The organism is Nocardia sp. NPDC056100 (genome assembly GCF_042266325.1).
Classification (GTDB): domain Bacteria; phylum Actinomycetota; class Actinomycetes; order Mycobacteriales; family Mycobacteriaceae; genus Nocardia.
In genome coordinates, this window is record NZ_JBHJVY010000003.1 from 1,147,656 (window position 1) to 1,205,326 (window position 57,671).

Sequence of the window (57,671 nt, forward strand, 5' to 3'; positions counted from 1 at the left end):
CGGCGGTGCCGGTGCTGGCCATGTTCGATCACGAAGAGGTCGGCAGCCAATCCGATCGCGGGGCCCAATCCGGGCTGCTGCCCACGGTTTTGGAGCGCATCGTGCTCACCCGCGGCGGCGGGCGCGCCGAATACCTGGCCGCCATCGCCGGATCCGTCTGCGCCAGTGGCGATATGGCGCATGCCACGCATCCGAACTATCCGGACCGGCACGAACCCATGCACCGCATCGAGGTGAACGGCGGACCGGTACTCAAGGTCAACCAGAACCTGCGCTACGCCACCGACGCGGCGGGCGCGGGCGCGTTCGCGCTGGCCTGCGCGCAGGCCGAGGTGCCGCTGCAACGCTACGTCCACCGCGCCGATCTGCCCTGCGGTTCCACCATCGGCCCGATGACCGCGGCCCGCACCGGTATGCCCACCGTCGACGTCGGCGCACCCCAGCTCGCCATGCACTCGGCGCGCGAAATGATGGGCGCGGCAGACGTTCCCGCCTACGCGTCGGCGCTGGCGGCGTTCCTCACTCCCTAGGCTCGGGGCCTATGCGGCGTCGACCTTCCGGTCGCTCGGCTGCGGGTGGTACATCAGCGCGGCGATGATGAACAGCGCCAGGGTGAACAGCACGTAGCTGCTGCCGATGATCTGCTGCCACCACGCCCAGGTGAGTTCGCGGTCATGATCGTGCGGCAGCAGCCACTGCGGTCCGATCGCGAACAGGATCACGGCGAATCCGGTCGCGCCCAGGAACCATCTATTGCGCTGACCACTCGCGATCGCATCGGCCACCACCAGCAGCACCGGTGCGATCCACACCCAGTGATGCGACCAGGACACCGGCGAAACCAGCAGTACCGCACCGGCGTTCACCATCAGCGCGGCGGCGTTCGCGCCCACCGAGATGAGCCGCTTCATCCAGATCGCCGCCAGCGCGATGGCCAGCACCGAGAGCACGATCCAGATCAGCGTTGCCGCCGAACTCGATACGCCCAACCGGTAGGCGAAGCCCTTCAGCGACTGATTGCCCGCGTACCAGGGCGGTCCGATCCGCCCGGTATCGGCGAGCGTATGGAACCAGTACTCCACCGAATCGCTCGGGAACAGCGCGAAACCCACCGCCACCGCGCCGATGGTGGACAGCACCAGCGTGGCCGCGCCCTTCCAATCCTTGCGCAGCAGGAAGTACAGCAGATATCCGCCGGGCGTCAGCTTCACCGAGACCGCGATGCCGATCAGCATGCCGCGCGGCCAGAACGGTTTGCGCGCCAGGCAATCCAGCGTGATCGCGGCCATCAGCACCAGGTTGATCTGCCCGAACCCGTAGGTCTGCCGAATCGGCTCGGACAGCTGCAGGATCGACACCGCGCCGATCACGATGGTCAGCCGCGTCACCCACGCCAGGTTGGGCCGCAACCGATCCAGCACCACCCAGAGCGTGATGCCGAGCGAGAGAATCGAAACGATCAGCACCGCCCACTCGGACAGCAGCAGCGGCATCAACGCCAGCGGCGCGAAGAACAAAGCGGCCAGCGGCGGATACGTGAACGGCAACCCGAGCCCATAGACAGGGGGCATGGGTCCGTACAGATCCTTATCGTCCAACCACGCCCGCGCACCGTTCCGATACACCTGCAAATCGATGTACCCGTGCCAGAAGTGCGCCAGCAGGCTCACCACTGCGGACACCGCGAACAACAAAACCGCGATGGCCAGCAGGCGAACCTGCTGCTGCGTCAATGCCGAATTCTTCGGTGCAGGCACAGGCGTCTCCGCGGGATCCGCAAGCCCGGATCGTTCGTTCACCGGGACAGAGTAGCTGGGAGGTTCGCTTCGACCGCCTCGCCACCCGAAGGCGCGAGCCCTGTGGAAAATGTGCTGCCGAGCACAACTCCAGGTGGTCGAAGGGGCTGATAACCGGGCAACTAGACTCTGACCAGTATCTCGCCGAAATCCAGCCATGCCGGTTCTCAGTTCTGACATGCCCGGCCGAAAGGACTCTGGTTTCCCCGTGACCAGCCACGTCGATACCGTCAGCGCCGCCGCGGCCAGCCCGGATACTGCGCAGCCCTATAAGGAACTCGGCCTCAAGGATGACGAGTACGCGCGTATCAAGGAGATTCTCGGCCGGCGGCCGACGGATGCCGAGCTCGCCATGTACTCGGTGATGTGGTCCGAGCACTGCTCGTACAAGTCCTCCAAGGTGCACCTGCGCTACTTCGGCGAGACCACCACCGAGGAGATGCGTTCCAGCATGCTCGCGGGCATCGGCGAGAACGCCGGTGTGGTGGATATCGGTGACGGCTGGGCGGTCACCTTCAAGGTGGAATCGCATAACCACCCCTCGTATGTGGAGCCCTATCAGGGTGCGGCCACCGGCGTCGGCGGCATCGTCCGCGACATCATGGCCATGGGCGCGCGCCCGATCGCGGTGATGGATCAGCTGCGCTTCGGTGCGGCCGATCACCCGGACACTCGGCGCGTGGTCGACGGTGTGGTGCGCGGCGTCGGCGGTTACGGCAATTCGCTCGGCCTGCCGAATGTCGGCGGCGAGACCGTATTCGATGCCTCCTACCAGGGCAATCCGCTCGTCAACGCGCTGTGCGCGGGCGTCATGCGGGTCGAGGACCTGAAGCTGGCCTTCGCCTCCGGTGAGGGCAACAAGATCATTCTGTTCGGCGCGCGCACCGGCCTCGACGGCATCGGCGGCGTATCCGTGCTGGCCTCGGACACCTTCTCCGGTGACGAATCCGGTTCCGGCCGTAAGAAACTCCCGAGCGTGCAGGTCGGCGACCCGTTCACCGAGAAGGTGCTCATCGAGTGCTGTCTCGAGCTCTACCACTCCGGTGTCGTCGTCGGCATTCAGGACCTGGGCGGCGCGGGCCTGTCCTGCGCCACCTCCGAACTGGCCGCGGCCGGTTCCGGCGGTATGCACATCGAACTCGATCAGGTCCCGCTGCGCGCGGCGAATATGTCTCCCGCCGAGATCCTTTCGAGCGAATCGCAGGAGCGCATGTGTGCCGTGGTCGCGCCCGAGAATGTGGATCGCTTCATGGAGATCTGCAAGAAGTGGGACACCACCGCCACCGTCATCGGTGAGGTCACCGATGGTGAGCGCCTCGAAATCACCTGGCACGGCGAGGTTGTCGTGGACGTGCCGCCGCGCACCGTCGCCCACCACGGCCCGGTGTACGAGCGCCCCGTGCAGCGCCCGGCCGATCAGGACGCGCTCATCGCCGATTCCACCAAGGCGCTGAACCGCCCGCAGACCGGTGACGAACTGCGCGCCACCCTGCTGAAGATGATCGCCAGCCCGCAGCTGTGCTCGCGCAAGTGGATCACCGAACAGTACGACCGCTACGTGCGCGGCAATACCGTGCTCGCCGAGCACGCCGACGCCGGTGTCATTCGCATCGACGAGGAGTCCGGCCGCGGTATCGCGCTGGCCACCGACGCCTCCGGCCGCTACACCAAGCTGGACCCGTACACCGGCGCGCAGCTCGCGCTCGCCGAGGCGTTCCGCAATGTGGCGACCACCGGCGCGACCCCCAAGGCCGTCACCAACTGCCTGAACTTCGGTTCCCCCGAGGATCCGGGCGTCATGTGGCAGTTCCAGCAGGCCGTGCGCGGTCTCGCGGACGGCTGTGTGGCCCTTGGCATTCCGGTCACCGGCGGTAACGTCTCGTTCTACAACCAGACCGGCCAGACCGCCATCCTGCCCACCCCCGTGGTCGGCGTGCTCGGCGTCATCGACGATGTGCACCGCCGCATCCCGACCGGCCTGGGCCTGGAGCCCGGCGAGACGCTCATTCTGCTCGGCGAAACCCGTGACGAGCTGGACGGTTCCATCTGGTCGCAGGTCGAGCACGATCACCTCGGCGGCGTGCCGCCCAAGGTCGATTTCGCCCGTGAGCAGCTGCTCGCCGAAATCCTCACCGCCGGTTCGCGCGACGGCATGATCAGCGCCGCGCACGACCTGTCCGAGGGTGGCCTGGCGCAGACCGTCATCGAGGCCGCGCTGGCCGGTGAAACCGGTTGCCGCATCCTGCTTCCCGAGGGCACCGACCCGTTCGTGCAGCTCTTCTCCGAATCCGCCGGGCGCGTGCTGGTCGCCGTCCCGCGCTCGGAGGAGACCCGCTTCACCAAGATGTGCACCGCGCGCGAACTGCCGTGGACCCGCATCGGCGTCGTCGATCAGGGTTCGGACGCGGTCGAGGTGCAGGGCCAGTTCACCATTACCCTGGCCGAACTGCGCACCGCCTTCGAGGGCACGCTGCCCGCACTGTTCGGCCACTTCGAACACTGACCCAGCGCGCGTAACGCGAACACCGAAGCACCCCGCCGGACCCGGACCCCTCGAACAACCGGGTCGGGCGGGGTGCTTTCGTATTCGCCCGGGTCGCGACTCACGACACGACCTTGAACGGATCATGTTCGGCCATCAGCTTTTCCATCCGAGCCTCATCGATGCGCTGATGGACCTTCGACGACTCATGCTGATCGCGAACCACTTTCGCGAGCGTGAAACTGCTGCTCACCAGGAACAGCATGGACATCAGCAGAAAACCGCGCTGCCAGAAGTCCAGGGGAAGATTGGCGATGCCGATACCCATTGCGGTGAAGCTGATTCCGAAGGCGATGACGGCCTGAGCCAGAAAAGCCATGGTGCTCTTGGTCTGTGCGCTGGGGTTGCTCATAGTCGTCGAGTCTGTCGAGACGGCGCCGCCGCGCCACGCGTACAACTACTCGAGTGGCGTGCGTAGTAGCAACACGCCGCCGGAATGGTGGCTCTCACAGCCGTGAATCCACGGATTCCGTACCGCGCCGTCCATAATTGACGGGTGTTCGACCCCGCCGAGACGCTGAGGCGGCTGCGCCTGCGCGCCGCCGTGTTGACTCGGCGTGGCTGGGGGCGGCGGATCGCGCGGGTTGCCAAGCGGGCCGAGGATGTCGTCGATCTGAATCACACCGGGCTGGTGGTGGCGACGCTGTTCTTCGCGTGGTCGCTGACGCCGTCGCTGGTACCGCGCGATTGGCTGTTCCAGGGGTTGATCTCCGGGCTCAACGCGGCCGCCGGATACGGGCTCGGATGTGTGCTGCAGTGGTTGTTCCGCAAGTGGATTCGGCCGCGAATCAAGGTCGAGACGCCACCCGAGTGGGTGCGGTACGTGGTGAAGGTGGCCGTGGTGCTCACCTGCGTGCTGGTCGCCGCGTACATGCTGGTCATGTCCGCGGACTGGCAGCGGGAGATCACCGGGCTGATGAATATGGAGGGCACCACGCGTGCCGCCTATCTGCGCACCGGCGGCTTGAGCGTCGCGGTCGGCGCACTGGTGGTCGCGGTGTTCCGGACGCTGCGGGAAGCCGTGCGGTTCATCGGGCGGCAATTGAGCCGGTGGGTGCGGATCCCGCCCAGGCTCGCGCCCGCCACCGGGGCGCTGCTGCTGTTCGTGCTGATCATCACGCTGTTCAACGGTGTCGCCACGCGGGCGTTCTTCGCGGTCGCCAACTCGGCGTTCAGCGTGCGCAATGACAAGATGACGCCGTATGCCCTGCAGCCGACCCGGCCCGAACGATCCGGCAGCCCACAGTCATTGGCGAAATGGGAGACGCTCGGATCCGAGGGTCGGTGGTTCGTCTCGCACGGACCCGATCCCATGCTGATCAGCGCCGTCACCGGAAAGCCCGCGCGCCAGCCGATTCGGGCGTACGTGGGATTGCAGTCCGCGAACTCGGACACCACCGAGGAGGACCTCGCGGTCGCGGAATTGCAGCGCACCGGGGCCTTCGACCGCAAGGTGCTGGTCATCGTCACCACCACCGGCACCGGGTGGGTGAACTCGATGAGCGCGGCCGCGATCGAGTACATGTACGGCGGCGACACCGCGATTCTGGCCTCGCAGTACTCGTATCTGCCCAGCGTGCTGTCGTTCCTGGCGGACCGCCAGAAGGTGGCGGTGGCGGGGCGCAAGATGTTCGACGCCGTATACGCGGCGTGGTCCGCGCGTCCGCCGGAGGCGCGCCCGAAACTGCTCGTCTACGGCGAGAGTCTGGGGTCGCAGGGCTCCGAATCGGCCTTCGATGGCTTGGCTGATCTGCGCTCCAAGGTCGACGGTGCGCTCTGGGTCGGGCCGCCCAATTCGAATCGGCTGTGGGAGCAGTTCAATTCGCGCCGCGATCCGGGCACGCGGGAAGTCGACCCCATCTATGCCGACGGCCTCACCGTCCGATTCGCCGCCACCGCGCCCGATCTGGAGAAGCCCTCGCCGGACTGGCGGCACCCCCGTATCGCCTACCTCATGCACCCGTCGGACCCCATCGTCTGGTGGTCCTCGGATCTCATCTTCTCCCAACCGGATTGGCTCTCCGAACCCCGAGGCGCGGACGTCTCCTCCCAAATGCGCTGGTGGCCGTTCGTCACCTTCTGGCAGGTGGCGGCCGACCTCACCAATGCCCAGGGCGTCAGCGACGGCCACGGGCACCGCTACGGCTCCCTCGTCCTGGACGGCTGGGCCGCCATCGCCGCCCCACCCGGCTGGACCCCCGAACTCTCCGAAAAGATCCGCACCCAAATAGAACTCGCCGAGGATTACGAACGAGCGGTGAAGTGACCGCACCCTCGGCGACCCCGAACCACGTGGCGGCTCCCGCGGTGGAGGTCCGCTCGCGAGTGCGCGTCGCAGCGAAAGCCGCTGCGGCAGTCGCTCTTCCGGTGCTGTGGAGTAATCGGGTGCTGCCCGCGCTGGAGCTGGATGTGCGCGGCCGTACCGCCGCCAATACCGGCTTCGCGCTGGCCTATGCGTTCGTGTTCCGGGGCAGGCCGGGTTGGATATCGGCGAGCGGATTGCGTGCCGGTGCGGCAGCGGGCGGGGTGGTGCTCGCCGGTTACGGTGTGGGACTGGCGATTCCGCGCATTCGGCGGGAGCTGGCCGGGGCCGCCCATCGCGGGCCCGCCGTATCCACCGCCGAATGGGCGGGGTTGCACATCCCCGGTGGCACGGTGTTCGCCGAGGAGCTGGTGTATCGCGCCACCCTGACCCCGCTACTGGAGCGGAGTTTCGGTGCGGGCGGAACATGGCTGGGCGCACTGACTTTCGGGCTGTCGCACATTCGCGCGGCACGCTCCGCCGCCGATCCGATCCTCGGCACGGTGGCCGCCACCGGGCTGGCGGGTGCGCTGTTCGATCTCCTCTACCGTCGCACCGGTAGCGCCACGGCCCCGGCGCTGTTGCACCTGGCCATCAACGGCGGCGGTGCGCTCGCACCGTTCGCGGCCCGCCGAGTCATCGCGGCGCTGGATTCCGGAGCGGCAACCACTCCGCCGGGATGACGGAGGCGATTCGTGTCGGCGGTCGGCGGTAGCCTTTTTCGCGTGGCTGGACGTGGAGCGGTGAATCCGGGGGAGGTCAGGGCGGCGGTGACCGCCGTGGGGGAGTGGTTGCGCGATGAATCGGTCGCGGCTCCGTCGCGGACCGAGCTGGCGGCCGCCGTCCGGGGGACGGCGCGGTCGCTGGCGGCGGACGCTCCGGGTGGGGCGGTGGAGGTGCGGGTGCCGCCGTTCGTGGCGGTGCAGTGCATCGAGGGGTTGCGGCATACCCGGGGGACGCCGCCGAATGTGGTCGAAACCGATGCGCGCACTTGGCTATTGCTGGCTACCGGACTGTTGGGGTTCGAGGCGGCGGTGGAGTCGGGAGTGCTCACGGCGTCCGGATCGCGCGCCGCCGAAGTGGCGCGCTGGCTACCCGTCGTACCGCTCTGAGTCCGGCCGCCCCGTGTCGTTGACCGGATGCGCTGTGCCGCCGCGGATTACGCGGCGGCCGTGGCGGCGGGTTTGCGTTCCAGGCCCTTGCGGTCATAGAAGCGGGTGATGACGAGGCCGAAGACCAGGCCGATGAGCAGGCCCAGGGCGGCCATCCAGCAGCCTCGGGACAGGCCCGCTTCCGCGCTGCCGTCGAAGTAGAGGATGGAGCGGGTGCCCAGGAAGACCTGGTGCATGGGCTCGAAACTCGACAGCCAGCCGAAGTATTTGGGCGTCGCCTCGATCGGCACCGTGCCGCCGGAAGAGGGCAGGCCCAGGATGATGAAGACGATCAGGTTGACGATCAGGCCCGCGGTGCCCACCGCCGCGAGCACCGAGGTGCAGGTGACCCCGACCGCGGTGATGACGAACGCGCCGTAGAGGAACAGCAGGAACGGGCGGTCGATCGGCATGCCCAGCGCCTCGCCGATGCCGAGCAGCGCGGCCGAGACCGTCACCGACATGACCACCACCGCAGACCATTTCAACAGCAGCGTGCGCACCCGGGAGATCGGTGTGCGCGGATAGTGCACGTACCACGGACCCCATTCGGTGGGCAGGAATCCGAGTGCCGAGTCGAGCAGCTGGTGGATGATCATCGCCCCGACCATGCCGACCAGCAGGAGCAGCAGGCTGTAGAAGAACGCGGTCAACCCCTCACCCGAGCCGCCGGGCAGCGGATGGAATTGCTGCACCACGATATCCAGCGGAGTGGTCAGCGCGACCAGGGTGGCCGCCGACAATTCCGGTGCGGGCGGACCACCGGGCGCGGGTGCCAGGGTCGTTTTGACCTGCTCGGTCAACTGCTTGCCGACCTGCGCGTTCACCTGGGTGAGTGCCTCCGCGCCGAACTTCTGCACGATGGCCGTGGTGAACGCGCCCGTGCGCGGATTGGTTTGCAGCGTGATCGTCGGCCGGGTGATCTCCCCGGGCACCACACTGCCGACGCCGAGAATGCCGAGCCGCTTGGAGAAGTCGCTCGGAATGATGATGGTGCCGTACACCTTCGCCGACTGCATCTGCAGCTGTGCCTCGTTGATGCCGAGCACGCGCAGATCGATCTTGTCCCCGGGCACCGCCTGCTGGAGTCCCGCCGCGACCTGATCGCCGAAGTTCACGTGTTTGGTCGCACCGCCGGTGTTCAGATCATCGCCGACATCCTGATTCACCAGTGCGATCGGGAAATCGTGCAGATTCTTCTCGGGATCGACGATGTAATCCAGGTACATCACACCGAGCAGCGAGGCCAGCAGCGTGACCACCACGATCGGAAACGCCCACCTGAAAGGGCTCAAACGACGGGTAGGACTCGACTCCGAAACCTCGGTGCTCGCCACGCCCGAACGCTAACAGCAAAGCCGCCGCGATGCGGGTTATCCCAGCGGTGGGTTGCGCGGTGGTTACCAGTACTATGGGTCCTGCCCCCCGCCCGCCGAACAGGGAGCAAACACGGTGACCCTGCCCCCCGCCGACACCACCCTCGATGAGCCCGAAAACGAACCCCGCGAAGAGTGCGGTGTGTTCGGTGTCTGGGCCCCTGGCGAGGATGTGGCCAAGCTCACGTACTACGGACTTTACGCGCTGCAACATCGCGGGCAGGAGGCAGCCGGCATCGCCGTCTCCGACGGTTCGCAGGTGCTGGTCTTCAAGGATCTGGGCTTGGTGAGCCAGGTTTTCGATGAGCAGACTCTCGCCGCCATGCCCGGCCACGTCGCCGTCGGCCACTGCCGCTACTCCACCACCGGGTCCACGACCTGGGAGAACGCACAGCCGATCTTCCGCACCACCGCGGTGGGTTCCGGAATCGCGCTGGGCCACAATGGAAATCTGGTCAATACCGCCGAATTGAGTTCTCGCGCACGGGAACTCGGCCTGATCAATGGCCGGGTCGCGGGCAATATGGCCGCCACCTCCGATTCGGATGTGATGACCGCGCTGCTCGCGCACGCCGCCGCCGACAAGAGCATCGAGCAGGCCGCGCTGGAGCTGCTGCCCACCCTGCGCGGGGCCTTCTGCCTCACCTTCATGGATGAGCACACGCTGTACGCCGCGCGCGATCCGCACGGGGTGCGCCCGCTCTGCCTGGGTCGTCTCGATCGTGGCTGGGTGGTCGCCAGCGAGACCGCCGCCCTCGATATCGTCGGCGCGTCCTTCGTACGTGAGATCGAGCCGGGCGAACTGCTGGCGATCGACGCCGACGGTGTCCGCTCACTCCGTTTCGCCAACCCGACCCCCAAGGGTTGCGTCTTCGAAATGGTGTACCTGGCCCGCCCGGACAGCACCATCTCCGGTCGTTCGGTGCACGCCACCCGCGTGGAGATCGGCCGCCGCCTGGCACTGGAACATCCCGTCGAAGCCGATCTGGTGATCCCGGTGCCGGAGTCCGGCACCCCGGCCGCCGTCGGCTACGCGCAGGGTTCGGGCGTGCCGTACGGGCAGGGCCTGATGAAGAACGCCTATGTGGGCCGCACCTTCATCCAGCCCAGCCAGACCATCCGCCAGCTCGGCATCCGGCTCAAGCTGAATCCGCTGCGCGAGGTCATTCGCGGTAAGCGACTAATCGTCGTGGACGACTCCATCGTGCGCGGCAACACCCAGCGCGCCCTGATTCGAATGCTGCGCGAGGCAGGCGCTTTGGAGATCCACGTGCGGATCGCCTCGCCGCCGGTCAAGTGGCCGTGCTTCTACGGCATCGACTTCGCCTCGCGCGCGGAGCTGATCGCCAATGGAGCCGGGCCCGACGGTATCGAGGGCACCAGCATGGATGACATGGTGGAGGGCGTGCGCCGCTCCATCGGCGCGGACAGCCTCGGGTACATCTCGCTCGACGCCATGGTCGCCGCCACTGAACAGCCGCGTTCGCGCCTGTGTTGCGCCTGCTTCGACGGCGACTACCCGATCGCGCTGCCCACCGAGGCGGCCATCGGCAAGAACCTGTTGGAGAGTGTGCTCACCGGTGCCTCCGAGGCGGAGTTGCTGGCCGACAACGCGAATGCGAGCGCGCTCAGCCGCCCGTAGTCGGTACATCGGAAACCCCGTGCCCGTCCGCGATATTCGCGGGCGGGCACGAGTGTTTTTCGCGCCAGGAGCACGGCGATGACGCACCCGGCTCCCCGACCGCCCCGCGCCCCTGCGCGACATTGCTCGCGAATTGCTCTGTCCCAGTTGAGACATCGGCCTGGTCGGGCATATGAGGCAAAAGTGATTAATTTGTTCGTATTCGCAACATTCCGGTTATAACCGGTCGATACTGTCCGCAGCCAAACGAAGTCCACCGCGGCGCGGCGGGGTCGCGACCCGGCCCACGCGCCGCGTGAGAAAGCAGGGCGGTATGCGCGCGAAAAATATTGCGGCGGTGGGGCTGGCGGGCCTCACCATGCTTGCGGCAGCGGGATGCGGATCCGGGCGAACCGGAGGGGACAGCGGGGATGCGGGACTGGTGGTGGGCACCACCGACAAGATCTTCTCGCTCGACCCGGCCGCGGCCTACGACAACGGATCACTGCTGGTGGAGACCCAGGTCTACCAGTTCCTGCTGAATACCCCACCGGGCGAGGCGGTTCCGAAACCGGACGCCGCGGAGAAGTGCGGATTCAGCACGCCCACGGTCTTCACCTGCACGCTGAAGAAGGATCTGAAGTTCGCCAACGGCAACCCGCTCACGGCGAACAGCGTGAAGTTCTCCTTCGACCGCATGCTCAAGATCAACGACCCCAACGGTCCGGCCTCATTGCTCGGCAATCTGGACCACACCGATGTCGTCGACGCGACCACGGTGAACTTCACCCTCAAGGTCGCCAACGATCAGACCTTCGCCGCCATCCTGCCGACCCAGGCCGGACCCATCGTCGACGAGAAGGTGTTCCCCGCGGACAAACTCCTCGACGACGACGCGGTATGGAAGGCCAAGCCGTTCTCCGGCCCATACACCATCACCAGCTACGACAAGAACAAACTTGTTTCCTACCAGGCGAATTCGGATTACAACGGCGTGCTGGGCAAGCCGAAGACCGACCGCGTCTCCACCAAGTACTTCGCCGGTTCGGAGAACATGCGCCTGGACGTGCAGAACGGCGATATCGACGTGGCCTGGCGCTCGCTCGCGCCCACCGATATCGAATCACTGCGCAAGAACGACAAGGTGACCGTGAAGGAGGGTCCCGGCGGCGAACTGCGCTACATCATCTTCAATATGAACACCATGCCGGGTGCCAACCCGGCGGCGAAACTCGCGGTGCGCAAGGCACTCGCCTCCTCCATCGACCGTGAGGCGCTCTCCACCGGCGTCTACAAGGGCACCTACGCTCCGGCGTATTCCTCTGTACCGCAGGGTGTTCCGGGCGCGACCGAACCGTTCAAGGAAATCTACGGCGAGAAGCCGAACAAGACCGCCGCGGCCAAATTCCTCGCCGACGCGGGCCTGCCGACCCCGGTCGACCTGAACATCCAGTACAACACCGACCACTACGGCAGCACCTCCTCCGAGGAATACGCCGCGCTCAAGAGCCAGCTCGAGGCCACCGGGCTATTCAAGGTGAATCTGCAATCCACCGAATGGGTTTCGTATCAGAAGGAACGCGTCAAGGACACCTACGCGATCTTCCAGTTCGGCTGGTTCCCGGACTACCCGGACGCCGACGACTACCTGACCCCGTTCTTCGGCACCAATAACTTCCTGCAATCGCATTTCGAGGATCCGCGCATCAACGCCGAACTGCTGGCCGAGGTGACCGAACCCGACAATGCCAAGCGCATGGCGGCGCTGGCCACCGTACAGCGTTCGCTCGCAGCGGATTTCATTCCGATCCTGCCGCTGCTGTCCGGTAAGCAGATCGCCGTCTCGGGCAAGAACGTCTCGGGCGTGGAGAACACCCTCGACCCGTCGTTCAAGTTCCGGTTCGGAGTGCTCAGCAAGTGATCTCCGGTCAACTGCTGCGGTACCTCGGGGTACGGCTGCTGCTGATCATCCCCACCACCTGGATCCTGGTGACAGTCGTATTCTTCCTGATGCGGGTGGTGGGCGATCCGATCACGGCGGCGCTCGGCGGGCGCCTGCCCGCCGATCAACTGGCGGCGCGCAAACACGCCGCCGGACTGGACCGGCCCATCCTCACCCAGTACTGGGAGTACATCAGCAGACTCCTGCACGGGGATTTCGGCCGCTCCCAGGACAATCGGGCCATCACCGAGATCGTCACCCACTACGGTGCGGCCACCCTCGAACTCGTCTTCTGGTCACTGCTGGTGGCATTCGCGGTCGGCGTCCCCCTGGGCCGCTTCGCCGCCACCCGCCGTGACACGGCCGCCGACGCCGGATTGCGACTGTTCGCGATCCTGGCCTACGCGGCCCCGGTGTTCTTCGTCGGCCTGCTGCTGAAACTGATCTTCTCGGTGAAACTGGGCTGGCTACCCGCCTCCGGGCGCGCCAGCACCAATGTGGAACTGGCACTGCAGCATGTGTCGCCGAAGACGAACATCCTGTTCATCGACGCGATCCTGTACGGCGACACCGGGTATCTGCTCGATGTGCTCAAACACACCGTGCTGCCCGCGATCGCGCTCGGCCTGCTCACCGCGGGCGTATTCCTGCGCCTGGTGCGGATCAACCTGATCCAGACCCTGCGCAGCGATTACGTGGATGCCGCTCGGGCACGCGGACTTTCGTCGCGGGTGGTCACGCGACGGCACGCCTTCCGCAATGCGCTCATCCCCGTCGTGACGGTGATGGGCATGTACATCGCGTCCATGCTCGGCGGCGCGGTGCTCACCGAGCGCACCTTCGACTGGAAGGGGCTCGGCTATCAACTCACCGAGTACCTGACCCAGCGCGATTTCGTCGCGGTGCAGGGGATCGTGACATTCCTGGCACTGGTGGTGGCGATCATGAGCTTTCTGGTCGATGTGATCGTCGCGCTGATCGACCCGAGAGTGAGGTTCTGATGACCGCTCCGGAAGTGGTGACCGACCCGGCCGTCGCCCCGCTCACTGTGAGGGGGAGCAGGCGCGGTCTGCCGGGACTGCGCCTGTTCAGCCTGACGCACGGATTCCAGCGCGCCACACTGATATTGGGTATCGCGCTGATCGCGGTATTCCTGTTCGCGGCGGTGTTCGCACCGCTCATCGCACCCTACGGATTGGCCCAGAACGCCTCGGACGGCGTCGATTTCGTACGCCAGCAGGCGCCGTCCGCCGACCATTGGCTCGGCACCTCGATACGCGGTGAGGACGTGTTCTCCCGGGTGCTCTACGGGGCGCGCACCGCGCTGTACGTCATCGGCGTATCGCTGGTGCTGTCGCTGTTCGTCGGCGTCCCACTGGGTTTGATCTCCGGCTATATCGGCCGCTGGGTGGACCGCGTGTTGGTGCTGTTCATGGACGCCATGTACGCGTTCCCCACCCTGCTGCTCGCCATCGTGGTCTCGATCATGGTGGCGGGCGGCAACTCCAGCAAACTCGGCGGCGTCCTGTCCGCCGCCATCGCCATCACCGTTATCTTTGTGCCGCAATACTTTCGAGTGGTGCGCAATGCCACCGTCGCGGTCAAGACCGAACCGTACGTGGACGCCGCGCGGGTGAGCGGGGCCTCCACCGGGCGCATTCTCTACCGGCACATCTTCGCCAACGTCACCCAGTCGCTGCCGGTGATCATCACGCTCAACGGCGCGGAAGCCATTCTCACCCTCGCCGGACTCGGCTTCCTCGGCTTCGGCATCGAACCCACCCAGGCCGCCGAATGGGGTTTCGACCTCAACAAGGCACTGCAGGACGTGCCCAACGGCATCTGGTGGACCGGCGTATTCCCCGGCGCCGCAATCGTTCTCGTGGTGCTGGGCATGACACTGGTCGGCGAGAGCCTCAATGAAGTCCTGAACCCACTGCTGCGCACCCGCCGCGGCGTGGACGCCGCCGCACCGGAACCGGAGGTCGACGATGCCCGATCAACCTGACCTCGGCGCAGCCGCGGAAACCGAAAAGCGCAGTCCCGCACTGTCCGTCGACGGACTGTCGGTCACCTTCGCCACCGATGCCGGGGCCGTGCACGCGGTCTCCAATGTCTCCTACCGGGTGTATCCGGGCGAAGTCCTGGCCGTCGTCGGCGAATCCGGCTCCGGGAAATCGGTCAGCTCGCGCACCGCCATCGGGCTGCTGCCGTCCACCGCGCGGGTGAGCGGCACCGTCACCCTCGGCACCGCCGAGATCACCAAGATGAGCGAACGACAGCTCACCGCCGTGCGCGGCGGCGATATCGCCATGGTGTTCCAGGAACCCGGCTCTGCACTGGATCCGCTGTTCACCGCCGGGTACCAGATCATGGAAGCGCTGCGCGCACACAGCGATATGAGCCGGGTGGCCGCGCGCACCCGGGCCGTCGATCTGCTGCGACTGGTCGGGTTGCCCGAACCGGAACGCCGCGTCAACTACTACCCGCACCAGCTCTCCGGCGGGCAGAAGCAACGCGTCATGATCGCCATCGCCATCGCCTGCGAACCCAAGGTGATCATCGCCGACGAACCCACCACCGCCCTCGACGTGACGGTGCAGGCCGAAATCCTGGAACTGCTGCGCGATCTCCGCGACCGCATCGGCAGCGCCATCGTATTGATCACGCACAATATGGGCGTTGTCGCCGATATGGCGGACCGCGTAGTCGTCATGCGCGCCGGGCGAGTCGTCGAACAGGCTTCCGTCGACGACCTTTTCGCCAACCCCACCCAGGAGTACACCCGCGCGCTGCTGGCGGCGGTGCCACACCTGGGAGCGTCCACGCGCACGGCTCCGGTCGTGACGGAGGTGAACGAAAACGATTCGGACACCGGGGCGTCCACGGGCGGCGCGTCGACGACCACGGCGGCTACCGTGCCGGTGCTGGAGGTCGCCGATCTGACCGTCGAGTTCTCCAGCGGTCTGCGCCGGGCCACCTTCAAAGCCGTACAGGGCGTGAGCTTCAGCATCGCTCGCGGCGAAACCCTCGGCCTGGTGGGCGAATCCGGGTCCGGCAAATCGACCATCGGCCGCTGCGCCGCCGGATTGCAGCGCGCCACAGCCGGATCCGTGCGCGTGCTCGGCTCCGAACTGACCGGCCTCTCCGAACGGCGGCTGCGACCCATGCGCCGCCGCCTCGGCTTCGTCTTCCAGGATCCGGCCACCTCGCTCAATCCGCGGCTGACCGTCGGCGACTGCGTGGCCGAACCATTGGTCGTGCACCGCACCGCCAAGGGTGCGGCCATGCGCGACCGGGTTCGCCAACTGCTCGATGACGTCCAACTCCCCGAGGGCACCGAAAAGCGCTATCCGCACGAACTTTCCGGTGGCCAGCGCCAGCGCGTGAGCCTGGCCCGCGCCCTCGTCCTCAATCCGGATCTCCTCATAGCGGACGAACCGACAAGCGCCCTGGACGTTTCCGTCCAAGCCAAGGTCCTCGAACTCTTCGCCGACCTGCAACGCGAATGCGGCTGGGCCTGCCTGTTCATCAGCCACGACCTCGCCGTGGTCGACCAGCTCGCCGACAATGTCGCGGTGCTCTGCAACGGCGAAGTGGTCGAACAGGGTCCGCGCGACGACATCCTGCGCAATCCGGCTCAGGACTACACCCGCCGCCTGGTAGCGGCGGTGCCCGTCCCCGATCCCGAAGAGCAGCGCCGTCGCAGAGCCGAAAGACAGCGACTGATTTCGTGAGGTGCGGTTAAGTCTGGAAGCTCGACGGATTGTCTGCTATGAGGGGAGGTCGGACGTCCTGCGATCGACTCCGGTACCGTGAGCAGGCATCTATCCGTCCGATTCGGCTTGGAGCTTTCCCCGACAATGACTGAACAGACACCCAGTGGCGCCGGTGCTTCCTACGCGGCAGCCGGAGTGGATATCGAAGCCGGCGACCGCGCGGTAGAACTCTTCGCTCCGCTGGCCAAGAAGGCTTCCCGGCCCGAGGTACAGGGTGGAATCGGCGGATTCGCTGGTCTGTTCGCACTCAAGTCGGGGTACAAGGAGCCGCTGCTGGCTTCCTCCACCGACGGCGTCGGCACCAAGATCGCCATCGCGCAGGCCATGGACAAGCACGACACCGTCGGCCTCGACCTGGTCGCCATGGTCGTCGACGATCTGGTCGTCTGCGGTGCCGAACCGCTGTTCCTGCAGGACTACATCGCCGTCGGCAAGGTCGTGCCCGAGCGCGTCGCCCAGATCGTCGGCGGTATCGCCGAGGGCTGCATCCTGGCGGGCTGCGCCCTGCTCGGTGGCGAGACCGCCGAACACCCGGGCCTGATGGGCGCGGACGATTACGACATCTCCGGCACCGGCGTCGGTGTCGTCGAGGCCGACGCCGTACTCGGCCCCGACCGCGTCCGCCCCGGCGACGTCATCATCGGCATGGGCGCCTCCGGCCTGCACTCCAACGGCTACTCGCTGGCCCGCAAGGTGCTGCTGGACATCGACCGCATGCAGCTGTCCGGGCACGTCGAGGAATTCGGCCGCACCCTCGGCGAGGAACTGCTCGAGCCCACCCGCATCTACGCCAAGGACTGCCTGGCCCTGATCGCCGAAACCGATGTGCGCACCTTCTCGCACGTCACCGGCGGCGGCCTGGCCAACAACCTGGCCCGCGTACTCCCGGCCGGCCTGGTCGCCGAACTGGACCGCGGCACCTGGAGCCCGGCGCCGGTCTTCAAGCTGATCGCCCAGCGCGGCCGCGTCGAGCGCGCCGAGATGGAGAAGACCTTCAATATGGGCGTCGGCATGGTCGCCGTCGTGGCCCCCGAGGACGCCGACCGCGCCCTCGCGGTGCTCACCGCCCGCCACATCGACTGCTGGACCCTCGGCACGGTCAAGAAGGCCAAGGACGCCGACGCCCCGCGCGCGGTGCTGCTGGGCGACCACCCGCGCTTCTAGCCGCCAACGACACACGGCCCCGGTTACTCGCAGGAGTAACCGGGGCCGTGCTGTATGTCTGGAATGTCGTGCAGTATGTCTGAGAAGCCGGATATCGTTGCGGCCCGCCACCTTCGGAGCACCGAGTAGCCCGGAATACCGCACACTCGAAATCCGGTGTGCTGGTACAGAACACACATCGGCGTCCCGCCCGAACGGACGGGACGCTGCCGTGTCATCACATATTCAATGTCGTCGGTGCCTCGGTGCATATCAACGAGTCAATGGGGAGCCCTCACGGACTCCCCTTGGCTGCGTCGACAATCCGAGTCAGCGGCGCCAGTCGTCGTAGTCGTCTTCGTCCCAGCTCGACTGCGAATCCTTCGCGTCGTGCTCGTCGGAAAGCACACCACTCCGCGGCAAGTCGGAGGGACTCCCTCCCAGCTCCCTTTGCAGGCTCTGGAAGTCGGTCGGCGTCGAGCTGTACTTGAGCTCGCGCGCCACCTTGGTCTGCTTTGCCTTAGCCCGGCCACGGCCCATGGCTGACCCCCTCGCGTCACTGCGGGGCGGCCTGGGGTGGTTTGGCGGCCCCGTTCGAATTAATAATCTTCCTGACAGACACTTTAGCGTGTGTCCGGCGGTCTCGCTTCCAGGAGTGGGTGAGAAACCGTCGAAGTGCCCCCGGAGACCACCGCGGCAGGTCGTCCGGGACCGTCGGAATCGAGCGCGCGCGAGCGGCCGCGGGGGTTAGAGCACCCCCGGAACAGCTCGGATGACACCCACCCGGGCGCCGCCGCCGAACACCGCCGGGGCCGCCAATTCCGAATGCTCGTCGGTCCATTCGATACCCATACGCTGCAACAGCGCGAGCGTGAGCGGCAATCTGGCGCGATCCGCGCCGTCATCGATCTTGTACGCGAAGGCCGAACCGTCCGGCAGCGCGCCCGCGTGCACACCGTCCGCGCCGATCTTGCAGACCAGTCCGGGGGTCGCGGTCATGACGCGAAAATCTGGTCCGTCCGTGCCGGAAATCACTCGCGGATGCGAACGGATCGCATCCGCCACCCGGCGCTCCGGGCTATCTTCCGGCGCGGTCGCCAGCTTCGCGTAGGCGCGGGCCAGATTCACCAGCGACACCGGCACGATCGGCAGGCCGCAACCGTCGATGCCCAGATCCGTCTCCGGCTCACCGGTGACATCGATGATCGTGGCCAGCACCGCCTGCTGCAGCGGATGCGCGATATCGAGATAACCGGTGGTCGGCCAATCATTGATGCGGCAGGTCGCGAGCATGGCGGCATGCTTGCCGGAGCAGTTCATGAAGATTCGGCGGGCCGCTTTACCGCGCTCGCTCCCGGCCAGCACCTGCGCGCGAGCCTGCTCCTCGAAGGGCAGATCGGGCGGGCACTCCAGATCGTCCTCGGTGAAACCGAAACGATCCAGCAGCCGCTGCACCAGCTCCACATGATCGGGCTCACCGAAATGCGAGGCCGTCGAAATGGCCAGCTCGGCGGTGTCCACCGGTTCGAAACCATTGCGCAGCAAGGTGAGTGCCTGCATCGGCTTATTGGTCGACCGCGGGAAGATCGGGCCGTGCACCGCGCCCACCTGCACCAGCGGCTCACCATCGGGGCGCAGCACCACGGCGGAACCGCGATGCACACACTCGCGGAATCCGGAGCGCACCACCTCGACCAGATCCGCGTTCACGCCCGGCACCCCTGGTGCGCTCATTCCCGAGACCCCTTCTCCGCGAAAGCCGATTCCCGCTGCGCCGATTCGGACGCGCCGCTCTCCCGCTCCGCGCGCAATTGCGCGGCGCGCTCGGCGTTCTCGTGGCGGCGGCGATGCCGTTCGATCTGCATGCGCACATCGTCGGAGAGGGTCGGCTCGGATTCCAGCAGCGACTCCAGGCGGGTCATATCCGCGCCGGTGAACAGATCGCGGACGGTGACGCCGTGCGCGGGCGTGTGCAGCACCCGCACCTCATCGCCCGCACCGATCGCGCCCTCGGTCAGGACACGGAAGTACGCGCCCGTATTCGATTGCGCGGTGAACCTTTTCACCCACTGCTGCTCACCGGACCAGTGCTGGAAGGTCGCGCACGGCACGCGCGGCGCGGACACCTCCAGCACGGTGTCGCCGATCGCCCAGCGCGCGCCGATCACCGCATCGCTCACCGGCAGACCGGAAATGCGCAGGTTCTCGCCGAACCAGCCCGCCGCGAGGTCGCGTTCCAGTTCGGTGGACCAGCCCCGAGCGTCCTCCTCGGCATAGGCGTACACGGCCTGATGCACGCCGCCGTGATGGTCGACATCGCAGACGTGATCGCCGTCCAGGCCCAGGGCGCGCACCGGAACCCGGTGCGGCACCGGACGTTTGTCGATGGCCGTGCGCCCGACCCGGCCCGGCACCTCGTGCTCCTCGTGCAGCACGCAGACCGCGAGCACACGCCCGGCCGCGGCGGTGTCCACCACGGCGTGCGAATCGACGCTCATCGCCCGCGGAGCTTTTCGACGGCGAGGCGGCCGGCCTGCGGTTCATCATGGGCCGGAACGGAATCCGGGTCGATGGCGGCCGCGGTCGGACCCGCCGCGAGCGGGGTGTCCGCGGGGACATTGCGTTTCACCAGCGCCAGCGCGATCGGGCCGAGTTCGTAGTGGTCGACCACGGTGCCCAGCACGCCCACCGCGCGACCGGCGGCGGTCACCGCGTCACCGGGGACGGGGCGGTCGTCGGCGGAGCCGTCCAGGTGCAGCAGCAGCAGATTGCGCGGCGGCTTGCCGAGGTTGTGCACCCGGGCCACGGTCTCCTGACCGCGATAGCAGCCCTTGTTCAGGTGCACCGCGCCGTGCTCGGCGATACCGCCGACCCAATTCGCCTCGTGCGGGATGGTGCGGTCATCGGTGTCGATGCCGATGCGCGGGCGCAGGGCCGCGACGCGCAGGGCCTCGAAAGTCCAGGAACCGGCGGCTTCCGCGCCCGCCTCGCGCAGCCGCGTCCACCAGGAGGCGAGGTCGGCGCGGGGGACGATCAGATCGAACGAGTCATCGGTGGGCCAGGGCATCCGGCGCAGGAAACCACCGCCGGGCAGGGCCACGGCCTGGTAGATCTCGGGAAGGCTTGCGATGCCCAGGGTTTCGGTGAGGTCCGCCACTCGCGGGCCGAGCAGGCTCAGCACCGCGTGCTCGGGGGCGGCCTCGGGCTTGGCGTCCGCCCAGAAGACCATCTTCTGCAGGAACGCGAGCAGGTCGGGGCCGCGCGCGGCTTCGGTGTCGATCCACACCGTGCCGTCGAGCTCGGTGAGCACGAAGTGGTGCAGGACGCGACCGTTCAGATCCAGATCCAGATCCTCGGCGGACTGGCCGTCGCGCAGATCCGCCACCGCCTGGCTGGAGATGGTGTTCAGCCAGCTCAACCGCTCTTTACCGGTGATGCTCAGCACGAACCGATGCGATCTATCCACTATCGCGGCGCGCTGCACGGCGGCGCGTTGCTCGCCCAGCGGATCCCCGTAATGCCACGCGACCGCCGCATCCGGTGATTCGGGCGGCCCCGCGACAGCCCCTGGAACCTGAAGAATCGGACTGGGTGCTACCTCGAAGGACACACCCCCACACTAGCGGTGTCGAATTTTCGGCGTCGCCCGCGCTTACGGGACTGTGATCTGTATTGCCGGGTTGGCGAGTTCTGCGGCGTCGTTATCACTCCGTGACGGGGGCCGCTGCCCTAGGCTCGGGCGCATGGTGGAACGGGTTCTGGTGACTCTTGACGGCGCGATCCGGGATCCGGACGCGCCGCTTCTGTATGCGGACGATATCGGCGCGCTGCGCGGTGACGGGATATTCGAGACGGTGCTGGTGCGGGGTGGTGTCGCCTGTGCGCTGGAACTGCATCTGGCGCGACTGCGGCGTTCGGCCGAGGCCCTCGAATTGCCCGTCCCGGATCTGGACGCATGGCGCTTCGCGGTGGAGCTGGCGGCCGAGGAGTGGGGGAGCGCGGAGGAGGGCATGCTGCGCATGGTTCTCACCCGCGGGCGTGACAGCGATCACGGAAGTGCGGCTGGCAAACAGACGGCTACCGCGAGCGGGGTGCTTGCCGGATCCGAACCCGCCACCACCGGTTACGTTTTGGTCGTCCCCGTTCAGGAGCGCGTGAAAACCGCGCGCGCCGAGGGTGTTTCGGTCATCACCCTGTCCCGGGGCATCTCCATCGATCTCGCACAGGCCGCGCCCTGGCAACTGCTCGGGGCCAAAACCCTGTCGTACGCAACGAATATGGCCGCGCTGCGCTTCGCCCGGCGCATGGAGGCCGACGACGTCATCTTCACCAGCACCGAGCATCGCGTGCTGGAGGGTCCGCGCTCGACAGTGGTTGTGGCGCGCGAGAATCAGCTGATCACGCCGCCCGCGCGCAATGGCGTACTGCCCGGCACCACGCAGCGGGCGCTGTTCACCCAGGCCGAGAAGGCCGGGTGGGACTGCCGCTACGAACCGCTGTTCACCGCGGATCTGATCACCGCGGACAGCGTGTGGATGCTGTCCAGCGTGACCCTGGCCGCGCGGGTGAAATCCCTGGACGGGCTGCGCATGTCGGCCCCGGACAATGCCCCGGAGATCGCGGCGCTGGTGGATCGGGGTGTGGCGCTGCCGGGCAGCGTCTCGGACTGGTAGTCCGGTGGGCGACCCCGTTTGCATGATCGGTGCCACGTTTGGGTGGCGCTGATCAGGGCTCCGGTCGGCCTGTGTATCACGTTCCAGCAAATTCCTGGCGACTGTGGCGCGGCGCATGTTGATTCGAACGCTGTAACGCGTAACCTTCGGTACTACGTCATGTCGTAGATCGGCTGGAGGTCGGATGAGCGTCGTTGATTTAGCGCGCTGGCAGTTCGGAATCACCACCGTCTATCACTTCATCTTCGTGCCCCTGACCATCGGACTCGCGCCGCTGGTGGCGGGCATGCAGACCGCATGGGTGATTACGGGCAAAGAGCACTGGTACCGCCTCACCAAATTCTTCGGGAAGCTCTTCCTGATCAACTTCGCCCTCGGCGTCGCCACCGGCATCGTGCAGGAATTCCAATTCGGCATGGCCTGGAGCGAATACTCCCGTTTCGTCGGCGACGTCTTCGGCGCACCCCTGGCCATGGAGGCGCTGGTCGCCTTCTTCCTGGAATCCACCTTCCTCGGACTGTGGATCTTCGGCTGGACCCGGCTGCCGAAAAAGGTGCACCTGGCCACCATCTGGCTGGTCGCCATCGGCGTGAACGCCTCGGCGTACTTCATCGTCGCCGCCAACTCGTTCATGCAGCACCCGGTCGGCGCGGAATACAACCCGGAGACCAAACGCGCTGAGCTGACCAGCATTTGGGCGCTCATCACCAACAACACCACCCTCGCCGCGTTCCCGCACGTGGTCGCGGGCGCGTTCCTCACCTCCGGCACCTTCGTCGCCGGAATCGCGGGCTGGTGGATGGTCAGGCGCGTGCGGCAGGGCCAGATCGCCAGCGACACAGCACCTGTCGAGGAGGCCCGCACCATGTGGCGGCCCGCCGCGCGCATGGGGCTGTACGTGGTGCTGGTGGCCGCGGTCGCGCTGGTGTTCACCGGTGACATCCAGGGCAAGCTCATGTTCAAACAGCAGCCAATGAAGATGGCCTCCGCGGAATCGTTGTGCCACACCGAAACCGATCCGGACTTCTCCGTCCTGACCGTCGGCACGCACAACAACTGCGACAGCGTGGACCACCTCATCGAGGTGCCCGGCGTGCTGCCGTACCTGGCCGAGGGCAAGTTCAGCGGCGTCACCCTGGAAGGCGTCAAGGACCTCCAGATCTCGTACAACGAGAAGTACGGGATCGGCGACTACCGGCCCAACCTGTTCGTCACCTACTGGACCTTCCGCGCCATGATCGGCTTCCTCGCGGGCTCACTGCTGTTGGCGCTGGCCGGATTCTGGGTCACCAGGCGCGGACGGGTACCGGACCAGAAGTGGTTCTCCTGGCTGTCGCTGATCGCCATCACCACCCCGTTCCTGGGCAATATCTCGGGCTGGATCTTCACCGAGATGGGCCGCCAGCCCTGGGTCGTCGCGCCGAATCCGACCGGCGATCAACACATTCGAATGACGGTGCAGCAGGGCGTCTCCGGCGTCACCGCGGGCACCATCGTCACCTCGCTCGTCGTCTTCACCCTGCTCTACGGTCTGCTCGCGGTCGCCTGGTTCTACCTCATGCGCCGCTACGTGGTCGCGGGACCGGAGGAACCGGCCCCCACGGACACCGGGCCGCGCATGACCGGGGACACCGTCGACAAGCTTTCCTTCGCCTACTAGGAGCCGAGGATGAGTCTCCCTGAATTCTGGTTTCTACTGATCGCGGTGCTCTTCACCGGCTACTTCGTGCTGGAGGGCTTCGACTACGGGGTCGGCATGCTCATGCCGATCCTCGGTAAGGGCTCCGAAGTGCGAAAGCGCGTGGTGCTCAACACCATCGGACCCGTATGGGACGGCAACGAGGTGTGGCTGCTCACCGCCGGCGGGGCGATGTTCGCGGCCTTCCCGGAGTGGTACGCCAGCCTGTTCTCCGGGTTCTACCTGGCATTGCTGCTCATCCTCGTCGGACTGATCGCGCGGGCCTGCGCCATCGAATGGCGCAGCAAGATCAACGATGACAAATGGCGGGTCTGGTGCGATATCGGCATCGGACTGGGCTCCTGGATTCCCGCTCTCGCATGGGGATTGGCGTTCGCCAATATCGTGCGCGGCGTGAAACTCGACGAGCACAGGCAGATCGGCGGCAACCTGCTCGACCTGCTGAACCCGTACGCACTGCTCGGCGGGCTCACCACGCTGCTGCTGTTCATGCTGCACGGTGCGCTGTTCATCGCGCTCAAGACCGGCAACGAGGTGCGCGACGACGCCCAGGCGCTGATCCGGAAGCTGTTCGTGCCCACCGCCGTCGTGGTCGCCGCCTTCGGCATCTGGACCCAGCTCGCCTACGGCAAGGGCTGGACCTGGATTCCCCTGGTACTGGCCGTGATCGGACTGCTGATCGCGGGCTTCGCCGCCACCCAGGGCCGGGACGGATGGGCCTTCACCGGCACCGCCCTGACCATCGTGGGAGCCACCGCGCTGCTGTTCGGATCGCTGTTCCCGAATGTGCTGCCCTCCACCATCGATGCCGCGTTCAGCCTCACCGTGGACGGACGCGACGGGACCGTCTCGGCCTCCTCCACGCACTACACGCTCGTGGTGATGAGCTGGGTCGCGGTCGCCATGGTGCCGGTGGTGCTGATCTACCAGGGCTGGACCTACTGGGTGTTCCGCCAGCGGCTCACCGTGGAACAGATCCCGGCACCCATCGGCCTGCCCCTGGAATCCGCGCCCAAGGTCTAGCCGAACCGCTCTCGAAAGACGGAATGAACCGATGGCACGACCGGTAGACCCGCGCCTGTGGCGATACGCCCGCTCGGCACGCACATATCTCGCGCTGAGCGTCGGGCTCTCGCTGACGACCACGATCTGCATCGTGATCGCGGCACTCGCCCTGGCGCGGGTCCTCGCCGGAGTCATCACCGATCCGGGACGGCGCGATATCGGTTCCTGGACAGCGGAACTGGTGATCTTCGCCGCCGCCGTGCTGTGCCGGGTCGTCGCCACCTGGTGGCAGTCCCGGCTCGCACACCGCGCCGGGGCGCAGGTGGTCGCAGAACTCGAGACCGCCGTGCTCACCGCCGGGGCGCACCTGCCGCCCCGCGAATTGGAGCGCCGCCGAACCGAATTGGCGGTCGTGATCGGCAACGGGCTGAGCGGCCTGCGCGCCTACCTCGCGGGATACCTGCCCGCACTGCTGCTTTCACTGCTCGTCCCGCCGATCGTGCTGACCGTCATCGTCCTGCACGACTGGATCTCCGGCGCGATCATCCTGGTCACCCTGCCGCTGATCCCGATCTTCATGATCCTGATCGGCCTGCTCACCCAGGGCCGCGCCCGGGACACCCTGGTCGCCACCACCCGCCTGTCGGATCAACTCCTCGACCTCTTCGCGGGCATGCCCACCCTGCGCGCCCTGGGCCGCGAAACCGGCCGTACCGCAGTCGCTTCCGAAGCGGCCACGGCATCGCCGGACCCCATCGCCGCGCAACCTGATCGCGCCACCATGCAGCACCGGGTTCGCGAACTCGGCGACGCCCTGCACAAGCGCACCATGTCCGCCCTGCGCATGGCCTTCCTGTCGTCCATGGTGCTGGAATCCCTCGCCACCCTCTGCGTGGCGCTGGTGGCCGTCTCCATCGGCCTGCGCCTGGTCTTCGGCGATATGGGGCTCTACGCCGGACTCCTCGCCCTGATCCTGGCCCCCGAGGTCTACCTCCCCATCCGCGCGGTCGGTGAACGCTTCCACGCCGCCCAGGACGGAATGGCGGCCGCCGAAAAGGCTTTCGCCATCCTCGAACCCGATGACCGCGAGGCCAGCCCCGCCCCCTCGTCCGGAAGCGGGGACGCGAGCCCGGCCGCCGGAACCGTGACTCCGCGAGAGCTGCACGGCCGCATCGAGATTCGAGAGGTCTCCATTGCCGCCCGGCAGGGCTCGGCCCCGGACGCGCTGTCCGCGATCCTGCTTCCCGGCGAGGTGACGGTACTCACCGGGCCGAACGGCAGCGGGAAATCGACAGCCCTGCAAGCGATTCTGGGCCTCATCGCCCCCGACACCGGTGACATCCTCATCGACGGCACCCCGATCGCCGCCCTGGACCTCGACCACTGGTGGTCCCACCTGGCCTGGCTACCCCAGCGCCCCGTCCTGGTCCCCGGCACCCTGCGCGCCAACCTCGAACTCCTCGGCCCGTCCGCCGACCCGGCTCGCCTCGAAGCCGCCTGCCGGGCAACCGGATTCGATACGGTCCTCGCCGACCTCCCCGACGGCTGGAACACCCTGGTCGGCACCGGCGGCACCGGCCTGTCCCTCGGCCAGCGCCAACGCCTCGCCCTGACCCGCACCCTCGCCGCCGACCGCCAGGTCCTACTCCTCGACGAACCCACCGCCCACCTCGACCCGGAATCCGAACAGCGCGTACTCGCCGCGCTGACGGCCCGCGCCGAGGCCGGAGCCACCGTCGTGATCGTCGGCCACCGCCCGGCCATCGTCGCCCTCGCCGACCACGTGGTCCCCGTCCACGCCACTGTTCCGGTGGGTTCGGAAGCATCCGTGGTGGATTCGGCAGGTAGAGCTCCGAGCTTCGAGTTCCCGTCGGAGGCGGCGTTGATCGTGGACGCGGATCTCGCCGATTCGGAAGTGGGTGTGCGATGAGGGCAGCGTTGACCGACTTTCGGCGGATACGGGGATTGCTGGAGTTGTCCAAAGGGCGACTGGCACTGTCGATCGTCTGGGGCGTGGCCGCGCTGGGGAGTGGGCTCGGGCTGGCCGCGCTCGCCGCTTGGCTGATTGCCCGCGCTTGGCAGATGCCGCCGGTGCTGGATTTGAGCATCGCGGTGGTGACGGTTCGGGCGCTGGGGATTTCGCGGGGGGTCGCGCGATACCTGGAGCGGCTGGCCACGCACGATGTGGCGCTGCGGTCCATGAGTCTGGCTCGCACGACCACGTATCGCACGCTCGCGGCCGCCGATATCTGGCGACCACGCCGGACCGGGACCGATGAAACGCAAGAGCGCGATGGGGATCCGACTCAATTGCGGCGGGGTGAGCTGCTGGGGCGGGTCGGGAGCGATATCGATGATCTGGGTGCGGTGGTGGTGCGGGCGTTCGTGCCGATCGCGGTGGCGGTGATTCTGTCCGCGCTCGCGGTGCTGCTGATCGGGTTCGTTTCGATTCCGGCGGCGGTGATTCTGGCTGTGGCGCTGGGGATTTCCGGGGTTGTCGCGCCGTGGATGTCGGCGCGGGCCGCTCGGGAGGCCGAGGTGGCGGTGCGGACCGATCGGACCGAGTTCACGGCCGAGGCGCTCACGGTGCTGGATCACGCACCCGAATTGCGGGTCGCGGGAAGGCTTTCCGGGGCCGTCGAGAGCGCGGCGCGCGCGGGGCAGCGGGCCGTAGCCGCCGAGGATCGGGCCGCGGCGCGCAGTGCGTGGTCGGCGGCGGTGCTGCCGCTGTCGATCGGTGCCAGCGTGCTCGGCGCGCTGCTGATCGGGATCGCGCTGTACGGGACCGGACCGGTGGTGGCCACCAAGGGTTTTCAAGCCATTCCCGGGGGCGGGATCACGCCCATGGCGTTCGCGGTGCTGGTGCTGGTGCCGCTGTCGGCGTTCGAAGCGGTCGCGGTGCTGCCCGGGGCGGCGCAGGCGCTGACCAACGGCAGGGCCGCGCTGCATCGGCTGGCTCGCCTGGAGCGGGCCGAATCCGCGCCCGTGGCAATGGATTTGCCGCCGCTGCCGGAGGGCCGCAGGATCGCCGTCGTCGGGCCGAGCGGGGCGGGTAAGACCACGCTGCTCATGTCGTGGGCCGGACTGTTCGACACCCCGCGCGCCGGGGTGACGTTCTTCGCCGAGGACGCGCACATCTTCGGGACGACGGTGCTGGAGAATCTGCGGGTCGCGCGCGGCGATATCACCGCCGCCGAAGCCGAGCAGGCCCTGCGGGCGGTCGGCGCGGGGGAGTGGCTGGACTCGCTGCCGGACGGTGTGGACACCGATCTCGTCGGCGGTGCGGCCGCCGTATCGGGTGGTCAGCGCCGCCGCATCCTGCTGGCTCGCGCACTGCTCTCCCCGGCCGAGGTACTGCTGCTCGATGAGCCGACCGAACACCTCGAGGCCGAGCCGGGCGCGGAGCTGCTGCGCCGCCTGCTCGACCGGGACAGCGGCCTGGTGGACCCGGATCGCACCGTAGTGGTTGTCACACATCAGCTTCCGGCGGGCCAGCGCGCCGACACGATCGTGGAAGTCGGTGCGAATGCAACCGTATCGATCCATCGTTCTATTCCGGCAAACCAGCACTGACCTGCGATTTCGCAGTCCGAGAAAATACGTTGCCGCTTCCCGCTCAGCCGACTACTTTCGTCTGTACACAGGAAGGAGGTGGTTCGAATAATGAGTAATTCGAGGACGCGTGAGGTGGCTGCCAGCTAGGCGCCTCCGCTGCAACGGATTCTCGTAGCGCGAGCGCTGAGCGAATCCCAGGCAGTCACCCGGCCCCTGAGTCCCAGATCTTGTCCGATCTGGATAGCGTGAGTTGCATCCGCGATAAGACTCAGGGGTCGTTCCTGTATCCAGGGGAAAACAATCGGAAGTGGCTGTGGATCAGCCGAAGTGAACTACCCCACGTAGCGCTGTAACCGCGCGGACAGTCGCGGCTCCAGCGCCCCGTCCGGAGCGATGCGCTCCTCGACGTAACCGAGATCGCCGCCCTCGACGATGCCGTAGAGCCGCTTGGCCCCGCCCACCACGACACCGGACTGGCTGCGGATCACCACATCGGTGGCGAGCTCCCAGGACGACTGGGTCAGTGCCTGGCCGTAGAACAGTTCGACGATGCCGGTGGAATGCGTCAGCAGCAGTTCCAGCACCTCGTCGTCACCGTCGATGCCGACGCGCCAGAAACCGCTCTCGCGCAGATCCGGCCCGGCGTATTCGCCCTCGGTGTTGATGACCCAGGAACGCGCTTCCCAGGTGAGGTAGTCGCCGCCGTCATGCGAGACGATGATCTGCTGACCGAAGCGGTAATCGCCGGTCTCGGGGTCATTGCCCTCGCCCTCACCGCGCCACACACCCACCAGGGGCAGCAGCGCGAGCATGGAGGAGCTCAGATCGGGACCCAGGCGCAGATTGGCGGTGTCGATCGGGAGCGGCAGGCCATCCAGCGACGGGATGTTCGTCACACCGGTCACCTTGGCGCGCTCGGCGGCCTCGGCCACAGCCTGATCGCCGCTGCGGCGTACCGCATCGGAGGGTGTTTCGGCTGTTCCGTTTTCGACGTTCTCGCTCGCCGAATCGGTCACGACTCGGTGAACAGCCGGTAGAGGACGTACAGACCGAACCAGGCGATCAGCACGGAGACGAGAACCAGCAGAATCTCGAAGGTAAGCACCACGCTCCGGAGTCTAATAGCACCGGATCGGCGACGCGAAAACGGCCCTTGCCGAAACGCGGACGCGGATACGAAAAACGGCCCCGGGAACCGAATCCCGGGGCCGTTTCAGGTTTTTCGAGGCGCCTTACTTGGCGACGGTCACGTCCACATTGTGGATGCCGTTGCCCTCGGGCGCGATCTCGGTGGTGCCGTTGCCGGACGCCGACAGCGCGCGGATGGTCCACGAGCCCGGCGCGGCGAAGAAGCGGAAATCGCCGGTGCCCGACGCCACGACCTCGGCGGTGAAATCGCCGTTGCCGTCCAGCAGGCGCACGAACGCGCCACCGACGGTCTGGCCGTCAGCGGTCAGGACGCGGCCGGTGATGACCGTCTCCTTCTCGACGTCGACGCCGGCCGGAATGGCCTGTCCCTGGGTAGGTGCTGCACACATATTTCTTTACGCTCCCAACTCGATCGGTGCACCGACGAGGGAGCCGTACTCGGTCCAGCTCCCGTCGTAGTTCTTGACGTTCTTGTGGCCCAGCAGCTCCTGCAGCACGAACCAGGTGTGCGAGGAACGCTCGCCGATGCGGCAGTAGGCGATGGTCTCCTTCTCGCCGTCCAGACCGGCCTCCTTGTAGATGGAGGCGAGCTCGTCATCGGACTTGAAGGTGCCGTCCTCGTTCGCGGCCTTGGACCACGGCACGTTGATGGCGCCGGGGATGTGGCCGGGACGCTGCGACTGCTCCTGCGGCAGGTGGGCCGGGGCCAGGATCTTGCCGGAGAACTCGTCGGGCGAGCGCACGTCGACCAGGTTCTTGGTGCCGATGGCCTGGATGGCCTCGTCACGGAAGGCGCGGATGGTCAGATCCTGCTCGGACGCCTTGTAGGCGGTCGCCGGGCGCACCTTGACATCCTTGACCAGCGGGCGGCCGTCGAGCTCCCACTTCTTGCGGCCACCGTCGAGCAGCTTCACGTCCTGGTGGCCGTAGAGCTTGAAGTACCAGTACGCGTACGCCGCGAACCAGTTGTTGTTGCCGCCGTACAGCACCACCGTGTCATCGTTGCCGATGCCGCGCGCCGAGAGCAGATCCGAGAACTGCTCGCGGTTCACGAAATCGCGACGGACCTGATCCTGCAGGTCCTTCTTCCAGTCGAGACGGACAGCGCCCTCGATATGCCCCAGGTCGTACGCCGAGGTGTCCTCGTCGACCTCTACGAGGACGACTCCGGGGGTGTTCAGGTTCTCTTCGACCCAGTCTGCGGAGACCAGGACATCGGAGCGAGCCATGTTGTTCCTTTCGGGGGTGGTGCCGGGTCAGGCGGTGGGAGTAGGGGTGGTCGGCGCGGTCTTGAACCGCGAGACGAGGGGATAGATCTTGCAGCCCAGGCAGATTCCGAAGGCCGCGTTCAGGAAAGCCGCGAACAGCGCGAAACCGGTGAAGATGGTGCCCGCCACGGTGGAGCCGAGCACGAAACCGAGCACGCCGAGCACCGCGAAGATCAGGCCGACGAGTTGTGCGAACCGAAGCGGCGCAACGGGTTCCAGCTCGGCGGGCGGGCCGACGCGGGGTGCGACGACCTTGCCGTAGATCAGACCGTACGGGCTGCGCCGCGGGCCATTGGCCGCGCCGAGCGCGAAGACCACGGCCTGCACCGCCAGCAGCACCGCGGCGGCGGGCACCGAGAACGCCGAGACGAGCAGCACGAGTGCCAGTACGGCGGTGGTGATCCAGGCGGCGAAACGCGGGCCGCGAACATCTACCTGCCCGGCGGGCGGGCTGCTGGGATTGGGGTTCGACATGTGCGTACTCCTGCGCGATGAGGTCTATTGGTCATTTCGCCGGAGGATCGGAGATCACTCATACGGCGGGACACACCCGGTCGGCGCGAGGATAGGAAACGAAAGGCCGACCGGCTAGCGGCACAGGCAGCAACAACCACCGAGCCGGCACAGGTCTACCGTGCGGCGTCGGGTGAGCATCAGCTCGCGGTTGGATTGCACGAGAGGGAGTTTACCCAATTTTCGGGGGAAATTGGACCCCGGGTCCGTAATGCTGGTCACTCGGATGTTCCGGAAACCGACAAAGACCCCAGTGAGCTGCGCAAATCCGCAGATCTCGGAACACCGGCGATCCGGAATTTTTCCTGTCCGGTGGCGTCCAAGATGAAAGTCGTCGGGAGCGAGAGCACGTTCAGCTCGCGGGCAAGATCAGGATTCGCGTCGATATCGAGCTCCAGATCCACCGGCGGCGCGGGAGTGTCCGCCAGCTCCGCGACCACACTCGCCACCACCCGGCGCACCGCCGCGCACGGCCCGCACCAATCGGCGGAGAAATGCAGCACCGTGGGACGGCCGTCGAGCACGCCCGCCGCCGTCAGCAGTTCGGCGCGCGCTGACTTCGGCGCGGGCGCGATCTCCCGCACCCGGCCCTCATTGCGGCGCACCAGGATTCCGATGCCCGCGGCGGCGACCAACGCCACTGCCAAGACGCCCAGCGCGATCATGGCTGTTGTAAACGATCCAGATCGACGGTGATATTCCTGCCGCGACCCTCGACCACGATCTGCCCGCCGCTGGCCTCCACCTTGGTCGGGCGAATGCCGAACGGCAGATCCCGGGTATCGATGGTGCGCGTGAACAGGGCCAGCACCCGGGGCTTATCGCTCTCGGGCGTGACCGGCGCGGGCGATGAGGCGACATCGCCCTGATTCGCCGCGCCCACCCCGCGATAGATATCGGTGGCGGTGATGCGCACCTGATCGCCGACCAGGCGCAGATCCGCGAGCACGCTCACCGTCTCACCGCTGGTGCGGGTGCCCGGGACGACGGGAGCGTCGGCATCGGGCAGCGGAATCGTGCCGGTCAGGATGATCGCCCCGGCGGTGGTCATACCCGAACCACCGGAACCGCCGGTGCCATCGGATTTATCGGCGGGCGGGCCGAACACCTGCAGATCCGGAATCTTGAACAGGCGGCCCAGCTCGACCGGTTCGATGCGCATGCGCGCCTCGGCCTGATCCACCGGTACCGAGCGCACCTTGCCGTTGATCAGATCGCGCAGTGACATGTGCACATCGCGCAGATTGGCCTCGACCATGATCTCGCCCGGAATATCGGGCCGCATGGCACGGGCGCGAATGTCGACATTCTTGAAGTCGTCGTTCAATGCCTGTGCCACGAACGGGAATCCGTGGAAGGTGACCTCCGGGTCGGCGCCGAGATTCGATCCGTCCCGCAGCATGCGCGACACCTGGTACTCCGAATACGCGGCCACCCCGAAGTCGAGTACGACGGCCAGCCCTGCCAGACAGAGCAGCCCGATGATCACCCGACGAAAAGCCATAGCTGCACCTTAATAGGGTCCGGCGAACGGGATCGCGCCAGCGCGGTCTATCCCGTGCCCCCGAAGTGCTGCGTTTTATCCCACATTGTGAGGTGATCGGGTGTGAGATTGAGATAGCCGAGGCGGGATACGCTGCCCGGATTGCGTGGCTATCGGTTCGGACACGCTAATGTAGCAACCGACTTACCTGTGATAACCAGCATGAGGTCGTGGCGTACAGAGCGGTTGCCACGCACATGCCAGATGGGATGGAGGGCCCCCATGGAGCTGCTCCTGCTGACCTCCGACCCCAACCCCGAGGCGGTACTGCCGTCCTTGGCGCTGCTGCCGCATCACGTGCGGCCCGCGCCGACCGAGGTGGCGTCCCTGCTCGAGGCCGGTTCCGCCGATGTGGCGCTGGTCGATGCCCGCACCGATCTGGCCGCCGCCCGCGGTCTGTGTCGTTTGCTGGGCAGCACCGGTTCGTCGGTGCCGGTGGTGGCCGTGCTCACCGAGGGTGGGCTGGTCGCCGTGAACGCGGACTGGGGGCTGGACGACATCCTGCTGCCCGGCACCGGTCCGGCCGAACTGGATGCCCGGCTTCGACTGCTGGTCGCCCGCAACGGCGGGGTGGCGAGCCCGGAGAACACGGGCAAGATCACCCTGGGCGAGCTGGTGATCGACGAGGGCACCTACACCGCGCGGCTGCGCGGTCGCCCGCTCGATCTCACCTACAAGGAATTCGAGCTGCTGAAATACCTTGCGCAGCATGCCGGTCGGGTCTTCACCCGCGCGCAGCTGCTGCAGGAGGTGTGGGGCTACGACTTCTTCGGCGGCACCCGCACCGTTGACGTGCATGTGCGACGCCTGCGCGCCAAGCTGGGCAGCGAATACGAATCGCTGATCGGCACGGTCCGCAATGTCGGTTACAAGGCGGTGCGCCCGGCGCGTTCCTCCGGCGGCAAGGGAGAGACCCCGGTCAACTTCCCCGAATCCGACGGGACCGACGATTCCGAATTGACCTCGGCGAACGGCACTTTCTGATGATCTCCTTCACCGATCGGCTGCCCCTCGAGACCGCCGAGCAGGTGCGAGGAGTGCTGGAACGGGCCACCGCCGCGGACGGGGTGGCCCCGGTGTCCGAGCAGGCGGTGCTCTCGCTGGGCACCGATGGCCCGGCGCGGCATCTGGTCGAGCAGTGGGACGACGCGGTCGGCGGATACGCCAATGTGGTTCCGGCCCACGGTGAACACCCCGCCATGGCCGAGGTCGCGGTCGATCCGCGGTTCCGCCGGCAGGGGCTGGGCGCGAGTCTGGTGGCCGGTGCGCTGGAGTCCGGCGGGCCCGGAGCGCGGGTCTGGGCGCATGGGAATCTGCCCGCCGCGCAGGCCGTCGCACAGCGTCTCGGATTGGTTGTGGCGCGGGAACTCTGGCAGATGCGCCATGATCTGGCTAACTCTGAGCTACCGGAACTGGCGGTGCCCGAGGGCCTGGAATTGCGGACCTACGCGGGGCCTTCCGACGATGCGGAGATCCTGCGCGTCAACAATGCCGCCTTCAGCTGGCATCCGGAACAGGGCGGCTGGACCGAGCGCGATATCGCCGCTCGCCGCGCCGAGTCCTGGTTCGATCCCGCGGGACTGTTCCTGGCCTTCGATCCGGCCGAACCGGATCGCATCCTCGGTTTTCATTGGACCAAGGTGCATTTCGACGAGACCCCCGCGATCGGTGAGGTCTACGTCGTCGGCGTCGATCCGAAAGCGCAGGGTCGCGGTCTCGGCCGCCTGCTCACCCTGGCCGGTCTGCGTCATCTGCGCGAGCGCGGTCTCGGCGCGGTGCTGCTCTACACCGAGGCCGACAACACCGCCGCGGTCAATACCTATACGAAGCTCGGTTTCACGCCCGCGCATATCGATGTGGCTTACACCACGGCGTCCTGACCGCACTTTGTCCCGCTGAGCGGGGCCTTGGGCAACGATGCGGCAAATGTCACATATCGTGCAGCGGAATCGCGCCGGGTTGTTCATCTGGCGTTCACCTACCCAGGTCCAACTGGCCACCGATGGCACTTACGTTGCTTGTGGGCAGCACTCAGCTGCCCGGTGCGCTAGTTCGCAGCGAACAGCCGCCACATGTGCCCGTCCGACCGTTGAGGGGTTGGGCGTGCAAACCGTGATTCGCGGAGGAACCAAGTGAATCTCAAGCGCAGCAGCGCCTTGATCGGTGTGCTGGCAGCGGCCGGCGCCATGACGCTGACCGCCTGTGGCAGCGACGACAACTCCGCCCAGACGGGCAACGTCGCCAAGATCGACGTCGCCTGCGGCGGCAAGACCGCTCTCAAGGCCAGCGGCTCGTCCGCTCAGAAGAACGCGATGGACCGCTTCGTCGCCGCCTACGAGGGCAACTGCTCCGGCGCCAAGCTGGACTACACCTCGTCGGGCTCCGGCGCGGGTGTGAACGAATTCATCGGCGGCCAGACCGATTTCGCGGGCTCCGACTCGCCGCTGGACGCCAAGAAGGGTGAGACCGACAAGGCCGCCGCCCGCTGTGGCAGCCCGGCCTGGAACCTGCCGACCGTCTTCGGTCCCATCGCCGTCACCTACAACGTGCCCGGCGTGACCGACCTGGTGCTGGACGCCCCGACCCTGGCCAAGATCTTCAACGGCCAGATCACCACCTGGGATGACGCCCACATCAAGGCGCTCAACACCGGTAAGGCCGACAAGCTGACCTCGGACAAGATCGCGGTCCTGTTCCGTTCGGACGAGTCCGGCACCACCGACAACTTCCAGAAGTACCTGGACTCCGCGTCGGACGGCGCCTGGGGCAAGGGTGCGGGCAAGGCGTTCGCCGGCGGCGTCGGCGAGGGTGCGAAGGGCAACGAGGGCACCTCGGCCGCCATCAAGTCCACCCCGTTCTCGATCACCTACAACGAGTGGGCGTTCGCGAAGTCGCAGAGCCTGTCGGTGGCGCGCATCCTGACCACCGCCACCTCGAACGACCCGAAGCCGGTCGAGCTGACCTCCGCGACCGCCGGTAAGGCGATCGACAGCGTCAAGATCTCCGGCCAGGGCAACGACCTGGTGCTGGACAACAGCTCGATCTACAAGCCCACCACCGGTGGCGCCTACCCGATCATGCTGGCCACCTACGAGATCGTCTGCTCGAAGTACAGCGACGCCGACACCGCCAAGGCTGTCAAGGCGTTCCTGACCTCGGCCGTCGGCAACGGTCAGAACGGCCTCGCGGATGCCGGCTACGTGCCGATCCCGGATGCGTTCAAGACCAAGCTGACCACCGCGATCGCCGCCATTTCCTGATCGACTGATCGCCACCGACTGATCGAAGAAGCACCATGACCGTGCACGACGAAACAGCCTCGGCGGGCCTGTCGGTGACGACCGACCCGCGCGAGGACCGTGCCCAGCTGCCGGGGGATACTGCGCTCATGCCGACCGAACCCAGCACCAAGCCGGCCGCGGGGCGTAAAGCGCCCAGTAAGTACGGGGCGGAGTTCATTTTCCGTTCGGCGGCCACCACCGCCGGCGGGGTGATCGTCGCGGCCATCGCGTTGATCGCGCTGTTCCTGCTGATTCGCGCGGTGCCCTCGGTGCTGGCGAACAAGGCGAACTTCTTCACCAGCTCCGAGTTCAACACCTCGAACGCGGACAATCTGCGCTTCGGCATCAAGGACCTGTTCATGGTCACGGTGCTGAGCGCGGTGATGGCGCTGGTGATCGCCGTGCCGATCGGCGTCGGGATCGCGTTGTTCCTGACGCAGTACGCGCCCAAGGCGCTGGCCCGGCCGTTCTCCACGGTCGTCGACCTGCTCGCCGCGGTGCCTTCGATCGTCTTCGGTCTCTGGGGCGTGCTGGTGCTGGCTCCGAAAATCGAGCCGCTCCAGCGCTTCCTGAACGAACATCTCGGCTGGTTCTTCCTGTTCTCGGACGGGAATCTCAGCACGTACGCCGGCACCATCTTCACCGCCGGCGTGGTGCTGGCGGTGATGATCCTGCCGATCATCACCTCGGTGAGTCGTGAGGTGTTCGGCCTGACGCCGCTCTCGCACATCGAGGCGGCGCAGGCGCTCGGGGCCACCAAGTGGGAGGTCGTGCGCATGACGGTGCTGCCGTACGGCCGCTCCGGTGTGATCGCGGGCTCCATGCTCGGCCTGGGCCGTGCGCTCGGTGAGACCATCGCCGTGCTCGTGGTGCTGCGCACCTCGGCCAAGGCGGGCGGCTGGTCGCTGTTCGACGGCGGCTACACCTTCGCCTCCAAGATCGCTTCCGCCGCTTCGGAATTCAGCTCCAAGCTGCCGACCGGCGCCTATATCGCCGCCGGTTTCGTGTTGTTCGCACTGACCTTCGTGGTCAACGCGCTCGCTCGGCTCGTCGCAGGCGGGAAGGTGAACGGATGACCACCACACTCGACAAGCCGATCAAGGCCCCGACCTTCCGGCATGTCAGCACCGGCCGCCGCATCAAGAACGGGCTTGCCACCGGCATCGTCTGGGGTTGCTTCGCCATCGCGCTGGTGCCGCTGCTGTGGGTGCTGTACACCGTCATCGAAAGAGGCTGGGACGCGGTCGCTTCCATCGACTGGTGGACCAAGTCCCAGAAGGGCGTGCTGCCCGAGCAGTACGCGGGCGGTGTCTACCACGCCATCTACGGCACCATCGTGCAGTCGGCCATGGCGGCGATAATCGCTGTGCCGCTGGGCATCATGGCCGCCATCTACCTGGTGGAATACGGTCGCGGCTGGCTGGCCAAGACCACCACCTTCATGGTCGACATCCTCGCGGGTGTGCCCTCGATCGTCGCCGCGCTGTTCATCTTCGCGCTGTGGATCGCCACTTTCGGTGCGCCGCAGAGTGCTTTCGCGGTGGCGTTGGCCCTGGTGCTGCTCATGCTGCCGGTGGTGGTGCGCAGTACCGAGGAGATGCTCAAGCTGGTTCCCGACGAATTGCGGGAAGCCTCATACGCTCTCGGCATTCCGAAGTGGAAAACCATTCTGCGCATTGTGGTTCCGACCGCGGCGCCCGGCATGATCTCCGGCATCCTGCTCTCGATCGCCCGCGTCATGGGTGAGACCGCGCCGGTGCTGGTGCTGGTCGGCTACTCGAAGTCGATCAACCAGAACCTGTTCGACGGCAATATGGCCTCGCTGCCGCTGATGATCTACCAGGAGCTGGCCAACCCGGAACCCGCCGGACGCGCACGGGTGTGGGGCGCCGCCCTGACCCTGATCCTGATCATCGCGCTGCTGTACCTCGCCGCTGCGGCGGTCAACAAGCTGCTGACGCGGAACCGATAGAGGAACGGAAAAGACTGATGGCCAAGCGGATCGACGTCAAAGATCTCAATATCTACTATGGCAAATTCCATGCGGTCTCCGATGTTTCGCTGACCGTGCTGCCGCGCAGCGTGACCGCCTTCATCGGCCCGTCCGGCTGCGGTAAGTCCACCGTGCTGCGGGCGCTGAACCGCATGCACGAGGTGACCCCGAGCGCCCGCGTCGAAGGCGCGGTGCTGCTCGACGGTGAGGACATCTACGGCGCCACCATCGATCCGGTGGGCGTGCGGCGCACCATCGGCATGGTGTTCCAGCGGCCGAACCCGTTCCCCACCATGTCCATTCGCGACAATGTGGTGGCCGGGCTCAAGCTGCAGGGCGTGCGCGGCAAGAAGGAGCTCGAAGAGGTGGCCGAGCGCTCGCTGCGCGGCGCCAACCTCTGGAACGAGGTCAAGGACCGGCTCGACAAGCCCGGCGGCGGCCTCTCCGGTGGTCAGCAGCAGCGTCTGTGCATCGCCCGCGCGATTGCCATCTCGCCCGATGTGCTGCTCATGGACGAGCCCTGCTCGGCCCTGGACCCCATCTCCACGCTCGCGATCGAGGATCTGATCTCCGAGCTGAAGAAGGAGTTCACCATCGTCATCGTCACGCACAACATGCAGCAGGCCGCCCGCGTGAGCGACCAGACCGCCTTCTTCAACCTCGAAGCCCAGGGCAAGCCCGGCAAGCTCATCGAGATCGACGAGACGGAGAAGATCTTCTCCAACCCGTCCCAGAAGTCCACCGAGGACTACATCTCCGGCCGCTTCGGATAAAGCTCTCTCTGTAGGTCTCGTGGCCCCGTTCCTGCCGGAACGGGGCCACGGGCATGAATGGGGTGGGAAGCCTCCGCTCCGATCGGATGTGTTGCCGCCCCCGTTCCGAAAGGAACGGGGGCGGCTTTTGTTTGTGCGCGCGGTAGCGCGCTTGTGGGCTGCGTCATATGGGGCGTGGAGGATTGTGTGCAACTGTGAGTTACATCTAGTCTGAGGTGGTAAACCGATCGGTCTAGTTGGAGGTGTGGGGTGACTGTTTCAATGGCGAGCCGGGGAACCGCGGCCGGGGAGTTGAGCAGGCGGGCGCGCATAGCGGCGCTCGTTGCCATCTGCCTGGCGGAACTGCTTGTGGTGCTGGACAACACGCTGGTGAATGTGGCGCTGCCGTCGATGGCGGTGCAGCTGCAGGCCGATATGAGCGGGCTGCAGTGGATCGTGGACGCGTTCACGCTGGCGTTCTCGGGACTGCTGCTCGCCATGGGTCATCTCGGCGATCGGTACGGGCGGCGCAAGTTCATGATCATCGGCCTGACCGGTGTGGCGGCCATGTCGGCGGCGGGCGCCCTGTCCTCGGGGCTGGGGCAGGTCATCGCCGCCCGCGCGGGGATGGGCGTATTCGCGGCCGTGGTCTTCCCGGCGACGCTGGCCCTGCTGATCAATATCTTCACCAATCCGCGCGAGCGCGCCGCGGCCATCGCGGCCTGGACCGCCATGGCCGGTATCGCCGTCGCCATCGGCCCGACCGTCGGCGGCTGGCTGCTGCAGTACTTCTCCTGGCATTCGGTGTTCTGGATCAATGTGCCGGTGGCGCTGGTCGCCATCGCGGCGGTGTTGATCACGGTGCCGGAATCGCGTGCGGCACATGTGGACAAGCTCGATCGCATCGGCATCGTGCTGTCCCTCGCGGGTGTGACGGCGCTCGTCTGGTCGATCATCGAGGCGCCCAAGCACGGCTGGCTGTCCGCGCAAAGCCTTGCGGGATACCTGCTTTCGATTATCGCGCTGGCGGTGTTCGTGGGCTGGGAGCTGCGGGTGGCGACGCCGGTGCTGAATATGCGGCTGTTCCGCAATCGCCGTTTCGCGCTGCCGTCGCTGGCGATCACGGTTTCCTACTTCGCCGCGTTCGGCTTCCTGTTCCTGATCACCCAGTACTTCCAGGGTGTGAAGGAGTTGACGCCGCTCGAATTCGGCATCCACTCACTGCCTTTCGCGATCGCCGTCGGTTTCGGCGCGCCGATCGCGACCATGCTGGCGCAGCGTTTCGGCACCACCGCCATGGTGGTGGGCGGACTGTTGATTCTGGCCGCGGCCATGTACCTGGCGGGCCGCACCACCGTCGACACCGCCTATGTGGGACCGGTGGTGGTGTCCATGATCCTGATGGGCCTGGGGTTCGCGGTGGTTCAGGGTCCGGCGACCGAATCCATCATGGGCTCGGTGCCTTTGGAGGAGGCGGGCGCGGGTTCGGCGGTCAACGACACCACGCGTGAGGTGGGCGGCGCACTGGGCGTGGCCCTGCTCGGTTCGATCATGACCTCGGTGTACACGCACAATGTCGGCGGCAAGATCGCCGCGATTCCCGGCCAGATCATGACCCCGCAGCAGAAGGAACTGGCGAGCAATACGCCCATCAGCGTCCTGGAGATCGTCAAGGCCCCCGTGAATCCGCTACTGGCACAGGCGAAGATGGATCTGGTGCACGCCATGAAGGTGGCGGCCCTGGACGGCGCGACAGCCGCGTCCTACGTCGCCGTGGGCACCTTGGTGGTAGCGGCCCTCATCGTCGCCGTAGCGCTGCCCTGGAAGCCGGAACGCGGCCCCTCGGTCCTGCTCGGCTGGCGCGAAACCGATACCCCCGCAGAGGAATCGGTGGATCAGCGGTCCTGATACAACTCAGCGCCCGCACCGTGTCGTGTGCGGGCGCCTACGAGAGTTGTTCAGATGCTTTCTTTTTCCGAGTCCGGGTCCGGCGGCAGTACGCCGGTCACCAGGAACACCACGCGACGCCCGATCTCGACGGCGTGGTCGGCGAAGCGCTCGTAGTAGCGGCCCAGCAGTGCGACATCGACCGCAGCCGCCACGCCGAACTGCCAGTCGCGGTCCATGATCAGCGTGAAGATGTGCTTGCGCAGATCATCCATCGCCTCATCGTCGTCGGTGAGCTTGGCGGCCCGCTCGGGATCACGGGTCTCCAGCACCTCCTTGGCGGTGGCGCCCATCTTGACGGCGATTCGCCCCATTTCGGCGAAGTAGCTGTTGACGGCCTCGGGCACGGCGTGATTGGGGAAGCGCCGACGGGTCATCTTGGCGACGTGCAGGGCGAGCGCGCCCATCCGGTTCACGTCGGCGACGATCTGGATGGCGCTGACGACCTGCCGCAAATCACCCGCAACGGGGGCCTGCAGGGCGAGCAGCGCGAACGCCTTCTCCTCGGCCAGCTGGATCATCTCGGCAATGCGGTCGTACTCGGTGATCACCTGCTCCGCGAGCTCGAGGTCGGCGTTCAGCAGCGAGTTGGTGGCCCGCTCCATCGCCGATCCGGCAAGCCCCGCCATGCCGCCGAGTAGATCGGCGAGCTCGGCCATTTGTTCGTTGTAGATGACACGCATGAGTCAAGACACTAGTGGTACCCGCTGACCAAGTCACCAACGGTGGGTGAATCATCGGTGCCGGTCCGTTCCGGCGCGGTCGCCGCACGTCCGAGCCGTGCCGACGACGCTACTTGCAGGTGTCGTCGGCGGCGTTGACGTGTTCCAGGTCGGACGGCAGTGTGACCGGAGCCGCACTCGCCCCGCCGGAGTCGGTGGGTGTGTCGGCCAGCGGCTGGCCGAACGCGGTGGGCGCTTTCACGCTACCCGCGTAGTCCGATCCGAGCACGACTTCGACAATGCTGCCGAGTCCGGTCGCGGGCTCGAGACTCGCGCCCGGCAACGAGCTGGCGACGGTGGCGGCGGCCGCCTCGTGTCCGCTGGAGTAGCGCACGATGGTCTTGGCCGCGGTGCCGTCGGCGTAATTGCCGGTGCTGTAGATCTGGAAGCCCTGGTTCGCGAGTTTGGTCGCGGCCGTGGAGGCCACGCCCGAGACGCCGGAACCGTTGGACACCTGCAGCGAGACCGTGGACGGATCGACCGCGGTCAGTTTCGGCTTGGCGGCCGGGGCCTCGCTGGTGGTGGTGGCCGGATCGGTCTTCTTCTCCCCGGGCAGCGGCTGATCGTCGATGACCGCGCGGAAGATGGCCTTGATATCGGATTCGCGCGGAATCTCATTGCCGTAGGACGTGGTTCCCGCCGTCGGCGCGGTCAGGAAGGTGATCGCACCGGCCTGCATCTTCTGCATGGACCGCCCGAGCATGAGCAGATCCTTGGTGGTGACATTGTCCATGAACGAGTGCTGGGCGAACGCGTTGATGAAGCCGTTCAGCTTGCCCGGATCGAAAAGCACCTTGCTGGACAGCGCCCCGCGCAGCAGTGAGGACAGGAAGCGCTGCTGCCGGTTGATGCGGTCGTAGTCGCTGCGTTCCTCGCCGACCACATGCCGGGCGCGCACGTAATCGAGTGCGGTGGAACCGTTCACGACCTGCTTACCGGGGGTGGTGAGCACGGTGCCGAGGATTTCGTCGACCAGTGGTTTGGTGCTGCAGACCTCGACGCCGCCGATGGTGTCCACCATGGTTTCGAAGCCCGCGAAGTCGATGCCGACGAAGTGGTTGATCTTCAGGCCGGACATTTTCTGGATGACCTTGGTCAGGCATTTCGGCCCGCCGAGCGCGTACACGGCATTGAGCTTGTCGCCGATGGCGGACGGGAAGCTCTCGCCGGTGTAGGAGCCCTTGTCGTTGTTCCAGCCTTCGCAGACCGGTCGGGTGACGTCCAGGTCGCGCGGGAAGGAGACCGCGACCACGCGCTGCCGGTTGGCGGGAATGTTCACCAGCATGACGGTGTCCGAGCGCGCGCCTTCGGCGTCCTCGGTATTGCCCGCGCCCAGTTGGGAATTCGCGCCCGCGCGGGTGTCGGTGCCGACGATGAGGAAGTTCTCGTCACCGTATTGCGCATCGGCGTCGACGACGTCGGGGGAGTCGTTGTCGAGCGCGGAGACCTGGGTGAAGTTGCTGTCCTTGGCCTTGAGGTAACTCCAGCCGCCGCCGGTGATGAGCATGGCGATGACGGCGAACAGGGCGAGCGCGCTGCGCCCGGCCAGGTGCAGTCGCCGATTGCGGCGACGGCGTCCGGGGGAGAGCTGTTTCGGCCCGACCGCGGTGGGCAGCGCGGTGGTCGGATAGTCGGCGGGCGATTCGACCGGGGCGGGGGCGCGCAGTTTCTTGCTCTTGCGTTCGGCCCGGGGCGGTTCGGTGAGCGCGGGTAGTTCCTCGGTGACGGGATCCGCGGTCGGGTCGATGCGGCCGTTCGCGTCCCGGCGGGCGTTATCGGCGGGGGTGGCGACGCGGCGGAGTCCGTCGGCGGCATTGGCGTTCGGCGCTACCGCGCGCTGAGATCCGGTGCCGCCCGGTGTGTTCGGGGGTACGGCGCGCTGTGCGCCGGTGCCGCCGGGTGCGGTGTGCGCGCCGCCCGGCGGATTCGGCCGGACGGTGCGCCCGGAGCCGGTGGCCTCGGTGCCGTGCCGGGAACCGTTGGGGGCGGCCGGATCCGGGGTGACGGGATAGCGGGCGCCGGTATCGCCGTTGGTGCCGCGCTGAGAACCGTTGGGGGCGGGGGGTTCCCGCCGGGTGGCGGCGCTGTCGGGTGCTACCGCGCGGCGGGCTCCGGTGCTGTCGGCGGGCGGGCGGCGGGTGGCCGGATCGGCGGGATGCTGTGCGTCGTCATCGTCCTTGCGGCGGCGACGGCGGGATTTGCGTTCGCTGTCGACGCGTTCGACGAGGTCCTGCACCGAGATGGGTGCGGAGCCGGGGTCCGGATTGTCGTTATGCCTGGACCGCCGGGAGGCGCGTGGTTGGGCGTCGTCGTCCGCGGGATAGCGCTCCCACGGGGCGCGACCTCCGGGCCGTGGCGTACGCCCGTACCGATCGTCACCCACCAACGAACCTCACTTTGCTTTTCGATGCCGACCGCCATGATAACGATTCCGCCACGGTCGACCACTCGAACGCCGATCGACCGTGTGTACCGCATTCCGCCATAAATCCGCCGCGCCCGGTTTCCGCGGCACGGAGTTCGGCGAGTCGACCGCAGCGGCGGTGCTGCGAGCATTCGCGGAATTCTGCCAGGGACCGGGCGATTCATTCCGAAACGCGGCGTCCGACTCGGCGGGCGTTACGACATCGCAGTCCGGGGCGAGCGCTGCTCGGGCCGGGCGGTGCCGCCGCGTGCCGTGCGCGCCGAGGCCGTTCTCGATGGCCGTCGGCGGGCATTCCGGCCGGTCGGGCGGGTCAGCCGCCGCTGTGCATGACGTCCGCGGCGCAGGGGACGGTCGGATCCTCGGGATCGTCGAGCCAGCCGTCGGGCAGCGCCACCTTGCCGGGCGAGCCCTGGCGGCCGCGCGGGCCTTCGGCGTCCTTTGGGAATGGCGCATTCACGTCGAGTTGCCCGATCAGGTCGTTCAGCTGATTCATGCTGCCGACCGTGGCGAAGCCGCGGCGCAGATCCCCGCCGATCGGGAAGCCCATCAGGTACCAGGCCATATGCTTGCGGATATCGCGCATGGCCTTGTCCTCGCCGTCGTGTGCGACGAGCAGTTCGGTATGCCTGCGCAGGATTTCCCCGACCCGGCCCAGATTCGGCGGCGCGGGCAGCGGCTCACCGCGCAGCGCCGCCTGCAGTTCCGCGAAAAGCCAAGGGCGGCCGAGGCATCCGCGTCCGACGACGACGCCGTCGCAGCCGGTTTCGGCCATCATGCGCAGGGCGTCGTCGGCGCTGAAGATATCGCCGTTGCCGAGCACCGGGATGGTGGTGACGGCTTCCTTGAGCCGCGCGATCGCGGTCCAGTCGGCCTCACCGGAGTAGCGCTGCGCGGCGGTGCGCGCGTGCAGCGCGACGGCGGCCGCGCCTTCGGCCTCGGCGATCCGCCCGGTATCGAGGAAGGTGTGGTGCTCATCGTCGATCCCGATCCGGAATTTCACCGTGATCGGCACCCCGGCCGGTTCGGCCGCCGACACCATCGCCTTGACGATGTCCTGGAACAGTCGCCGCTTGTACGGCAGCGCCGCCCCACCCCCGAGCCGGGTCACCTTGGGCACCGGGCAGCCGAGGTTCAGATCGATGTGGTCCGCCCACCCCTCACCGACGATGACCTTCACGGCCTCCCCGACGGTTTTGGGATCGACGGCGTACAGCTGCATCGACCGCGGGCTCTCGTCCGCCCCGAACGACATCATGTGCAGCGTCTTCTCATTACGCTCCACCACCGCGCGGGCGGTGATCATCTCGCACACGTAAATGGAAGTGGCACTGCCGAATTCCCGGCACAGCGTCCGGAAGGCGACATTGGTGATCCCCGCCATCGGCGCCAGCACGACCGCCGGATCGACCGGATACGGTCCGATCCGCAGCGTGGACTTGGAGGCTTCGATCGAGGTCGTCACGCCCACCAGTGTCTCACCCATCCCCGCGTGCCCCGGATCACATCCCCCGCAAGCGGGCTCTGACAAGCAAACGGCCTCTCGCGACTGGACGTCGCGAGAGGCCGGGCGTGAGGAAAAGTGGGCCAATCGTTTTGCGCCGCTGCGGGGGTTTGGGGGCACCGCCCCCAAGACCTCGCGTCAGCGTTCCCCTTCGGTCGGGGGTGTGGGGGCGGAGCCCCCACTGCGCCTCACAGGCTAGCCATTGCCTTTTCGGCCTTGGCGGCTTCGCGGGCGAGCATGCGGTCGCGCTGTTCCTCGAACTTGAGGACGTCCTTGCCGAGCTTCTCCAGGAAGAGGCCGAGGCGTTCGCGGGTCTCCTCGCCGCGGGTGGTGAAGTCGTCGCGCTCGAAGATGCGCCACTTCTTCAGGACCGGGTTCACGACCTCTTCGAGGTGCTGGCGCAGGTCGTAGATGCCGTGCTTGGCCATCAGCACGCCGTTGCGGCGGAAGTTGGGCATGCCCGCGCCCGGCATCTGGAAGTTCTCCAGGATGAGGGTGATGGCCTCGAGGGTCTGGTCCGGCGAAAGGTCAAGCGCCGCACCGCACATGTTGCGGTAGAAGATCATGTGCAGGTTCTCGTCGGCCGCGATGCGCTGCAGCATGCGGTCGGCGATCGGGTCGTCGCAGACGCGCCCGGTGTTGCGGTGCGAGACGCGGGTGGCGAGTTCCTGGAAGGTCACGTACGCGACCGAGTACAGGAATCCGGCGTCGTCCTGGTTGACCTGCGCGGGGGAGGCGAAGCCGTTGGTCATGTGGATCATGCGGGCTTCTTCGAGGGCGACCGGGTCGACGGCGCGCGTGGTGACGAGGTAGTCGCGCATGACGATGCCGTGCCGGTTCTCCTCGGCGGTCCAGCGGCCGACCCAGGTGCCCCAGGCACCGTCCTGGGAGAAGTTCTCGGCGATTTCCCGGTGGTAGGACGGGAGGTTGTCCTCGGTGAGCAGGTTGGTGATCATGGACGCCCTGGCGAGCTCGCTCAGCCTGGACTGCGACGGATCCCAGTCCTGGCCGCCCATGGCGGCGAAGTTGCGGCCCTCGTCCCACGGCACGTAGTCGTGCGGATGCCATTCCTTGGCCAGGGAGAGGTGCCGATCTACGTTCTCCGCGGCAACCGGCTCCAACTCCGTCAGTAGCTCGAGTTGAGTCAGATCCTTTGCCATGTATATGCCCTTCGTATCGCGATCAAGCTGTCTACCCTCGCCGGCCTGCCGCCGCGGCCCATACCTTACGGCACCGTATGGTGATGTGAAACTCATGCGAGTGCCATTGCGGGGTCAGTGAGAGATGTCATATGACAACGGCCCACGGCGCCCTGTCTATCGCCGTGAGCCGCAGTTCGTTAGCCGCACATCGTGTCTCGGTGCGAACTCACTTCTTGCCGAGCAGTCCGCCCAGCACATTGCCGAGCACATTGCCGGCGTTCTGGCCGACGGCCTTGCCGAGGATGTCCCCGAGTCCGCCACCGCCCTTACCGCCGGTGGCGCCGCCGAGCAGGCTGCCGAGGATGTCGCCGATACCGCCGCTACCTGCGGCAGCGGTCTCGCCGCCACCGGTGGCCGCGCCGCCACCGCCCATTGCCTTCTTACCAAGGTAGGCCAAGACAATGGGGGCGAGCAGGGGGAGGAGTTTGGCCATCAGGTCCTGGGCGTTGCCGCCGCCCACGTTTCCGAGGGCGCTGATGACGGTGTTCTTCTCGGCGCCGAAGGTCTGGTCGACGATCTGGCTGCCGTTGTCGACGTCGACCTTGTCGATATCGACGCCGCCGTCGAGTAGTCCGTGCGGCTGGTTGGCGACTTCGCCTTCCAGATTGAGGCCCTCGTCGGGGTTGCCGGCCTGTGCCTGGAATCCGCCGAGGAGGACCGGAATGGCCGCGTTGATCGCTGTGGTGGCGGTCGCCTCGTCGACTCCGAGCTTGTCGGCGATCTGTGCGACGGGCACGTTGGAGAGCAGGTCATCGAAGGAAGTCATGAACTCCGCCTGTGGTGTTGGCATCCCGGAAAAGCCCTACGGGGGTCACGGTAGGCGAAATCCGGACAGATTGCCACGGATTCGCCGAGTGGCGAGGGGCCCGAAAGTAGTATCCCGGACCCCTCGGCAACTGTGTCCCATATGGGACAAACTGTGCCCCCAGCAGGGCTCGAACCTGCGACCTGCGGATTAAAAGTCCGTAGCTCTACCAACTGAGCTATAGGGGCGCGGTCGATCACTTTAGTAGGTTGACCCCGCAAGTGTTAAATGAGTATCCAATTGTGTGCTGCCGGACGGCATTTGCGCTGGTCACGGCGGTTGGCCCCGCGTGTGTCGGTGGTGTCGCCGGGCGCTGCGGCGGGGGTGGTGCGCTCGGGTGGGTGTCCGGAGCGCGGTGCGCGCGTGGCCGGTTCGCCGGAGTGTCGTGTCGTTGCCGGGTTCGCGTGAGTCTCGTGGTCGGGTGACCGGGTGCGCCAAAGGGGTGACTGAATGTGCCGATCCCCCAGTTTCGGGGGCACCGGGGTGGGGTGCGCGGAGCACGATGAGGGGCTGTGAGGGTGCGGACCGGTCGGTGGGGATTGATGGCGGCGCGGGCGGGGGCGGACCGCGCGCCGGGGAGGGGCGCGCGGGCGGCGCGAGGGGTGCGGCCCGGTTGCGTCCCGGTCGTGCGCGCGCACGCCGGAACCGGCGCTGTACTGCCGTTCGGCAATCGCGTTGACACGCAGATTGTTTCGATGCGCCTGATTGTGAATATCATCCAATGGTGATGTGTGGCAAGCATTTTGGAGCGCAGGCCGGGAACCGGCCGGATTCGGCGCGGCCGGCGGCGCTCGGTACCGCGGGTGCTGCCGGGCGTGCGGCGGCGGGGTGTGCCGCTGTGGCCGAATACCGAACGTTCAAGGGATATGGGCGAATTCAGCTTTCCGGACCATTCACCCAGCTGTTAGCTGGGGAATTGCGGTTTTCGATAGGGGGCATGCTGGCTAACTGACTCTCCGGTACACCTCACGCAGGGTGCGCATTCCGGGTACGGTGACCGACTGGTGAATTCCTGAAGAACCGGGATTGCCCCGGTAGCACGGGATTCGGCTTATCGTTGATATGCCCGAATGGGTTGCGAACGGTTCCGATCGATCGCGGCTCCAACAGATCAGGCTGCGGGAGGCGGTTCCAGACGACTAGAACGCCCGGGTGCGCACCCCCTGCGGCGCACCCGGGCGGGAAAAACTATACCAGTTGGTGTGTTTCAAGTTTTTCGCGCTTTTTCGTACCAAAAGTTTGGTAATTCGGGCGAAGCCCGTTTTGAAGTATTTGAAAGACACGTAACTTTGCGTCGAGGGCGCTTTGTGGAACACCACGGGGTAGCCAGCGGCGGTAGCTAGCTTCGGAGGCGTTTCGAGCATGGCACGGCAGCAAGAGCGGGCCCGCCGGACACGCGCGGCGATCATAAGGTCCGCCGCCGTTGAGTTCGGGAAGAGCGGCTATGCCGCTGCATCGCTCAACCGCATATTGGAAGGTTCACGCGCGACCAAGGGCGCCATGTACTTTCACTTCGACTCCAAGGAGGACCTGGCTCGCGCGGTCTTGGAAGCGGCAGTCGACCGCTACCGCGTGTCCACCGAAAGATGGCTCGGCAGAGGGGATCTCGGACCCCTGGATGTCCTGCACGGCATGATCGACGAGATCGCGCTGCGGCTGGAGAACGACATCATCATCCAGGCCGAGTTCCGGCTCATCATCGAACCGGAGTTCTATCGCGATATCCAGGCCGGCGGCGGCCGCATTCTCGGGCGGTCCATCCGGCTGCTCGCGGTGCGCGCCACCGAGCACAAGCAATTGCGCGGTGACGCCGATCCGGACCGCTTCACCCGCACGCTGGCGGCGGCCCTGGCGGGTCAGCGCTATATCGCCGATGTGCTGGGCGGTCCGGTCGATCTGCGCTCCCGGTTCACCGAGGCGCTCGAGATGATCGTGGAAGCAACCGCGACTCCCGAGTGGACCGAGGAGTTCCGGCGCGTGGGCTGGCGGGTGTCCGCCCGGCTGGAAGATCTCAATTTGACGGTTTGACCAGCAGATTTGGGAATAGAGCGGATGCTGTCATAAGCTATCTCCGCTCCCAACGGAAGCCGTTGAGTGTAACGGTCCGGAGTGATCCGGCGGGCCCCCTTCGTCTAGCGGCCTAGGACGCCGCCCTTTCAAGGCGGTAGCGCGGGTTCGAATCCCGTAGGGGGTACAACAGTGGCAACACTGTTGTAGTGGAGCAAGCAAGGCCCTGTGGCGCAGTTGGTTAGCGCGCCGCCCTGTCACGGCGGAGGTCGCGGGTTCGAGTCCCGTCAGGGTCGCAAGACTTATCTTGGCATTCGATACCGGGTGCTTCGGCCAGGTAGCTCAGTTGGTACGAGCGTCCGCCTGAAAAGCGGAAGGTCGCCGGTTCGATCCCGGCTCTGGCCACAACGACAAAGGTCGCACCTGCGGGTGCGGCCTTTTTTGTCGTACCCCCGAGGGAAAATCAAGGGGTGAGATCAGCAACGGGGGGAACCGGCGCGCGACGCCGTCCGAATCGCATTCACTCTCTGCGCCAACCCGATACGCGCCGCTTCCGCGTCCGCCGCGCGAGCCGCGCGCTGTTCGGCTGGGGCGGTTGGCCGAAGCTCGCGGCCATGGTCACCACCATCGCCGCACTGGCCACGCTGTGGTTCACCAACCAATCACTCAGGGCGACAAGCGAACAGTCCGGACTGGCACGTCAGACCGCCGTCACCGACCGCTTCGCCAAAGCCGTCGAGCAGCTGGGCAACAGCAGCCTCGACATCCGGCTGGGCGGAATCAACCTGCTACGCAAGCTGGCCGAGGACTCGGAACCGGATCGTGTGCCGATCACGCAGATGCTGGCCGCTTTCGTGCGCACCCACGCACCGAATGGCCCGGAATGCGGTGTGGGAGAGCGGAAACCCGAGATCGATATCCAGACCGCTTTGACCGTGGTGGGTAGTCGTGACGAGACGCGTGGTGAGCGCATCGATCTCTCGAACACATGCTTGGCGTGGGTGGACCTGGACGGGGCGCACCTCAGGAACGTCTACCTGCACCGATCCAACCTGGTAAATGCCTCGCTGGACGAGGCCGACCTACGGGACGCGACATTCTTCGACTCCACCCTGGATGGTGTGCACGCGTATGACGCCGACCTACGTGGCGCGGGCTTCCAGGGCGTCTCGATGCGGGATGCCGGATTGTTCGGCGCGAAGTTGCAGAATGCCATGTTCTCCGCTGTCGACCTGCGCAAAGCCACATTCGGCCGTGCCGAACTGCAGGGCGCGATCTTCGGCCGGGTGGATCTGCGGGGTGCGAGCCTCGGCGATGGATTCACCATGTCCCTCTCCGACACTCCGCCACCTGACCTGATGACAGTGGCCGAGGAACGGCTGGCCGGGGCGAGATTCATGGCGGTGCGGTTCGACGCGGACACCGTCTGGCCGAACGACTTCGCGCCGCGATCCAAGCCGTACCAGGCATAGCCCGCGTTTTCGCGTGTTCCCGGCCGACCGTCCTGATCTTGGTGCCATGCTGGAGGCATGGCTGATGAAGACAACCAGTGGTACTACTGCATCGATCATCACCGGGCTGAGCAGGGTAAGCAGTGCTGGGTGGGTGGGCGGATGGGGCCGTATCCTGATAAGGCAACTGCCGAAAGGGCTTTGGAGATCGCGAAGGCGCGGAACAAGGCCGCGGACGCCGACGACGACTGAGGACGGCTCGCTGGACTGGCCGCTCGGGCCTATGCGCTCACGTGTACCTCAGGTACATCAACTAAAGTTCCGTGAGCAGAATCGACGTTGTGCCCACCCGTGCCGGGGGCGCGTACGGGCGAGAATCGAGCGGGAGGGCGAGTCTTGAAGGTTACCGTTGTGGTGCCGACCTACAACGAGCGGGAGAATCTTCCGGTGGCGGTGGAGCGACTCACCGCACTACCGGTGGCCGACCTGCACGTGCTGGTGGTGGATGACAATTCACCCGATGGCACCGGTGAGGTGGCCGACAAGCTGGCGGTGGACCTGCCCAATGTGGTGAGCGTGCTGCACCGCACCGAGAAGGACGGTCTGGGCCGCGCCTACATCGCGGGCATCACCCGCGCCCTGGACGAGGGTGCGGACGTGGTGATCCAGATGGACGCCGATCTCTCGCATCCCGCCGAGGTGATTCCGGCCATGCTGGAGAAGTTGGAGACCACGGACGCGGGCGTGGTGCTCGGATCCCGCTATGTGCCCGGCGGTTCCACCGCCGAGGAGTGGAAGTGGCATCGCAAGGCGCTGTCCGCCTGGGCCAACTTCTACGTGAATCTGATTCTGCGCCTGGGCGTCAAGGACGCGACCGCCGGTTTCAAGGCGTGGAAGGCCGATACGCTGCGCGCCATCGATGTGTCCTCGATCAAGAGCAACGGTTACTCGTTCCAGGTCGAGATGAACTATCGGACGGTCAAGAAGGGCATCACCATCGCCGAGGTGCCGATCCGCTTCGAGGAGCGCACCAAGGGCGCGTCCAAGATGACGCTGAAGGTGCAGCTGGAATCGGCGTTGATGCCGTGGAAGCTGCTGTTCGGCAAGGCCGTCTGACGCGCTGTCGCACACCGTGACTTCGATCCCGCACCACCTCGTGGTGCGGGATCACTCGTTTTCGGGCCAGTGCAGCAGGGTGTCCACGAACTGCTGACGGACCGCCGCCACCTCGTCGTCCATATGTGCCGGATCCCAGCCGCTGACGTCGATGGGCGGCAGTACGGCCACATCCACCACGCCCTTGCGCACGACGGCCGAGTTGCGCCAGGCGATTTCGCCCGCATTGCGGATCACCACGGGGATGATCGGCACCCCGGCCTGGATGGCGATGTGGAACGCGCCCTTCTTGAAGGCCCCTACGCGCGGCGTGAGCGAGCGCGTGCCCTCCGGGGCGATGACGACCGACAGTCCGCCCCTGAGGGTTTCGACGACGGGTTCCAGGGCGGCTCTGGCGGCCGCGCTGTCCCCGCGGTTGATGAAGGTGACTTCCACGAACCGCATGAGCGGCCCGAACAGCGGATTGTTGGCGACTTCCTGCTTTGCGATACCGGTGAAGCCCTCGCCGAGCACCTCGGCGATCACCACGATGTCGAATTGGCTCTGATGATTGAAGATGAACACGGCGGGCCGTGGCGCACGGGCGTTTTCGGCCCCGGCCACGCGCACCCGCACGCCGGTGCCGCGCAGTGTGGAGTCGGCGGCGACGGTCAGCATGGAATCGGCCATCTGCCTGCGCTGTTTGGTGTGCGCCTTGGCGGCGATGCCGAACAGCGCGCCGCCGACGAGTGCCCCGAATCCGGAGAGGGTGCGCGCGTAGTCGGTGGGTGTCGGTGCCTGCCGGGGCCGGAAATGCAGTACCGGCCAACTCTTCTCGGCGGCCTCCAGCACCACTCGCGGGTCCGGGTTGACCGCGACCGGATGTCCGGCCAGCTGGAGTAGTGGCAGGTCGGCGGCGCTGTCGGCGTACACCCGGCTCTGTGCGAGGTCGATGCCGCGGGTCGCGGCGAACCTGCGCACGGCGTCGGCTTTGCCATTGCGCCACAGTGGTTTTCCATCGACGTGTCCGGTGAGCACGCCGTCCTGTACCGCCATGGTGGTGCACAGCACGTTGGGTATGCCGAGTTCCTCGGCGACCGGTTGCACCTGATACCTGGTCAGCGAGCTGACGAGCAGCAGTGTGTGCCCGGCGGTTTCGTGCTCGCGCACCAGTCGCCAGGCTTCAGGGTAGAGGTGTCCGTGCACGGTCTTGTGGAACAGTCGCGCACCGAGTTCCTCGAGTTCGGTTTCGGGGACGCCCGCCCAGGTGTGCATGGCCTGTTGCAGGAAGCGTTCGTATTCGCCTTCGCTGCGCGCACCGCGGATGCTGCCGAGCAGGACGGCGCTGACGGCATTGTCGCCGCCGCGGCGGATGAGGCGTTTCACGATGGCGGGCGGATTGAATCCGCTGATCACGGTCCCGCCGAAGTCGAAGATCGCGGCCACGCCCGGCCCCTGCGGCCCGGAGCGGATGGCCGCCACCGCCTCGTCCAGATCCATTGCGCCGATGGGTTGTTCGATGATGCCGACGCCCGGGGCCAGTAGTTCGCCGCCGGAGGCCCGGTGTGTCATAGCGCGTCCAGCCGGTTGGACGGGTCGAGGGTGGCGGCGCGGGAGATGCGGGCGCTGATATCGCGCAGTTCGGCGGCGAATCGGGTGCGCCGATCGACGAGTTCGGCGGGATCGTCACCTTCGAGCAGGCCGTGATTGTCGGCGAGTTTGAGTGCGCTGCCGAATAATTCGGAGGACACCGATTCGGGGCTGTGCAATCGCTGTTGCAGCAGCATCTGTTTGCCCACCTGCAAACATTCGTCGGTGAACGTCTTCTTGTCGATGGTGACGGCGGGATCGCGCGCCGCCAGTCGTTCGGCGACCACGAGTTGTGCGTCGAAGAAGGATCGCAGTACCCGGTGCGCCATCATGAAACCCGATTCTGCCAGGTGCGCAAGGATTTCCGAGCCCACCGTGCCCGCGGCGGTGCGGCGATGCCACTCCGGATCCACTCGCAGCATTTCTGCGGTGAGCTGACTGGTGAACTCGGCGCGTTCGGGGAAGAAGAATTCGAATTTGAGCAGGTCCCGCAGCCGGTATGCGGCTTCCCAGCCGACCCGCAACTGATCGCCCTCGGGTGCTTCGACGGCGGTGAGAATGGCCAGTTCCAGGATGGCGCGGTTGGCGAACCAGTGCACGGCGCTGTTGCGGTAGAAGGCGGCCTCCAGATGCGCGCCCGCGCCGATCGAGTACACCGGTTCCAGGCCACCGCGATATACGGTGACGACCTTGGCGACGGCGAGCTGTTCCAGCACCACGGCCAGGCCGTGATCATCGCGCAGGGTTTCCAGTTCGCCGCGCGGCAGTGCCCGGTTCTCGATGTAGGTCAGCACGGGCGAGATGGCTTTGCCCAGTTCATCGCGGGTGAGCGCGCGCTCGTGCACGCCGAGCAGCACCAGTGTGGTGAGGGCGTTGACGGTGATCGGGGTGACCTCGTTGATGCCGACGGCGACCTCGAAGGCGAGCCGCTGCACCGCCTTGTGCTCCAGCTCCTCGAGTTCCGGCTCGGACTGCGCCGCATGGATTTTCAGCGGATCGCCGTGCGCCGCCAGTCGATCGCGGGCGGACAGCGGACTGCCGAAGCGAATGTAGACGTGTCCGGCGGAATGCTGTTGATTGCGAACATAGCGGGCCAGCCAGGCGAGCCCCTCGGCCTGTTTTATACCGCCGGTTTGTTCATCGGCGATGGCCCCGATTTCATTGAGCCGCTCATAGGTGATCGATACCGGAATGAGCATCACATCGTCGATGCGCGCGGAACGCAATGCCGACGCAAGGTAATTCAGCAATCCATAGCGGGGCGGCCGGAGTTTGCCGGTGCGGGTGCGCCCGCCTTCGAAATACCATTCGAGATTGAATCGTTTGGCGAGCAGATACGCGAAGTATTCCTCGACGACCGCTTTGTATACCTCGTCATCGCCGAAACTGCGCCGAATGAATACGGTTCCGGTACGCCGGGCGATGGGCCCGATCGGCCAGAATTTCAGGTTTGCCCCGCCGACCACATGATTGGGCGGAAAGTCATTGCGCGCCAGAATATCCCCGAGCACGAAGGCGTCCACATAGGAGCGGTGCGAGGGCAGGAATACCAGCGGATACCGGCGATTGAGCGCGCGCAGCCGGTCCAATCCGATCGGATCGTCGTCCACCTTCCAGGTGGAGGCGTGCACCGGCCGCATGGCCTGGGTGAAGAGATCGGACACCAGACGGCTCTGCGCGGCGACGAGTTCGCGCAGCCCCTTCTCCGCGCGCCGGTAGACCTCGCGCGGCGCGGTGCCCGCCTGTTCGGCGATGACGTCGAGGCGGCGCAGGAATTCGGGGGAGTCCAGGATCTCCTCGACCACCAGGCGCGGCACCTTGTAGCGGTCGCCGATGACGGCGCGCTCGGCGCGTTCGAGGGCGACGGTGCCCGCGCGCACGATCGCGCGCGCGAAGGATTCCGGCGCGCCGATCGAGCCGGGATTATTGGCGCGCAGCTCGCTGAGCCGGGCGGGTGCGCCGGTGAGCACCAGATGCCGGTCGGGGGCCTTGGTGACCAGTCGCCGCTGCATGAAGCGATTGGGTTTGCGCGGATTGGTGAGGGTGATGAGATCACCGAAGCTGGTGCGCCGCACGCCATCTCGTTCGGGTGGCAGCCACAGCACGCGTACCGGCACCACCAAGGGATCGTCATGCCGCCCGACCAGCCGGGTGGTGACGGCGTCGGCGTCCAGATCCAATTGCGTGACGGGGGCGGCGGTTCCGTATTCCTGGGCGATACCGCCCTCGGCGAGCCAATTGCCGATGAGTTCGCGTTCGACCCGGCCGGCGGCGTCGACGAGCGCCACCACCGACCCGGGGGTGATGGCGGCCTCCGGGAGCCGACTGTCGTGATCGAGCATCTGTAGTTACCTCCGCACGTGTGCCGCCGCAATCCATTGAAGCCGAAAGCGGGGCCGCGGGGTTGCGGACCGACCAATTCCCCGATCGTGCTGCGGGTTTCGGTGAGTGTGACGGAGGTCGTCCGCCGGGGTTGACCATTTGAAGGAAGGTAATGCTAACCTCCCTCAATAAGTTAGGTAAGCATAACCTTGGAGGACTGGTGGCGGCCACGGACGAACGGGTACGGCTCGACGAAGAGCAGCGATGGGGCGAGCACGTCACCGATCCGGTGGCAGCGGTCGCCGCACTGGCCGCGGCGGATCGCTTCGGCGAATACGTGGTGTACGAGCGCCCCGGTGTGTGGGTGTTCGCGGCCGACCCGATCGGCGGCGTCGAACTCGACGCGGACGAGCTGCGGGTGAGCTGGGACGGACAGACGACTTCCGGTGCGTGGGAAGGCAGTCCGGCCCAGGCCGTCGATCGCGCCCTGGCCGGAATTCCGCTGGGACGGCGAAACGCGTACGGCTGGATCGGATTCGAATTCTGCGCCTGGTCGCTCGGCGCGACCGCGCATGTGCATCCGCGGGCCACGCTGGCGCACCTGATGATTCCGCGCATCGAGGTGCGCATCGACGCCTCCGGCGTGCGGGTCGCCGGTGCGACGCCCGCCGAGACGGCCGATATCCACGAACTCATCGCCGCGGCCCAGGGCAGTGCGCTGCCGGTCGCGCATCCGGTCGACGTGACCGTGGATCCGACCGGGTACGCCGATCGGGTGGCGGCCGGTGTCGCCGAGATCCACGACGGCAAGTATCAGAAGGTGATCCTGTCGCGGAAGGTGGATCTGCCCTTCGCGGTGAACATTCCGGACTCCTACCGGCTGGGCCGCATGAACAACACGCCCGCGCGCTCGTTCCTGCTGCGCCTGGGCGGTCTGGAAGCGGCGGGCTTCAGCCCGGAACTGGTGGCCTCGGTCGACGGTGAACGCATCGTCACCACCGAGCCGCTGGCGGGCACCCGCGCCTTCGGCCGCGGTGACGCGGTGGACTCCGCGGCGCGCGCCGACCTGATCAGCGATCCGAAAGAGATTGTCGAGCACGCGATCTCGGTGCAGACCTCGTTCGCCGAGATCGCCGCGGTCGCCGAACCCGACACCACCGCGGTCTCGGATTTCATGGCCGTGCGCGAACGCGGCAGTGTGCAGCACCTGGCCTCCACGGTCAAGGGCCGCCTCGCCGCGGACCGCAGTCCGTGGGACGCGCTGGAAACCCTGTTCCCCTCGGTGACGGCGTCGGGCATTCCGAAGGCAGCCGGTGTCGACGCGGTCTTCCGCCTCGACCATGACGCCCGCGGCCTGTATTCCGGTGCCGTGGTGACGATTTCCCCCGATGGCGCGCTGGAGGCCACCCTGGTGCTGCGCGCGGTCTACCAGACCGGCTCCGGTGCGTGGCTGCGCGCGGGCGCGGGCGTGGTCGGCCAGTCGCGTCCGGAACGCGAATTCGAGGAGACCTGCGAAAAGCT

Annotated in this window: 48 protein-coding genes and 4 tRNA genes (2 of these 52 cut by a window edge); 31 read left to right on the forward strand and 21 right to left on the reverse strand. The window is 66.7% G+C overall.

The window, feature by feature from the left end; all coding sequences use genetic code 11:
* A protein-coding gene (locus ACFC0O_RS27485; RefSeq protein ID WP_375962629.1) for a M18 family aminopeptidase crosses the window boundary here: on the forward strand, positions 1-530 show its end. Its footprint begins 778 nt before the window's first position; 530 of the gene's 1,308 nt are visible here — the last part of the coding sequence; its start codon lies off the left edge, out of view; its stop codon occupies positions 528-530.
* Positions 531-539: 9 nt separating this feature from the next.
* Here the strand turns inward: ACFC0O_RS27485 and ACFC0O_RS27490 are convergent, their stop codons facing one another.
* On the reverse strand, positions 540-1,757 hold the full coding sequence (locus ACFC0O_RS27490) for a glycosyltransferase 87 family protein (RefSeq protein WP_375962631.1): 1,218 nt from the start codon (positions 1,755-1,757) through the stop codon (positions 540-542).
* 247 nt (positions 1,758-2,004) lie between these two features.
* Between ACFC0O_RS27490 and purL the strand changes: the two genes are divergently transcribed.
* The gene (gene purL / locus ACFC0O_RS27495; RefSeq protein WP_375962634.1) at positions 2,005-4,299 is read left to right on the forward strand and encodes a phosphoribosylformylglycinamidine synthase subunit PurL; all 2,295 of its coding nucleotides are present in this window, start codon (positions 2,005-2,007) and stop codon (positions 4,297-4,299) included.
* Positions 4,300-4,399: 100 nt separating this feature from the next.
* On the opposite strand, the gene ACFC0O_RS27500 is transcribed toward purL, so the two are convergent.
* Complete coding sequence (locus tag ACFC0O_RS27500) at positions 4,400-4,690, reverse strand: YiaA/YiaB family inner membrane protein (RefSeq protein ID WP_364641668.1); 291 nt, start codon at positions 4,688-4,690, stop codon at positions 4,400-4,402.
* 144 nt (positions 4,691-4,834) lie between these two features.
* Between ACFC0O_RS27500 and ACFC0O_RS27505 the strand changes: the two genes are divergently transcribed.
* The 3 genes from ACFC0O_RS27505 to ACFC0O_RS27515 are packed head-to-tail and all read left to right on the forward strand — an operon-like array spanning position 4,835 to position 7,752.
* On the forward strand, positions 4,835-6,604 hold the full coding sequence (locus tag ACFC0O_RS27505; RefSeq protein WP_375962637.1) for an alpha/beta hydrolase: 1,770 nt from the start codon (positions 4,835-4,837) through the stop codon (positions 6,602-6,604).
* Positions 6,601-7,323 (forward strand): lysostaphin resistance A-like protein, encoded by a 723-nt coding sequence (locus ACFC0O_RS27510; RefSeq protein WP_375962640.1) that lies wholly within the window; start codon positions 6,601-6,603, stop codon positions 7,321-7,323. The genes ACFC0O_RS27505 and ACFC0O_RS27510 overlap by 4 nt, the downstream gene beginning before the upstream one ends.
* A gap of 42 nt (positions 7,324-7,365) precedes the next feature.
* Positions 7,366-7,752, forward strand: coding sequence for a sterol carrier family protein (locus ACFC0O_RS27515; protein WP_375962643.1), 387 nt, complete (start codon positions 7,366-7,368; stop codon positions 7,750-7,752).
* Between the two features lie 47 nt (positions 7,753-7,799).
* Here the strand turns inward: ACFC0O_RS27515 and ACFC0O_RS27520 are convergent, their stop codons facing one another.
* Positions 7,800-9,128, reverse strand: coding sequence for a YhgE/Pip domain-containing protein (locus ACFC0O_RS27520; RefSeq protein ID WP_375962645.1), 1,329 nt, complete (start codon positions 9,126-9,128; stop codon positions 7,800-7,802).
* Positions 9,129-9,243: 115 nt separating this feature from the next.
* On the opposite strand from ACFC0O_RS27520, the gene purF reads away from it, so the two are divergent.
* The 6 genes from purF (at position 9,244) to purM (ending at position 17,673) form a co-directional block, all read left to right on the forward strand.
* A complete protein-coding gene (gene purF, locus ACFC0O_RS27525; protein WP_375962647.1) occupies positions 9,244-10,809 on the forward strand; it encodes an amidophosphoribosyltransferase in 1,566 nt (521 codons plus the stop codon).
* Positions 10,810-11,167: 358 nt separating this feature from the next.
* Positions 11,168-12,709: an ABC transporter substrate-binding protein gene (locus ACFC0O_RS27530; protein ID WP_375963888.1), complete on the forward strand. Its 1,542-nt coding sequence runs from the start codon at positions 11,168-11,170 to the stop codon at positions 12,707-12,709.
* Complete coding sequence (locus ACFC0O_RS27535) at positions 12,709-13,731, forward strand: ABC transporter permease (RefSeq protein WP_364641812.1); 1,023 nt, start codon at positions 12,709-12,711, stop codon at positions 13,729-13,731. The genes ACFC0O_RS27530 and ACFC0O_RS27535 overlap by 1 nt, the downstream gene beginning before the upstream one ends.
* Positions 13,731-14,738, forward strand: coding sequence for an ABC transporter permease (locus ACFC0O_RS27540; RefSeq protein WP_375962650.1), 1,008 nt, complete (start codon positions 13,731-13,733; stop codon positions 14,736-14,738). The genes ACFC0O_RS27535 and ACFC0O_RS27540 overlap by 1 nt, the downstream gene beginning before the upstream one ends.
* Positions 14,722-16,467 carry an ABC transporter ATP-binding protein gene (locus tag ACFC0O_RS27545; RefSeq protein WP_375962652.1) on the forward strand — a complete coding sequence of 582 codons (1,746 nt, stop codon included), beginning with the start codon at positions 14,722-14,724 and terminating at the stop codon, positions 16,465-16,467. Before ACFC0O_RS27540 ends, ACFC0O_RS27545 begins: the two co-directional genes overlap by 17 nt.
* 126 nt (positions 16,468-16,593) lie before the next feature.
* Positions 16,594-17,673: a phosphoribosylformylglycinamidine cyclo-ligase gene (purM, locus tag ACFC0O_RS27550; RefSeq protein WP_364641645.1), complete on the forward strand. Its 1,080-nt coding sequence runs from the start codon at positions 16,594-16,596 to the stop codon at positions 17,671-17,673.
* A gap of 309 nt (positions 17,674-17,982) precedes the next feature.
* Here purM and ACFC0O_RS27555 read toward each other — a convergent pair whose 3' ends face one another.
* From ACFC0O_RS27555 to ACFC0O_RS27570, 4 genes are all read right to left on the reverse strand, one after another.
* Positions 17,983-18,192 carry a DUF3073 domain-containing protein gene (locus ACFC0O_RS27555; RefSeq protein ID WP_364641642.1) on the reverse strand — a complete coding sequence of 70 codons (210 nt, stop codon included), beginning with the start codon at positions 18,190-18,192 and terminating at the stop codon, positions 17,983-17,985.
* Positions 18,193-18,399: 207 nt separating this feature from the next.
* Positions 18,400-19,362 carry an asparaginase gene (locus tag ACFC0O_RS27560; RefSeq protein WP_375963892.1) on the reverse strand — a complete coding sequence of 321 codons (963 nt, stop codon included), beginning with the start codon at positions 19,360-19,362 and terminating at the stop codon, positions 18,400-18,402.
* 20 nt (positions 19,363-19,382) lie between these two features.
* Positions 19,383-20,150, reverse strand: coding sequence for an MOSC domain-containing protein (locus tag ACFC0O_RS27565; RefSeq protein WP_375962655.1), 768 nt, complete (start codon positions 20,148-20,150; stop codon positions 19,383-19,385).
* A complete protein-coding gene (locus ACFC0O_RS27570) occupies positions 20,147-21,262 on the reverse strand; it encodes a YgfZ/GcvT domain-containing protein (RefSeq protein WP_375962658.1) in 1,116 nt (371 codons plus the stop codon). Before ACFC0O_RS27570 ends, ACFC0O_RS27565 begins: the two co-directional genes overlap by 4 nt.
* A gap of 133 nt (positions 21,263-21,395) precedes the next feature.
* Between ACFC0O_RS27570 and ACFC0O_RS27575 the strand changes: the two genes are divergently transcribed.
* From ACFC0O_RS27575 to ACFC0O_RS27595, 5 genes are all read left to right on the forward strand, one after another.
* The gene (locus tag ACFC0O_RS27575) at positions 21,396-22,325 is read left to right on the forward strand and encodes an aminodeoxychorismate lyase (protein WP_375962660.1); all 930 of its coding nucleotides are present in this window, start codon (positions 21,396-21,398) and stop codon (positions 22,323-22,325) included.
* 184 nt (positions 22,326-22,509) lie between these two features.
* On the forward strand, positions 22,510-23,985 hold the full coding sequence (locus ACFC0O_RS27580; RefSeq protein WP_375962663.1) for a cytochrome ubiquinol oxidase subunit I: 1,476 nt from the start codon (positions 22,510-22,512) through the stop codon (positions 23,983-23,985).
* Between the two features lie 9 nt (positions 23,986-23,994).
* The gene (gene cydB / locus ACFC0O_RS27585; protein ID WP_375962665.1) at positions 23,995-25,047 is read left to right on the forward strand and encodes a cytochrome d ubiquinol oxidase subunit II; all 1,053 of its coding nucleotides are present in this window, start codon (positions 23,995-23,997) and stop codon (positions 25,045-25,047) included.
* A 31-nt stretch (positions 25,048-25,078) separates the two neighbouring features.
* Entirely contained in the window at positions 25,079-26,959 is a 1,881-nt protein-coding gene (locus ACFC0O_RS27590) for an ABC transporter ATP-binding protein/permease (RefSeq protein WP_375962668.1), read from the forward strand.
* Positions 26,956-28,602, forward strand: a complete 1,647-nt coding sequence (locus ACFC0O_RS27595) for an ATP-binding cassette domain-containing protein (RefSeq protein WP_375962670.1) — start codon at positions 26,956-26,958, stop codon at positions 28,600-28,602. Before ACFC0O_RS27590 ends, ACFC0O_RS27595 begins: the two co-directional genes overlap by 4 nt.
* A 314-nt stretch (positions 28,603-28,916) precedes the next feature.
* Here the strand turns inward: ACFC0O_RS27595 and ACFC0O_RS27600 are convergent, their stop codons facing one another.
* The 6 genes from ACFC0O_RS27600 to ACFC0O_RS27625 form a co-directional block, all read right to left on the reverse strand.
* Complete coding sequence (locus ACFC0O_RS27600; RefSeq protein WP_375962673.1) at positions 28,917-29,600, reverse strand: FABP family protein; 684 nt, start codon at positions 29,598-29,600, stop codon at positions 28,917-28,919.
* Between the two features lie 216 nt (positions 29,601-29,816).
* Complete coding sequence (locus ACFC0O_RS27605) at positions 29,817-30,122, reverse strand: DUF1416 domain-containing protein (RefSeq protein ID WP_067568422.1); 306 nt, start codon at positions 30,120-30,122, stop codon at positions 29,817-29,819.
* 6 nt (positions 30,123-30,128) lie between these two features.
* Complete coding sequence (locus ACFC0O_RS27610; RefSeq protein ID WP_364641616.1) at positions 30,129-30,962, reverse strand: sulfurtransferase; 834 nt, start codon at positions 30,960-30,962, stop codon at positions 30,129-30,131.
* A gap of 27 nt (positions 30,963-30,989) precedes the next feature.
* Entirely contained in the window at positions 30,990-31,475 is a 486-nt protein-coding gene (locus ACFC0O_RS27615; RefSeq protein ID WP_375962675.1) for a DUF4395 domain-containing protein, read from the reverse strand.
* Between the two features lie 257 nt (positions 31,476-31,732).
* Positions 31,733-32,179, reverse strand: coding sequence for a thioredoxin family protein (locus ACFC0O_RS27620; RefSeq protein ID WP_375962678.1), 447 nt, complete (start codon positions 32,177-32,179; stop codon positions 31,733-31,735).
* Positions 32,176-33,018 carry an LmeA family phospholipid-binding protein gene (locus ACFC0O_RS27625; RefSeq protein ID WP_364641607.1) on the reverse strand — a complete coding sequence of 281 codons (843 nt, stop codon included), beginning with the start codon at positions 33,016-33,018 and terminating at the stop codon, positions 32,176-32,178. Before ACFC0O_RS27625 ends, ACFC0O_RS27620 begins: the two co-directional genes overlap by 4 nt.
* A gap of 261 nt (positions 33,019-33,279) precedes the next feature.
* On the opposite strand from ACFC0O_RS27625, the gene ACFC0O_RS27630 reads away from it, so the two are divergent.
* The 7 genes from ACFC0O_RS27630 (at position 33,280) to ACFC0O_RS27660 (ending at position 40,991) form a co-directional block, all read left to right on the forward strand.
* A complete protein-coding gene (locus ACFC0O_RS27630; RefSeq protein ID WP_364641604.1) occupies positions 33,280-34,041 on the forward strand; it encodes a response regulator transcription factor in 762 nt (253 codons plus the stop codon).
* Complete coding sequence (mshD, locus tag ACFC0O_RS27635; RefSeq protein WP_375962682.1) at positions 34,041-34,937, forward strand: mycothiol synthase; 897 nt, start codon at positions 34,041-34,043, stop codon at positions 34,935-34,937. The genes ACFC0O_RS27630 and mshD overlap by 1 nt, the downstream gene beginning before the upstream one ends.
* Positions 34,938-35,189: 252 nt before the next feature.
* Positions 35,190-36,317 carry a phosphate ABC transporter substrate-binding protein PstS gene (gene pstS / locus ACFC0O_RS27640; protein ID WP_375962685.1) on the forward strand — a complete coding sequence of 376 codons (1,128 nt, stop codon included), beginning with the start codon at positions 35,190-35,192 and terminating at the stop codon, positions 36,315-36,317.
* A 128-nt stretch (positions 36,318-36,445) separates the two neighbouring features.
* Positions 36,446-37,414: a phosphate ABC transporter permease subunit PstC gene (gene pstC, locus ACFC0O_RS27645; protein ID WP_375963894.1), complete on the forward strand. Its 969-nt coding sequence runs from the start codon at positions 36,446-36,448 to the stop codon at positions 37,412-37,414.
* Positions 37,411-38,310 (forward strand): phosphate ABC transporter permease PstA, encoded by a 900-nt coding sequence (gene pstA / locus ACFC0O_RS27650; RefSeq protein WP_364641596.1) that lies wholly within the window; start codon positions 37,411-37,413, stop codon positions 38,308-38,310. Before pstC ends, pstA begins: the two co-directional genes overlap by 4 nt.
* 17 nt (positions 38,311-38,327) lie before the next feature.
* Positions 38,328-39,104 carry a phosphate ABC transporter ATP-binding protein PstB gene (pstB, locus tag ACFC0O_RS27655; RefSeq protein ID WP_067568414.1) on the forward strand — a complete coding sequence of 259 codons (777 nt, stop codon included), beginning with the start codon at positions 38,328-38,330 and terminating at the stop codon, positions 39,102-39,104.
* Between the two features lie 261 nt (positions 39,105-39,365).
* Positions 39,366-40,991, forward strand: coding sequence for an MFS transporter (locus ACFC0O_RS27660; RefSeq protein ID WP_375962688.1), 1,626 nt, complete (start codon positions 39,366-39,368; stop codon positions 40,989-40,991).
* 50 nt (positions 40,992-41,041) lie between these two features.
* Here the strand turns inward: ACFC0O_RS27660 and phoU are convergent, their stop codons facing one another.
* From phoU to ACFC0O_RS27690, 6 genes are all read right to left on the reverse strand, one after another.
* Complete coding sequence (gene phoU / locus ACFC0O_RS27665; protein WP_375962691.1) at positions 41,042-41,713, reverse strand: phosphate signaling complex protein PhoU; 672 nt, start codon at positions 41,711-41,713, stop codon at positions 41,042-41,044.
* Between the two features lie 109 nt (positions 41,714-41,822).
* Positions 41,823-44,135, reverse strand: coding sequence for an LCP family protein (locus tag ACFC0O_RS27670; protein WP_375962694.1), 2,313 nt, complete (start codon positions 44,133-44,135; stop codon positions 41,823-41,825).
* A 352-nt stretch (positions 44,136-44,487) separates the two neighbouring features.
* Positions 44,488-45,660 (reverse strand): tRNA dihydrouridine synthase DusB, encoded by a 1,173-nt coding sequence (gene dusB, locus ACFC0O_RS27675; RefSeq protein ID WP_375962697.1) that lies wholly within the window; start codon positions 45,658-45,660, stop codon positions 44,488-44,490.
* Positions 45,661-45,866: 206 nt separating this feature from the next.
* Positions 45,867-46,838: an acyl-ACP desaturase gene (locus tag ACFC0O_RS27680; RefSeq protein WP_364641583.1), complete on the reverse strand. Its 972-nt coding sequence runs from the start codon at positions 46,836-46,838 to the stop codon at positions 45,867-45,869.
* Between the two features lie 208 nt (positions 46,839-47,046).
* Entirely contained in the window at positions 47,047-47,646 is a 600-nt protein-coding gene (locus tag ACFC0O_RS27685) for a DUF937 domain-containing protein (RefSeq protein WP_364641580.1), read from the reverse strand.
* Positions 47,647-47,800: 154 nt separating this feature from the next.
* Positions 47,801-47,873, reverse strand: a tRNA-Lys gene (locus ACFC0O_RS27690).
* Positions 47,874-49,047: 1,174 nt separating this feature from the next.
* On the opposite strand from ACFC0O_RS27690, the gene ACFC0O_RS27695 reads away from it, so the two are divergent.
* The 7 genes from ACFC0O_RS27695 to ACFC0O_RS27725 all read left to right on the forward strand — a co-directional run bounded on the left by ACFC0O_RS27695 (position 49,048) and on the right by ACFC0O_RS27725 (position 52,259).
* Positions 49,048-49,713, forward strand: a complete 666-nt coding sequence (locus ACFC0O_RS27695) for a TetR family transcriptional regulator (protein WP_375962700.1) — start codon at positions 49,048-49,050, stop codon at positions 49,711-49,713.
* 93 nt (positions 49,714-49,806) lie between these two features.
* Positions 49,807-49,879 (forward strand) — tRNA-Glu (locus tag ACFC0O_RS27700).
* A 35-nt stretch (positions 49,880-49,914) separates the two neighbouring features.
* Positions 49,915-49,988, forward strand: a tRNA-Asp gene (locus ACFC0O_RS27705).
* A 35-nt stretch (positions 49,989-50,023) separates the two neighbouring features.
* Positions 50,024-50,097: transfer RNA gene (locus ACFC0O_RS27710), tRNA-Phe, on the forward strand.
* A gap of 65 nt (positions 50,098-50,162) precedes the next feature.
* Positions 50,163-51,164, forward strand: a complete 1,002-nt coding sequence (locus tag ACFC0O_RS27715; RefSeq protein WP_375962702.1) for a pentapeptide repeat-containing protein — start codon at positions 50,163-50,165, stop codon at positions 51,162-51,164.
* A 57-nt stretch (positions 51,165-51,221) separates the two neighbouring features.
* A complete protein-coding gene (locus ACFC0O_RS27720; protein ID WP_364641503.1) occupies positions 51,222-51,395 on the forward strand; it encodes a hypothetical protein in 174 nt (57 codons plus the stop codon).
* Positions 51,396-51,557: 162 nt separating this feature from the next.
* Positions 51,558-52,259, forward strand: coding sequence for a polyprenol monophosphomannose synthase (locus ACFC0O_RS27725; protein ID WP_364641800.1), 702 nt, complete (start codon positions 51,558-51,560; stop codon positions 52,257-52,259).
* Positions 52,260-52,310: 51 nt separating this feature from the next.
* Here the strand turns inward: ACFC0O_RS27725 and ACFC0O_RS27730 are convergent, their stop codons facing one another.
* The gene (locus ACFC0O_RS27730; protein WP_375962704.1) at positions 52,311-53,810 is read right to left on the reverse strand and encodes an HAD-IB family hydrolase; all 1,500 of its coding nucleotides are present in this window, start codon (positions 53,808-53,810) and stop codon (positions 52,311-52,313) included.
* Positions 53,807-56,170 carry a glycerol-3-phosphate 1-O-acyltransferase gene (locus tag ACFC0O_RS27735; RefSeq protein WP_375962706.1) on the reverse strand — a complete coding sequence of 788 codons (2,364 nt, stop codon included), beginning with the start codon at positions 56,168-56,170 and terminating at the stop codon, positions 53,807-53,809. Before ACFC0O_RS27735 ends, ACFC0O_RS27730 begins: the two co-directional genes overlap by 4 nt.
* A gap of 200 nt (positions 56,171-56,370) precedes the next feature.
* Between ACFC0O_RS27735 and ACFC0O_RS27740 the strand changes: the two genes are divergently transcribed.
* Positions 56,371-57,671 carry the 5' portion of a salicylate synthase gene (locus ACFC0O_RS27740; protein WP_375962708.1) on the forward strand. 34 nt of this gene lie beyond the right edge of the window, so only the first 1,301 of its 1,335 coding nucleotides appear in the window; its start codon is at positions 56,371-56,373; its stop codon lies off the right edge, out of view.

Coding starts and splice junctions, on each gene's coding strand:
- ACFC0O_RS27500 (WP_364641668.1), bottom strand. CDS start 4,690: ATGAGCAACCCCAGCGCACAGACCAAGAGCACCATGGCTTTTCTGGCT.
- ACFC0O_RS27530 (WP_375963888.1), top strand. CDS start 11,168: ATGCTTGCGGCAGCGGGATGCGGATCCGGGCGAACCGGAGGGGACAGC.
- ACFC0O_RS27540 (WP_375962650.1), top strand. CDS start 13,731: ATGACCGCTCCGGAAGTGGTGACCGACCCGGCCGTCGCCCCGCTCACT.
- ACFC0O_RS27545 (WP_375962652.1), top strand. CDS start 14,722: ATGCCCGATCAACCTGACCTCGGCGCAGCCGCGGAAACCGAAAAGCGC.
- purM (WP_364641645.1), top strand. CDS start 16,594: ATGACTGAACAGACACCCAGTGGCGCCGGTGCTTCCTACGCGGCAGCC.
- ACFC0O_RS27555 (WP_364641642.1), bottom strand. CDS start 18,192: ATGGGCCGTGGCCGGGCTAAGGCAAAGCAGACCAAGGTGGCGCGCGAG.
- ACFC0O_RS27565 (WP_375962655.1), bottom strand. CDS start 20,150: ATGAGCGTCGATTCGCACGCCGTGGTGGACACCGCCGCGGCCGGGCGT.
- ACFC0O_RS27575 (WP_375962660.1), top strand. CDS start 21,396: ATGGTGGAACGGGTTCTGGTGACTCTTGACGGCGCGATCCGGGATCCG.
- ACFC0O_RS27580 (WP_375962663.1), top strand. CDS start 22,510: ATGAGCGTCGTTGATTTAGCGCGCTGGCAGTTCGGAATCACCACCGTC.
- cydB (WP_375962665.1), top strand. CDS start 23,995: ATGAGTCTCCCTGAATTCTGGTTTCTACTGATCGCGGTGCTCTTCACC.
- ACFC0O_RS27590 (WP_375962668.1), top strand. CDS start 25,079: ATGGCACGACCGGTAGACCCGCGCCTGTGGCGATACGCCCGCTCGGCA.
- ACFC0O_RS27595 (WP_375962670.1), top strand. CDS start 26,956: ATGAGGGCAGCGTTGACCGACTTTCGGCGGATACGGGGATTGCTGGAG.
- ACFC0O_RS27605 (WP_067568422.1), bottom strand. CDS start 30,122: ATGTGTGCAGCACCTACCCAGGGACAGGCCATTCCGGCCGGCGTCGAC.
- ACFC0O_RS27610 (WP_364641616.1), bottom strand. CDS start 30,962: ATGGCTCGCTCCGATGTCCTGGTCTCCGCAGACTGGGTCGAAGAGAAC.
- ACFC0O_RS27615 (WP_375962675.1), bottom strand. CDS start 31,475: ATGTCGAACCCCAATCCCAGCAGCCCGCCCGCCGGGCAGGTAGATGTT.
- ACFC0O_RS27620 (WP_375962678.1), bottom strand. CDS start 32,179: ATGATCGCGCTGGGCGTCTTGGCAGTGGCGTTGGTCGCCGCCGCGGGC.
- ACFC0O_RS27625 (WP_364641607.1), bottom strand. CDS start 33,018: ATGGCTTTTCGTCGGGTGATCATCGGGCTGCTCTGTCTGGCAGGGCTG.
- ACFC0O_RS27630 (WP_364641604.1), top strand. CDS start 33,280: ATGGAGCTGCTCCTGCTGACCTCCGACCCCAACCCCGAGGCGGTACTG.
- mshD (WP_375962682.1), top strand. CDS start 34,041: ATGATCTCCTTCACCGATCGGCTGCCCCTCGAGACCGCCGAGCAGGTG.
- pstC (WP_375963894.1), top strand. CDS start 36,446: ATGCCGACCGAACCCAGCACCAAGCCGGCCGCGGGGCGTAAAGCGCCC.
- pstA (WP_364641596.1), top strand. CDS start 37,411: ATGACCACCACACTCGACAAGCCGATCAAGGCCCCGACCTTCCGGCAT.
- pstB (WP_067568414.1), top strand. CDS start 38,328: ATGGCCAAGCGGATCGACGTCAAAGATCTCAATATCTACTATGGCAAA.
- ACFC0O_RS27660 (WP_375962688.1), top strand. CDS start 39,366: ATGGCGAGCCGGGGAACCGCGGCCGGGGAGTTGAGCAGGCGGGCGCGC.
- phoU (WP_375962691.1), bottom strand. CDS start 41,713: ATGCGTGTCATCTACAACGAACAAATGGCCGAGCTCGCCGATCTACTC.
- dusB (WP_375962697.1), bottom strand. CDS start 45,660: ATGGGTGAGACACTGGTGGGCGTGACGACCTCGATCGAAGCCTCCAAG.
- ACFC0O_RS27680 (WP_364641583.1), bottom strand. CDS start 46,838: ATGGCAAAGGATCTGACTCAACTCGAGCTACTGACGGAGTTGGAGCCG.
- ACFC0O_RS27685 (WP_364641580.1), bottom strand. CDS start 47,646: ATGACTTCCTTCGATGACCTGCTCTCCAACGTGCCCGTCGCACAGATC.
- ACFC0O_RS27695 (WP_375962700.1), top strand. CDS start 49,048: ATGGCACGGCAGCAAGAGCGGGCCCGCCGGACACGCGCGGCGATCATA.
- ACFC0O_RS27720 (WP_364641503.1), top strand. CDS start 51,222: ATGGCTGATGAAGACAACCAGTGGTACTACTGCATCGATCATCACCGG.
- ACFC0O_RS27730 (WP_375962704.1), bottom strand. CDS start 53,810: ATGACACACCGGGCCTCCGGCGGCGAACTACTGGCCCCGGGCGTCGGC.
- ACFC0O_RS27735 (WP_375962706.1), bottom strand. CDS start 56,170: ATGCTCGATCACGACAGTCGGCTCCCGGAGGCCGCCATCACCCCCGGG.